The 54349-nt window shown below is 73.6% G+C and carries 45 protein-coding genes; 24 read left to right on the forward strand and 21 right to left on the reverse strand.

Annotation, left to right across the window (positions count from 1 at the left end):
• Together VF202_09735 and VF202_09740 are read left to right on the forward strand one after the other, a co-directional pair.
• Positions 1-423, forward strand: a 423-nt coding sequence (locus VF202_09735; GenBank protein HEX7040382.1) for a urocanate hydratase, incomplete at its 5' end; no start/stop codon positions are given.
• A gap of 181 nt (positions 424-604) precedes the next feature.
• Positions 605-1129, forward strand: coding sequence for a hypothetical protein (locus VF202_09740; GenBank protein HEX7040383.1), 525 nt, complete (start codon positions 605-607; stop codon positions 1127-1129).
• A 119-nt stretch (positions 1130-1248) separates the two neighbouring features.
• Here the strand turns inward: VF202_09740 and VF202_09745 are convergent, their stop codons facing one another.
• From VF202_09745 to VF202_09765, 5 genes are all read right to left on the reverse strand, one after another.
• Positions 1249-2238, reverse strand: coding sequence for an NAD-dependent epimerase/dehydratase family protein (locus VF202_09745; protein HEX7040384.1), 990 nt, complete (start codon positions 2236-2238; stop codon positions 1249-1251).
• A 180-nt stretch (positions 2239-2418) separates the two neighbouring features.
• Positions 2419-2832 carry a hypothetical protein gene (locus VF202_09750; GenBank protein HEX7040385.1) on the reverse strand — a complete coding sequence of 138 codons (414 nt, stop codon included), beginning with the start codon at positions 2830-2832 and terminating at the stop codon, positions 2419-2421.
• A 73-nt stretch (positions 2833-2905) separates the two neighbouring features.
• On the reverse strand, positions 2906-3604 hold the full coding sequence (locus VF202_09755) for a DUF3105 domain-containing protein (protein HEX7040386.1): 699 nt from the start codon (positions 3602-3604) through the stop codon (positions 2906-2908).
• A 154-nt stretch (positions 3605-3758) separates the two neighbouring features.
• Positions 3759-5492 (reverse strand): glucose-6-phosphate isomerase, encoded by a 1734-nt coding sequence (gene pgi, locus VF202_09760; protein ID HEX7040387.1) that lies wholly within the window; start codon positions 5490-5492, stop codon positions 3759-3761.
• A gap of 71 nt (positions 5493-5563) precedes the next feature.
• Positions 5564-6076: an Rrf2 family transcriptional regulator gene (locus tag VF202_09765; GenBank protein ID HEX7040388.1), complete on the reverse strand. Its 513-nt coding sequence runs from the start codon at positions 6074-6076 to the stop codon at positions 5564-5566.
• Positions 6077-6328: 252 nt separating this feature from the next.
• Between VF202_09765 and nirK the strand changes: the two genes are divergently transcribed.
• The 3 genes from nirK to VF202_09780 are packed head-to-tail and all read left to right on the forward strand — an operon-like array spanning position 6329 to position 9114.
• The gene (gene nirK, locus VF202_09770) at positions 6329-7540 is read left to right on the forward strand and encodes a copper-containing nitrite reductase (protein ID HEX7040389.1); all 1212 of its coding nucleotides are present in this window, start codon (positions 6329-6331) and stop codon (positions 7538-7540) included.
• A gap of 27 nt (positions 7541-7567) precedes the next feature.
• A complete protein-coding gene (locus VF202_09775; protein HEX7040390.1) occupies positions 7568-8347 on the forward strand; it encodes an SUMF1/EgtB/PvdO family nonheme iron enzyme in 780 nt (259 codons plus the stop codon).
• A gap of 11 nt (positions 8348-8358) precedes the next feature.
• Positions 8359-9114: an SCO family protein gene (locus VF202_09780; protein ID HEX7040391.1), complete on the forward strand. Its 756-nt coding sequence runs from the start codon at positions 8359-8361 to the stop codon at positions 9112-9114.
• A gap of 105 nt (positions 9115-9219) precedes the next feature.
• Here the strand turns inward: VF202_09780 and VF202_09785 are convergent, their stop codons facing one another.
• The 3 genes from VF202_09785 to VF202_09795 are packed head-to-tail and all read right to left on the reverse strand — an operon-like array spanning position 9220 to position 11970.
• On the reverse strand, positions 9220-10098 hold the full coding sequence (locus VF202_09785) for an N-acetylmuramic acid 6-phosphate etherase (GenBank protein HEX7040392.1): 879 nt from the start codon (positions 10096-10098) through the stop codon (positions 9220-9222).
• Positions 10095-11132, reverse strand: coding sequence for a GNAT family N-acetyltransferase (locus tag VF202_09790; protein HEX7040393.1), 1038 nt, complete (start codon positions 11130-11132; stop codon positions 10095-10097). The genes VF202_09785 and VF202_09790 overlap by 4 nt, the downstream gene beginning before the upstream one ends.
• Positions 11133-11145: 13 nt before the next feature.
• Complete coding sequence (locus VF202_09795) at positions 11146-11970, reverse strand: GntR family transcriptional regulator (protein HEX7040394.1); 825 nt, start codon at positions 11968-11970, stop codon at positions 11146-11148.
• 233 nt (positions 11971-12203) lie between these two features.
• Here VF202_09795 and VF202_09800 point away from each other — a divergent pair, with 233 nt between their 5' ends.
• The 5 genes from VF202_09800 (at position 12204) to VF202_09820 (ending at position 19320) form a co-directional block, all read left to right on the forward strand.
• Positions 12204-13976 carry an ABC transporter substrate-binding protein gene (locus VF202_09800; protein ID HEX7040395.1) on the forward strand — a complete coding sequence of 591 codons (1773 nt, stop codon included), beginning with the start codon at positions 12204-12206 and terminating at the stop codon, positions 13974-13976.
• A gap of 185 nt (positions 13977-14161) precedes the next feature.
• A complete protein-coding gene (locus VF202_09805; GenBank protein ID HEX7040396.1) occupies positions 14162-15133 on the forward strand; it encodes an ABC transporter permease in 972 nt (323 codons plus the stop codon).
• Positions 15134-15205: 72 nt separating this feature from the next.
• Entirely contained in the window at positions 15206-16318 is a 1113-nt protein-coding gene (locus VF202_09810; protein ID HEX7040397.1) for an ABC transporter permease, read from the forward strand.
• Positions 16315-17820, forward strand: coding sequence for a serine hydrolase domain-containing protein (locus tag VF202_09815; protein HEX7040398.1), 1506 nt, complete (start codon positions 16315-16317; stop codon positions 17818-17820). The genes VF202_09810 and VF202_09815 overlap by 4 nt, the downstream gene beginning before the upstream one ends.
• Before the next feature lie 105 nt (positions 17821-17925).
• A complete protein-coding gene (locus tag VF202_09820) occupies positions 17926-19320 on the forward strand; it encodes a hypothetical protein (GenBank protein ID HEX7040399.1) in 1395 nt (464 codons plus the stop codon).
• Between the two features lie 38 nt (positions 19321-19358).
• Here VF202_09820 and VF202_09825 read toward each other — a convergent pair whose 3' ends face one another.
• A complete protein-coding gene (locus VF202_09825; GenBank protein ID HEX7040400.1) occupies positions 19359-22622 on the reverse strand; it encodes a tetratricopeptide repeat protein in 3264 nt (1087 codons plus the stop codon).
• Positions 22623-22983: 361 nt separating this feature from the next.
• Here VF202_09825 and VF202_09830 point away from each other — a divergent pair, with 361 nt between their 5' ends.
• Positions 22984-24525 (forward strand): hypothetical protein, encoded by a 1542-nt coding sequence (locus VF202_09830; protein HEX7040401.1) that lies wholly within the window; start codon positions 22984-22986, stop codon positions 24523-24525.
• A gap of 191 nt (positions 24526-24716) precedes the next feature.
• A complete protein-coding gene (locus tag VF202_09835) occupies positions 24717-26825 on the forward strand; it encodes a hypothetical protein (GenBank protein ID HEX7040402.1) in 2109 nt (702 codons plus the stop codon).
• Between the two features lie 87 nt (positions 26826-26912).
• Here the strand turns inward: VF202_09835 and VF202_09840 are convergent, their stop codons facing one another.
• Positions 26913-27641, reverse strand: a complete 729-nt coding sequence (locus VF202_09840) for a hypothetical protein (GenBank protein ID HEX7040403.1) — start codon at positions 27639-27641, stop codon at positions 26913-26915.
• Positions 27638-28555, reverse strand: coding sequence for a VOC family protein (locus VF202_09845; GenBank protein ID HEX7040404.1), 918 nt, complete (start codon positions 28553-28555; stop codon positions 27638-27640). The genes VF202_09840 and VF202_09845 overlap by 4 nt, the downstream gene beginning before the upstream one ends.
• A 43-nt stretch (positions 28556-28598) precedes the next feature.
• On the opposite strand from VF202_09845, the gene nagZ reads away from it, so the two are divergent.
• Positions 28599-30092, forward strand: coding sequence for a beta-N-acetylhexosaminidase (gene nagZ / locus VF202_09850; protein ID HEX7040405.1), 1494 nt, complete (start codon positions 28599-28601; stop codon positions 30090-30092).
• Between the two features lie 106 nt (positions 30093-30198).
• On the opposite strand, the gene VF202_09855 is transcribed toward nagZ, so the two are convergent.
• Complete coding sequence (locus VF202_09855) at positions 30199-31473, reverse strand: MFS transporter (protein ID HEX7040406.1); 1275 nt, start codon at positions 31471-31473, stop codon at positions 30199-30201.
• Between the two features lie 248 nt (positions 31474-31721).
• On the opposite strand from VF202_09855, the gene VF202_09860 reads away from it, so the two are divergent.
• The gene (locus VF202_09860; protein HEX7040407.1) at positions 31722-32603 is read left to right on the forward strand and encodes an SDR family oxidoreductase; all 882 of its coding nucleotides are present in this window, start codon (positions 31722-31724) and stop codon (positions 32601-32603) included.
• 59 nt (positions 32604-32662) lie between these two features.
• Here the strand turns inward: VF202_09860 and mnhG are convergent, their stop codons facing one another.
• The 6 genes from mnhG to VF202_09890 all read right to left on the reverse strand — a co-directional run bounded on the left by mnhG (position 32663) and on the right by VF202_09890 (position 38938).
• A complete protein-coding gene (gene mnhG, locus VF202_09865; GenBank protein ID HEX7040408.1) occupies positions 32663-33124 on the reverse strand; it encodes a monovalent cation/H(+) antiporter subunit G in 462 nt (153 codons plus the stop codon).
• Between the two features lie 103 nt (positions 33125-33227).
• Entirely contained in the window at positions 33228-33509 is a 282-nt protein-coding gene (locus VF202_09870; protein HEX7040409.1) for a K+/H+ antiporter subunit F, read from the reverse strand.
• Complete coding sequence (locus VF202_09875) at positions 33506-34000, reverse strand: Na+/H+ antiporter subunit E (GenBank protein ID HEX7040410.1); 495 nt, start codon at positions 33998-34000, stop codon at positions 33506-33508. The genes VF202_09870 and VF202_09875 overlap by 4 nt, the downstream gene beginning before the upstream one ends.
• Positions 33997-35643: a monovalent cation/H+ antiporter subunit D gene (locus VF202_09880; protein ID HEX7040411.1), complete on the reverse strand. Its 1647-nt coding sequence runs from the start codon at positions 35641-35643 to the stop codon at positions 33997-33999. The genes VF202_09875 and VF202_09880 overlap by 4 nt, the downstream gene beginning before the upstream one ends.
• Complete coding sequence (locus tag VF202_09885; protein HEX7040412.1) at positions 35643-35984, reverse strand: Na+/H+ antiporter subunit C; 342 nt, start codon at positions 35982-35984, stop codon at positions 35643-35645. Before VF202_09885 ends, VF202_09880 begins: the two co-directional genes overlap by 1 nt.
• Complete coding sequence (locus VF202_09890; protein ID HEX7040413.1) at positions 35984-38938, reverse strand: monovalent cation/H+ antiporter subunit A; 2955 nt, start codon at positions 38936-38938, stop codon at positions 35984-35986. Before VF202_09890 ends, VF202_09885 begins: the two co-directional genes overlap by 1 nt.
• A gap of 237 nt (positions 38939-39175) precedes the next feature.
• Between VF202_09890 and VF202_09895 the strand changes: the two genes are divergently transcribed.
• From VF202_09895 to VF202_09925, 7 genes are all read left to right on the forward strand, one after another.
• Complete coding sequence (locus tag VF202_09895) at positions 39176-40240, forward strand: serine hydrolase domain-containing protein (protein ID HEX7040414.1); 1065 nt, start codon at positions 39176-39178, stop codon at positions 40238-40240.
• A gap of 2 nt (positions 40241-40242) precedes the next feature.
• The gene (locus VF202_09900) at positions 40243-41430 is read left to right on the forward strand and encodes an anhydro-N-acetylmuramic acid kinase (protein ID HEX7040415.1); all 1188 of its coding nucleotides are present in this window, start codon (positions 40243-40245) and stop codon (positions 41428-41430) included.
• Between the two features lie 377 nt (positions 41431-41807).
• Positions 41808-42674, forward strand: a complete 867-nt coding sequence (locus tag VF202_09905) for a hypothetical protein (protein HEX7040416.1) — start codon at positions 41808-41810, stop codon at positions 42672-42674.
• Between the two features lie 89 nt (positions 42675-42763).
• Positions 42764-43111 carry an STAS-like domain-containing protein gene (locus VF202_09910; GenBank protein HEX7040417.1) on the forward strand — a complete coding sequence of 116 codons (348 nt, stop codon included), beginning with the start codon at positions 42764-42766 and terminating at the stop codon, positions 43109-43111.
• A gap of 2 nt (positions 43112-43113) precedes the next feature.
• A complete protein-coding gene (locus VF202_09915; GenBank protein HEX7040418.1) occupies positions 43114-43680 on the forward strand; it encodes a PIN domain-containing protein in 567 nt (188 codons plus the stop codon).
• Between the two features lie 290 nt (positions 43681-43970).
• Positions 43971-45245, forward strand: a complete 1275-nt coding sequence (locus tag VF202_09920) for a DNA repair exonuclease (GenBank protein HEX7040419.1) — start codon at positions 43971-43973, stop codon at positions 45243-45245.
• Positions 45242-48208: a hypothetical protein gene (locus VF202_09925; GenBank protein HEX7040420.1), complete on the forward strand. Its 2967-nt coding sequence runs from the start codon at positions 45242-45244 to the stop codon at positions 48206-48208. Before VF202_09920 ends, VF202_09925 begins: the two co-directional genes overlap by 4 nt.
• A gap of 16 nt (positions 48209-48224) precedes the next feature.
• Here the strand turns inward: VF202_09925 and VF202_09930 are convergent, their stop codons facing one another.
• Together VF202_09930 and VF202_09935 are read right to left on the reverse strand one after the other, a co-directional pair.
• A complete protein-coding gene (locus VF202_09930; GenBank protein ID HEX7040421.1) occupies positions 48225-49238 on the reverse strand; it encodes a BadF/BadG/BcrA/BcrD ATPase family protein in 1014 nt (337 codons plus the stop codon).
• A complete protein-coding gene (locus VF202_09935; GenBank protein HEX7040422.1) occupies positions 49235-50149 on the reverse strand; it encodes a LysR family transcriptional regulator in 915 nt (304 codons plus the stop codon). The genes VF202_09930 and VF202_09935 overlap by 4 nt, the downstream gene beginning before the upstream one ends.
• Before the next feature lie 226 nt (positions 50150-50375).
• On the opposite strand from VF202_09935, the gene VF202_09940 reads away from it, so the two are divergent.
• The 3 genes from VF202_09940 to VF202_09950 are packed head-to-tail and all read left to right on the forward strand — an operon-like array spanning position 50376 to position 53276.
• Positions 50376-51746 carry an MBL fold metallo-hydrolase gene (locus VF202_09940; protein HEX7040423.1) on the forward strand — a complete coding sequence of 457 codons (1371 nt, stop codon included), beginning with the start codon at positions 50376-50378 and terminating at the stop codon, positions 51744-51746.
• A 44-nt stretch (positions 51747-51790) separates the two neighbouring features.
• Entirely contained in the window at positions 51791-52111 is a 321-nt protein-coding gene (locus VF202_09945) for a rhodanese-like domain-containing protein (GenBank protein HEX7040424.1), read from the forward strand.
• A 4-nt stretch (positions 52112-52115) separates the two neighbouring features.
• Entirely contained in the window at positions 52116-53276 is a 1161-nt protein-coding gene (locus VF202_09950; protein HEX7040425.1) for a metallophosphoesterase, read from the forward strand.
• Between the two features lie 27 nt (positions 53277-53303).
• Here VF202_09950 and VF202_09955 read toward each other — a convergent pair whose 3' ends face one another.
• Complete coding sequence (locus VF202_09955; protein ID HEX7040426.1) at positions 53304-54197, reverse strand: ABC transporter permease; 894 nt, start codon at positions 54195-54197, stop codon at positions 53304-53306.
• Between the last annotated feature and the right edge of the window lie 152 nt (positions 54198-54349).

The following is a 54349-nucleotide window of genomic DNA, read 5'->3' on the forward strand; positions in this document are numbered from 1 at the left end:
GGGGAGCGCGACAAGGCCGGCCTGCTCTTCAACGAGCTGGTGCGGAAGGGCGAGGTCAAGGCGCCCATAGTCATCGGCCGCGACCACCTCGACGCCGGCTCGGTCGCCAGCCCCTTCCGCGAGACCGAGGCCATGCGCGACGGCTCCGACGCCGTGGCCGACTGGCCGCTCCTTAACTTCGCGCTCAACGCCGTGTCCGGCGCGGCCTGGGTGAGCTTCCACCACGGCGGCGGGGTGGGGATGGGCTACTCGCTCCACGCCGGCCAGGTCACGGTGGCCGACGGCTCCGACGACGCCGCCGAGCGCCTCGCGCGGGTGCTGCTCAACGACCCCGGCACGGGCGTGATGCGCCACGCCGACGCCGGCTACGAGCGCGCCAAGCGGGTGGCGCGGGAGAGGGGCCTCGACCTGCCGAGCGCGTGAGCTCGGCGCGCGGCTCGCAGCACGGGGCTCGGAACCGGGACCGCGCGGGACAGGCCTCCCGAGCGGGAGCCGGACGGTCGCGCCCGCACGGGCGGCGCCGCTCCCGCGGCCGACGCGAACGTCCGCGCTCTGTCACCCGGCGTCACATAGGGGGCTGGGTGAGCCTGTCTACATTCTCGCCATGACCACGCCGGGTACCCCCACCGCCCGGCGCCGCTTCTCGCTCCCGCTGGCCCTCGGCGCCGTCGCTGCGGCCGCGCTCGTCCCGTTCGGGGCGGCGCAGTTCGGCTCGACAGGAGACCTGAGGCTCGTCGTCACCGGCGGCGAGCACGAGGGAGAGTACGTCCTTAGCGACGTCACCTTCTTCTTGTGCGCCTTCGGCCTCCCCGAGCCCGGCTGGTTCGACGTCCAGTACTTCGCCGACGACCAGACGGCCTGGCCGAGCAGCGTGCAGGCGGGTCACCGCGGACCGGACGCGCCCGAGGTGGACACGCCCGACGTGGTGATCGGCTTCGGCGACATGGCCGCCGACGGCGCGGGCTACGTCGTCTGGGAGGCGCAGGGCGAGGGCACGGTCGAGAGCCGGGTCGTCGAGGAGGGCGAGACTGCCACGCTCACCCTCGAGGCCACCACATCGACCGGCGTCGCCTTCAGCCTCGAGGTCGTGTGCGACGACGTCTACCGCTTCGAGGGCGGCCAGGGCTGAGGGGCGGCCGACCGGACGCGCCTCACCGGGGAGCCTGGCCCGCCGCCGGGCACGGCTGGTGTCGGCGCCCTCCCGCCTAGTCCGGGCGCTCGGGCCGCCTGTCAGGGCGCCCGTCCCGCCTAGTCGGGGCGTCCGGCCCGCCACCTGGCGAGCAGCTCGCCCTCCCTCTCGGCCACGAGGCCCGTCTTGAGCTCGGGCGAGCCAGCGCCGCGCCACCACTCCAGCGTGTCGGCGGCGGTGTCCGCCAGCGGCAGGTCCGCGAGCCCGGCGGCGTGCGCACGCGAGGCGTCGAGGAGGAAGAAGTTCGAGTACTCGCCGGGCAGCCACAGCGGCAGGTCGGAGAACGGCCGCACGCCCTGCTCGAGCAGCCAGCCCTCGTCCACGGGGACTGCCCGCGTCCCGGCCGGGGCGAGGGCGAGGCACGCGTCGAAGAGGGCGCCGAGCGTGAAGCGGCCCGCCTCCGAGGTCGCGTTGTAGGTGCCGGTGAGCCCGTCCTCGACGGCGCGCACGGTCCAGCTCCCCAGGGCCCTAGCGTCGACGCACTGCAGCGGGGTCTCGAGGCGTGACGGCACCAGCACGTCGCCGCCGCGCGCGAAGCGCACGGGCCAGTAGGTGAAGCGGTCCGTGGGGTCGTGGGGTCCGGCGACGAGCCCCGGCCTCACCACGAGCGTGGGCCCCTCGAAGCCCTCGGCGAGCGCGCGCTCGCACAGCGCCTTCAGCGCGCCGTAGGTCTCGTTCGTGACCTCCTCGACGCTCTCGTCCTCGAGCGCGGTGAGAGCGGCGTCCTCGTCGAGGTGGGGCCGCGTCTGGTCGGCGTAGACGCTGACCGTCGAGACGAGCGCGTAGCTGCCGACCCTGCCGCCCAGCGCGTCGACGAGGTACCTGACCTGCCTGGGCACGTAGGCGCTGGTGTCGACGACGGCGTCCCAGGTGCCCTCGTCGAGGGCGGAGAGGTCGGAGTCGCGGTCGCCGCGCAGCTCGCGCGCCACGCCGGTGGGCGCCGGGCGGTTCCCGCGGTTGAACAGCGTGACCTCGTGGCCGCGCGCGACGGCAGCCTCCACGATGTGCCTGCCCACGAACACGGTGCCGCCGACGACGAGGATCCTCACGAACGCCCTCCGCGCCGCGCGCGGCGGCACGTGCGGGCCCGCCGTCGCGCATCGTGTGATGGCGACACGCTACCGCCTCCCTACTCGCCCCATGGGCGTCTGTGAGGGCGTGTGGCAGCCGGCCGTGCCGCTCGTCCCCGCCGGCCGGCCCTTCCCGCGCCGGGGGCGTGTCCCGCGCGGCTAGCCCGACCGCCCGGTCCAGCCGTCCGCCAGTGCCCGCTTCGCCAGGCTCTTGGGCGCCTGCGCTCGCCAGGCCTCGAAGACAAGCGCCCTCAGCGACTCCATGGGCACCTCGGGGAGGTCCCTCACGCGCAGCAGCACCCCCGGCCAGCCGTCGAAGTGCGGCGTGGCGAAGAGCGGCAGCGACTCGTCGGAGAGCCACTCCTCCTTGCCTGCCAGCCCCAGCGTGCGGAAGACGAGCACGTCGTCCATAAGCTCGCCCGTGTCGGGGTCGACGGCGTCCTTCCGCGGTGGGCGCAGGAACAGGAACGTCTTGCCGCGGACCGTGTACGCGGGCCTGTCGGAGGAGGAGAGGAACGCCTCGGCCTCGGGCAACGAGCGCGCCAGGGCGTCCAGCTCGGCGAAGGTGGCCACGGGGGCACGATATGACGGGCAGGCCCCGGAGCCGAAGCCTGCCTGGGGCCGGCCGCCGGCGGCACCGGCACCCTCAGCGCGGATGGTGGTCGATGCCCTCGTAGGCCTCGATGAAGCGGCGCATGGCGGCCTCGTCGATCTCGTCGAAGCGCTGCAGCCGCTGCCACGCCGTGAGGGCGTACTTGCTGCCGAGGTCCTCGCGCGGGACGATGATCACGCGCCTGTAACCGCGCGCCACCTGCTCCAGCGCCGCGACGTTCTCGGCGTTCTCCTCGGGCGTGCCCATCTCGTACCAGATGACGACGCCGGCGTCCTCCATGTTGTGGACGAGGTACTCGTCGGCGATCGGCTCCGTGTACGAGCCCCAGGCCGCGATCGTCGGCATGTGCGGGCCGGACGTGGGCGGGTCGCTGTTGTAGGGAACGTGCTGCGTGTTGATAGACGCCAGGTGGAGGTTCCCGAGGCTGGGGAAGCGCTGCCCGGGGCGCGACACCTCCCTGACCACCTGGACGGCGATGGCCGTGACGATCACCGTGGCCAGGCCGGCGCCCACGGCGATGTTCACCCGCTGCTGCCTCCGCTTGCGGCTGCTGCGCACCTGCGCCGTGACGCTCGTCCGCCTGCCGCCGGCGGGCTTGGCCCCACCGCTGCCCGCCGCGTTCGCTGCGGCGGCCCGCTTCTCGGCGGTCGCCGCGGCGGCCGGCTCGTCGCCGCCCGCCGCTCCGACTCGCTTGTCGGCCTTCGCCCCCTTCTTGGCCTTCTTCTTCGCCATGCGCCTGAATCTACCCGTCGCGGCCGGCTCGCGGCGTGTCGGGTCGGTACCGTCGCCGGCCTCCCGAGGAGGCGGTGCCGCCCCTCGACCTCCTTCGGGTGGCTGGCCGCTGCGGCCACGGGATCACCGGCCAGGCCGCCGTGCGCGCGGACCCTCAACCTCCGCCGGCGCGCTCCGCGAGGTAGGCGAGTAGCCCGGCCGTCGACGCGTCGAGGTCGCCCTCCGCCTCCGCCTCGCCGCCGAGGCCGCCGGGGCCGCCGCCCCTCTCCGCCTCGCCCCCCTCGCCGCCGAGCCGCAGGCGCGGCAGCAGGTCCTTGGCCAGCTCCTTGCCCAGCTCCACGCCCATCTGGTCGAACGAGTTGACGTCCCACACGACGCCCTGCACGAACACCTGGTGCTCGTACAGCGCTACCAGCGCGCCCAGCGCCTCCGGCGTGAGCCTGGGCATGACGATCGAGGTCGAGGGCCTGTCGCCGGGGAACGTCTTGGCCGCCGCGAGGAGCTCGTCGCCGCCCACCTGGGCGCGCGCCTCCTCGAGGGTGCGTCCGCGCATCAGGGCCTGGGTCTGGGCGACGAAGTTCGCCAGCAGCGCGCGGTGGTGCTCGACGAGGTCGTGGTGCGGCGCGGCGAACGCGATGAAGTCGGCCGGCACCAGGACGGTGCCCTGGTGGAGGAGCTGGAAGAAGGCGTGCTGGCCGTTCGTGCCCGGCTGACCCCACACCACGGGCCCGGTGGCGTAGGTGACGGGCGCGCCGTGGCGCCTGACGCGCTTGCCGTTCGACTCCATGTCGAGCTGCTGCAGGTAGGCGGGCAGGTGCTCGAGCGACTCGTCGTAGGGGAGGACGGCGCGGCTCTGGGCGCCGAGGAAGTCGACGTACCAGACCGCGAGCAGGCCCAGCAGGACGGGCACGTTCTCCTCGAGCGGCGCGGTCCTGAAGTGCTCGTCGAGGGCGTGGGCCCCGGCCAGGAGGCGCGCGAAGCCCTCGTAGCCGACGGCGAGAGCGATCGACAGGCCGATCGCCGACCAGAGCGAGTAGCGCCCGCCGACCCAGTCCCAGAACTCGAAGACGCCCTCGGCCGGTATGCCGAACCGCGCCGCCTCGTCGACGTTCGAGGAGAGCGCGACGAAGTGCCGCGCCACCGCGGCCTCGTCCCCGGCGGCGCGCACCAGCCACGCGCGCGCCGTGCGGGCGTTCATCATCGTCTCCTGCGTCGTGAACGTCTTCGACGCGACGAGGAACAGGGTCCTGGCGGGGTCGAGGGCCGCGAGCTCGCGCGCGATCGCGGCGCCGTCGACGTTCGACACGAAGCGCACGCGCACGCCCGGCACGGCGTAGGGCTCGAGGGCGCGCACCGCCATCTGCGGGCCGAGGTGCGAGCCGCCGATGCCGATGTTCACGACGTCGGTGATGCGCTCGCCGGAGAAGCCGCGCCACGCGCCGGAGTGGACGCGCGCGACGAACGCGCGCATGCGCTCCTGGACGTCGCGCACGGCCGGCATCACGTCCACGCCGTCCACGACGACCGGTCGGCCCGAGAGGTCGCGCAGCGCGACGTGCAGCACCGCGCGGTCCTCCGTGACGTTGATGCGCTCGCCCGCGAACATCGCCTCCCTGGCCCGCTCGAGGCCGGAGGCGCGGGCGAGGTCGAGGAGCAGCGCCAGGGTCTCGTCGGTGGCCAGGTGCTTGCTGTAGTCGACCAGCATCTCCGTGGCACCGAGCTCGAGCCGTCGCGAGAGGCGAGCGAACCTGCCCGGGTCCTCGGCGAAGGCGCGCCTCAGGCTGAAGCCGGCCAGCGCCTCGCGGTGCCGCTCCAGGGCGCGCCAGGCGGTCGCCCAGGCGGCCTCGTCGCGCCAGCTCGCCGCCCGGCCGGGCGACCCTTCAGGCACGGGTGCCTGCCCACCGGCCGGCGCGCGACCGCTCGGGCGGGGACGCCCTCCGGCTCGCGGCGCGCGACCGCTCAGGCACGCGCGCCCTCCGCCCCGCTCGCGCTCGCGCCGGGGAGCTGGGCCCGCAGCCGCTCGAGGGCCGGCGGGTCGATGAGGTCGGCCATCTTCACGCTGGCGAAGGCCTCGTGCACGAGCAGCGTGGTGCGCACCCACATGCCGTTGACGCTGCAGAAGCCCTTGCGCTGCTGGGTCGCGCAGCGCTGCCTCGTCTGGCAGGTGTCCATCAGCACCGGACCGGAGACCGTCTGGATGACGTCGAGCAGTGAGAGGTCGGCCGGGTCGACGACGAGCCTCACGCCCCCCGCGCGCCCCGGCCGGCTCTCCACGTAGCCTGCCTTCGACAGTCGCGCCAGCACCTTCGCGAGGAACGCCGGGGGGAACTCCAGGTCCTCGGCGATGCGCGAGCTGCTGGCGCCGGGGTTCTCGGCGACGTAGACGATCACGTGTACCGCGTAGCTCTCCTCGCGGCGCAGCAGCGTCCTCACGCCGGCGCCGGCGAGGGAGTCCCGTGAGGGCTGTCCCACGGCCGGATGCTAGCACCAGCCCTTCCCGCCGCCGGGTCGCCGCCGAGGGCGCCGGGAGCGCACGGTCGCCCGTGCCGGCGCGGCCGCTGCGCGCGGGACCGACGCGCAGGACATATGTCCTGGACGACAATTGTCCCTTACCGAGACGCGGCCGCACACCTAACTTGGACATAGATGTCCGGGTTTAGGCGCGACCCGCCCCCGGACCCGAACGGGAGAAGAAGCCGGAACACCGGCCGTAGGAGGAAGGCGATGAGAGACAAGAGCGGGAACCTGCATGCGGGAGCGATCGTCGGGGGCGCCGCCCTCGTCGTCGCGCTCGCCGTCGTGCTCGCCCTGTTCGGCGGGCGCGACGCGAACGCCGTCGAACCGCCCGCTGACGACCCTCGCGTCCAGCTCACGCTGGCCGAGACGCCCGCGCACGCGGCGCACGACCTGACGATCAACGCCGTCTGGGCCGAGCGCGCGCTGCGCGCCGACGAGGAGGACCAGGTCCCCGTCGCCGACCTGCCCGTGATCAAGGGAGCGCTCGGCTACGCTCCCCACGCCGCCCCGCCCGTGGACCGCGACTACCGCGCCCACGTCCAGGTGGAGCTCGAGGTCGTCGAGAAGGTCATGGAGATCGCCGACGGCGTCGAGTACCGGTTCTGGACCTTCGGCGGCAGCGTGCCGGGGCCCATGATCCGCGTGCGCGAGGGCGACTACGTGACCTTCACGCTCCAGAACCACCCGTCGAGCCTGATGCCGCACAACATCGACCTGCACGCCGTGAGCGGCCAGGGCGGCGGCGCCGAGGCCACGCTCATCGCCCCCGGACAGCAGGCGACGTTCTCGTTCACGGCGCTCAACCCGGGCGTGTACGTCTACCACTGCGCCACGGCGCCGGTGGGCATGCACATCGCCAACGGCATGTACGGCCTGATCGTCGTCGAGCCCAAGGAGGGCTTCCCCGCCGTCGACCGCGAGTACTACGTGATGCAGGGCGACTTCTACACCAAGGGCGACTTCGGCGAGCCCGGCCTCCAGGAGTTCGACATGCTGCGCGCCATCGACGAGGACGCCGCCTACGTGGTGTTCAACGGGCGCGTCGGCTCGCTCACGGGCGACAACGCCATGCAGGCCAAGGTGGGCGAGACCGTGAGGCTCTTCGTCGGCAACGGCGGCCCGAACCTCACCAGCAGCTTCCACGTGATCGGCGACGTGTTCGACCGCGTCTGGCTCGAGGGCGGCGCGATCGTGAACCGCGACATCCAGACCACGCTGATCCCTGCCGGCGGCGCGGCCGTGGTGGAGTTCGACACCAACGTCCCCGCCTCCCTCACGCTGGTCGACCACTCGATCTTCCGCGCCTTCAACAAGGGCGCCATCGGCAGCCTGGTCGTGACGGGCGAGGCGGACCCCGTGGTCTACAGCGGCCGCATCGACGTCAGGCCCTACCACCCCGAAGCCACCGCCGGGTACTGACCGGCAGGAGACCGGAAGGGACCCTCGATGAGCCGCCTCGCCGCCGCCCTGCTCGCGCTCGCCGCGCTGGCCGTCGCCTTCGACGCTCGCGCCGAGACCGCGCACGTCGCAGCCGCCGCGATGGTGCAGGTGACTGGCGGCGAGGTGGCCCTGCTCTTCCCCGTCGAGGGCGAGGAGCTGGCGACCGTGGCGCCGTTCGCGATCGACGCGACCCCGGTGACCAACGCCCGGTTCCTCGCCTTCGTGCGGGAGCACCCGGAGTGGGCCAAGGGCGCCGTGCCCCGCATCTTCGCGACCGAGGGCTACCTCGCCCACTGGGGCGAGGACGGCGGCCTCGGTGCGGCCGACCCCGACGCGCCGGTGACGAACGTCTCCTGGTTCGCCGCTGCCGCCTACTGCGAGGCGCGCGGCGCCCGCCTGCCCACCGAGGCCGAGTGGGAGCTCGTCGCCCGCGCCGGCGAGCGGCTGGCGGACGGCTACCTCGAGCCGGGCTACCGCGAGCGGGTGCTCGCCCTCGTGAACGGCCGCGCTCCAGTGCCCGGACCCGTGGGCCGCGGCGAGCTCAACGCCTACGGCGTGTACGACATGCACGGCCTCGTCTGGGAGTGGGTGTTCGACGTGGGCGCCGCGCTCAACACCGCGGACAGCCGCTCCGCCGGCGACCGGCGACTCCAGCTCCTGTGCGGCGGCGGCTCGGCCGGGGCAGCGGACACCAGCGACTACGCCGCCTTCCTGCGCTACGCGTTCCGCAGCGGCCTGAGCGGCGACTACGCCGGCGGCGGCCTCGGCTTCCGCTGCGCCTCCTGAGGAGAGGGGACATGAACCGCACCCTGCGCGCCCTGCTCACGGCCACCGCGGCCGCCCTCGCCCCGCTCCTGGCCGCCTGCGGCGAGGACGGCGCCGCCGGGCTGGCACCCACCGAGAACGGCCTCCACGCCTCCCATGACGACCACGTTGCCACCGGCCACGCTGCCACCATGACCGCTTCCGGCATGCGGGCCGAGCACGTCTCGGCACGCGCCCACATCGCACCGCCGGCGGGCCACCACGAGGCCCACCAGTCGGCGCTGCCCGCGGGCGAGCTGCCCGGCACGTCGCTCTTCCACCTGTCCAGCGCCTGGACAGACCAGGACGGCGCGGCCTTCGCGCTGCCCGACCTGCGCGGCCGGCCCTCCGTGTTCGTGATGTTCTACGGCGACTGCACCACGGCCTGTCCGCTGCTCGTCAAGGCCGCCGAGGACATCGAGGGCGCCCTGCCCGCCGAGCTGAGGGGCGAGGTCCAGTTCGTGATGGTCTCGTTCGCGACCGAGGTGGACACGCCCGCCAAGCTCAAGGCCTACGCGGCGAGCAAGGGCCTCGAGCGCGACGGGTGGCACTGGCTGGTCGGCTCGCCGCTGCAGACGCGGCAGCTCGCGGCGCTGCTCGGCGTGCAGTACCGCGACCTCGGCGACGGCACGTTCGCGCACTCGAACGTCGTGACGGTCCTCGACCGCGAGGGCGTGCCGGTCGCGCGCCTCGAGGGCCTCGGCGCCGACCTCGAGCCGGCCGTGGGAGCGCTGCTCGGCGCCATCTAGCTGGCGCGTTCGGCGCGCACTGCCCTGCTGTGGGCGTACAGCAGCCGACCAACGCGAGCATCACCCGCCGCCGCGCGGCCGACCCGGCACGGGCGCTCTCTCGCCTCAGCCCAGCGCGTTCACGGCGGCCCTGACGCGGCCGCCGCTCGCCTCCAGTGCCGCACGAGCCGCCGCGGCGTCGACACCCGTGAGGCCCATGACGATCGCCACGCGGATGTCCCGGTCCGCGCGCCGTAGCAGCTCCCGCGCCTCCTCGACGTTCCGCCCGGTGGCGCGGGCGACGATCCCGGCCGCCCGCTCGACGAGCTTGGCGTTCAGCGGGCGCATCCCGACCATGAGGTTGTCGTACGAGCCGCCCAGGCGGACCATCACGGCCGTCGAGAGAGCGTTCAGGGCGGCCTTCTGCGCCGTCCCCGCCGCCAGGCGGGTGCTGCCGGCCAGCACCTCTGGCCCCGTGTCGAGCAGCACGCCCACCTGGGCGGCCTCGAGCAGGGGGGTGCCGGGGTTGTTCGCGATGCCGACGGTGAAGGCCCCCAGCGCCCCGGCGCGCCGCACGGCGGCGACCGTGTAGGGCGTGCGCCCGCTCGCCGCCAGCCCCACGACGGCGTCGTCGCGGCCCACGCCGGCGCGCTCCAGGTCGTCGACGGCCGCCTCGACGTCGTCCTCGGCGCCCTCCTTCGCCCGCGACTGCGCCTCGCCGCCGCCCGCCATCAGGACGACGGCGTCGTCGTAACCGAACGTCGGCGCCAGCTCGGCCGCGTCGAGGACGCCCAGGCGGCCGGACGTGCCCGCCCCCACGTAGACCAGCCGCCCGCCCGCGGCCAGACGCGCCTCGACGCCCTCGGCGGCCCGCGTCAGGGCCGGCAGCGCGCGCTCCACGGCGGCGATCGCTCGCGCGTTGGCAGCCGTCACGGCCGCGAGGATCCTGCCGGTGTCCCAGGTGTCGAGGCCCGCGTACCGCGGGTCGATCGCTTCGGTGCTCACGTCCCTCCTCCGCTCCGCCCGGCCGGCAGAGGCGCCTGCGCCCGCTGGTAGGTGCGCCAGGCCCGCGCGCCCAGGCGGCCGTAGAAGGCGCCCAGGGTCGTCCAGTTGATGATGACGTCGGTGACCCCGCGCTGGCGCAGCGCCGCCGCCGCGCCGCGCACCATGGCGAGCCCGACGCCGCCGCCGCGAGCCTCGGGCGCCACGCCGAGCGGCCCGATCGCGCCCAGCCGTCCGCCGGGGAGCTCGCGCTCCAGCGCGGCGGACCAGTGCAGGCCCGGCGAGGTGACGCTCTCGCGGCCCAGGAACGCGACGCAGAACCCCTCGGCTCCTGCCGAGGCGCCACCCGGATGAGCGCTCGTGCGCTCTACCGTGAACGCGGTGGCGCCGCCCGCCAGGTAAGAGGCCACCTCCTCGGCCCAGCGGCCCGGGAAGGCGCGGGTCACGAACCCCAGCGCGCCCTGGGGGTCGTCGTCCCGCAGACGCCAGCCGGTGGGCATGGGCGCCTCCGGCAGCGGTGGGCGCAGGTCGAGGTGCAGGTCGTGCTCGAGAGCGGCGAAGCGCGCGCCCCGTCGCCTCAGCAGCCGCCACGCCGCCGGCGGCGCCTCCAGCGGCACGCCGGGGAGGAGGTGGTCGGCGTCCGAGCCGAACCGCGCCTCGCGGGCGCCCGCGGCGGCGAGGCGGTCCAGGAGCGCGTCGAGGAGGGCCGAGCCGATGCCGCGGCCCTGGTGCTCGACCGGCACGGCGAGCGAGGAGACCCAGGCCGCGCCCCGTGGCTGCCAGGGCGAGGCCGGCAGCTTCCCGTGCGCGTAGCCGGCGAGCTCGCCGCCCGCGAACGCGCCGAGGAGGAAGGAGGGATCGTGATGACGTGACGCCAGGCGCTCGCGCCACAGCGCCGCGGAGAGCGGGTAGGGGTTGGCCGGCAGCCGCGCCCAGGCGGCGTTCCACAGCTCCGGCACGCGCTCGGCCTCGGCGGGGGAGAGCGGCCTGATCACGAGGGGGCCGGGCCGGTCCACGGCGCGGCCGTGCCGGTCCACCGCGCTGCTCACCTCAGTACGACCGGAGGTCGAGGGCCATGCGGTAGATGTCGCCCCGGTAGGCGCTGCGGACGAACTCGAAGGGGCGGCCGTCGTCGCCGTGCGTGGTGCGCTCGAGGGCCAGCACCGGCACGGAGCGCGCGATGCCGAGGACGCGGCACTCGTGCTCGGTCGGCAGGCGAGCGGCGATCGTCTGCCGGGCCCTCGACGGCTTGATGCCGAACTGGCCCTCCAGGGTCCTGTAGAGGCTGCCGGTCTCGGCCAGGCGCTCGAGGGAGAGGCCCGCCAGGTCGCTGCGCAGATAGGCGTCCTGCAGGGCGAGGGGCTCGCCCGTGGCGGTGCGCAGCCTGGTCAGCCTCAGCACCGGCGTGCCGACGTCGTGGCCGAGAGCGTGGGCCGTGTGGTCGTCGGCGGGCACGACCTCGGCGGCGAGGAGCCGGGCGCCCGGCTGGAAGCCGAGGTTGCGCGCCTCGTCGGTGAAGCCGAGGACGCGGTCGATGACCTGCTCCACCGGGCGCGGCCTGACGAACGTGCCGGAGCCCTGGCGCTGCTCGACGACACCGGCGGCGACGAGCTCCTCGAAGGCGCGCCTCACCGTCATGCGCGAGAGTCCCAGGCCGAGGGCCAGGCCGCGCTCCGACGGCAGGGCCGCGCCGGCGGGCAGGTCGCCGTCGGCGATGGCCCTGGCGAGCTGGTCGCGGAGCTGCAGGTAGGCGGGCGTGGGCAGAGACTTGTCGACGGTGAGCTCGAGACCGGCCGCGCGCGTCGCCGCCGCGCGGCCAGACCGGCCCGAAGGCGCCCCCGACGCCGCCCGCTCGCTCACAGTGCTGCCCGCCATCGACCAGCCTCCTCGCCACGGGCGCCTCGCTCGTCGGACGCCGTCGCCGTCGAGTGGTTGCGTACCACTTCTATACCATCCTGACGGGGCTCGTTACGTCCTGCCGCCGGTCAGGGGAGAGCACGGCCGGCCCCCGCCGGTCTCTTAATGCTCCCCGTCACCCCTTGTGAGTGGTACAGGGCTGGTCTATCCTGGCGCAGCCGTTCGCGAAGGCGAAACCTTGGAGGTACCGGATGCACCGCAGAAACCGCTTGACCGTGCTGGTGGCCGCGCTGCTCGCCCTGGCCGGCGCGGCCCTGGCGCAGCCGAAGGTCGTGGACTACTCGAGCCTGGGCATGGAGCCCGGCACCGTAGGCGGCAGCATCACCCTGCCGCTCGGGGCGGCGCCGCCCACGTTCCTCTACTACGCGCAGATCGACAACGCCACCCAGACCCTCACCGGCCAGGTGTTCGACTCCCTCGTCGAGTTCAACCTCGAGACCTACGAGCTCGAGCCGGGCCTGGCGGCGAGCTGGGACGTCTCCGAGGACGGCACCGTCTACACCTTCCACCTGCGCGAGGGCGTCACGTGGCACGACGGCGAGCCTTTCACGGCCGAGGACGTCGTGTTCACCTACGAGAACATCATCGCGAACCCCGAGGCGCGCGCCGGCGACGCCGCCCAGTTCACGTTCACCGTCGAGGGCGAGCAGCGTCAGGTGACCTTCGAGGCGCCCGACGACAACACCGTCGTCATGACGCTCCCGGCCCCGTCCGCCGCGTTCCTGCTGCAGCAGCGCTTCCCGATCATGCCGAAGCACAAGCTGCTGGAGTTCAGCGTCGAGGGCGGCGCCCAGCCCGGCGACATCAACAACGCCTGGCCGACCGACGTCGACCTCTCGGAGGTCGTGGGCACCGGTCCGTTCATGTACGAGAGCTACACGCCCGGCCAGCTCGTGGTCCTGCGGCGCAACCCGAACTACTGGAAGCAGGACACCGCCGGCACGCAGCTCCCGTACCTCGAGGAGCTCCGCTACCTCGTGGTGCAGGGCACCGAGGCCCAGACGGCGCAGTTCCTGGCCGGCAACCTCGACCAGCTCAACATCTCGGGCGCGCAGTTCCCGAACTTCAAGGACCTGGAGCAGCAGGGCTCCGGCTTCCACGTCGTCGTCAGCGACGCGCTGTTCGGCTCGCCGCCCCACGTCGCCTTCAACTTCGACGACCCGACCTTCGGCGAGCTGTTCTCGAACCACGAGTTCCGCAAGGCCATGGAGTTCGCCGTCAACCGCCAGCGCGTGATCGACGACGTCTACAACGGCCTCGCCACGCTCCCCGGCACGCCTACCGCACCCGCCGACGGCACGTTCTACGAGGACACCACCGGCCTCATGAACATGTACGACCTCGAGGCCGCCGCCGCGGCCCTCGACGCGCTGGGCGTGGTCGACAGCGACGGCGACGGCATCCGCAACATGCCGGGCGGCGGACCGAACCTGCAGTTCGGCCTCACCTACGCCTCCGACTCGCAGACCTTCACCGACATCGCCACGATCGTCCAGAACGACTTCGCGCAGATCGGCATCCAGGCCGACCTCGTCGCCGTGCAGAACGCGGCGCTGCTCTCGACGGGCCTCGCCGGCGACTACCAGGCGATCATCGTGGCGCTGGGCAACCAGCCCGACCCCGAGCTCCGCAAGCCCATCTGGCAGCCGGGCGGCGCGCTCTACTACTGGCACCGCTCCACCCAGCCGGCCGAGCCGGGCGGCGAGCCGAACTTCGACGCCATGGCCGACTGGGAGCGCCGGGTCTACGAGATCTTCGACCAGGGCACGGTCATGGTCGACCAGGCGGCGCGCGTCGCGCTCTACAAGGAGTGGCAGCGCCTCAACGCCGAGTACGCGCCCGTGATCATGATCGCCAAGCCCACCAACGTCGCCGCCGTGTGGGACCACGTCGGCAACTTCGTCTACAGCCTGGGCGTCATCCCCGGGTACAACCCCGTCCCGCTCTACACCGTCGAGCAGTGACGACGGGGCGGTAGAGTCGCAGTCGGTCCAACGCCGGGTCGGGCGAGGGAGCTCCTCGCCCGCCCGGTCGTCTACGGCGGCGGCAGAGCCCACCCGGCCGCGCAAGGCGGCAGCACGGACCGCGCGGCCGTACCAGGCGGCGGCACAGGCCGCGCAGCGGAGCCGGGCGAGGGCGCGGAGGGCCCGTGCTTGTCTACGTGATCAGGCGCATCGCCGTGATGGTCCCGACGCTGTTCCTGGTGTCGGTCGTCTGCTTCTTCGTCATCCAGATCGCGCCCGGGTCGTTCACCGACCGCTACCTCGAGGACCCGCGCATGAGCCCCGCCCAGGTGGCGCGCATCCAGCAGCAGCTCGGCCTCGACCGGCCCGCTCACGAGCAGTTCCTGCGCTGGGTGGGCGGCATCGTCGCGCGCGGCGACTTCGGCTTCAGCTTCTTCGCCAACAGGCCGGTGTGGAGCGTGATCGGCGAGCGCCTGTGGTGGACGGTGCTCGTGGCCGGCATCACGATGGTCTTCGCCTGGGTCGTGGCCGTGCCGCTCGGCATCTACACGGCCCTGCGGCGCAACGGCGTCACCGACTTCTTCGCCAGCTTCGTGGGCTACGTCGGCCTCGCCACCCCCGACTTCCTCGTGGCGCTGCTGCTCGTGTCGCTGGTGCTGCAGTCCGGCGGGACGAACGTGGGCGGGCTGTTCAGCCCGCAGTACATCGCCGCGCCGTGGAGCTGGGCTAGGTTCCTCGACTTCCTCAACCACATGTGGATACCGGTGCTGGCGATCGGCACGGGCAGCATCGCCGCGGTCATGAGGCAGATGCGCGCGAACCTTCTCGACGTGCTGAACGCCGACTACGTGCGCACGGCCCGCTCGAAGGGCCTGCCGGAGCGCCGGGTCATCAACAGGCACGCCGTGCGCACCGCGCTCAACCCGCTGGTCTCGCTCGCCGGCCTCAGCCTGCCCGAGCTGATCAACGGGACGATCATCGCCAGCATCGTCCTGAACCTCCCGACGATCGGGCCGCTGCTCTACGACTCGCTGATCAACAAGGACCAGTACGTCGCGATGTCGCTCCTGTTGCTCTCCAGCGTCCTGCTGATGGCGGGCAACCTCCTGGCCGACATCGCCCTCGCCTGGATCGACCCGCGGATCCGCTATGACTGAGGGCCGCGCGAGAACCGCCGTCGTCGGGCGCCGCGCCGGAGCGACCCCGCCGCCGCGGGCGGGGGCCCGCCCGTGAGCGAGCCCGAACGCCTCCTTCGTCGCCGCACGCGACACCGCGGCGAGGGGCGCACGCCGCTCCAGCTGGCGTGGCGCCGGTTCCGGCGCTCGCGGTCGGGCATGGTCGGCGGCGTCGTGCTCGTCGTCCTGTACCTCATCGCACTGTTCTCGCAGTTCCTCGCGCCGTACTCGATAACGCGGCAGTACCCAGCGGTCTACCAGCCGCCGCAGCGGCTGCACTTCCTCCACGAGGGCCGGCTGGTGTGGCCGTACGTGCGCCCGATGGTGCAGGAGCGCGACCCCGTGACGTTCCGCCGCCGCTTCGTCGAGGACACCAGCGAGCGGCTGCCGCTGCGCCTGTTCGTGAGGGGCGATCCCTACCGGTTCCTCGGGCTCATACCCAGCGACAGGCACCTCTTCGGCGTCGAGGGCGGCACGTTCTTCGCGCTCGGCACCGACCGCTTCGGCCGCGACCTCCTCTCGCGCGTCCTCGTCGGCTCGCAGGTGTCACTGACCGTGGGGATCATCGGCATCGCCATCTCCTTCGCCATCGGCATCTTCATCGGCGGCCTGTCCGGCTACTACGGAGGCTGGGTCGACCAGGTCCTGCAGCGGTTCATCGAGGTGCTGCTCTCGTTCCCGCGGCTGCCCATACTGCTCGCCCTCGCCACCGTGATCCCGCCGTCGTGGCCGTCCACGTGGGTGTACGCGGGGATCGTGGCGGTCCTGGCCGTGATCGGCTGGGCCAGCCTCGCCCGCGTCGTCAGGGGCCAGGTGCTGGCCGTGCGCGAGGTCGACTTCGTGTCCGCCGCCAGGGCGCTGGGCGCACGCGACGTGTCTATCGTCGTCAAGCACGTCGTCCCGAACCTGACCTCGTACCTGATCGTCGCGGCCACGCTGGCGCTGCCCGGCTACATCCTGGGCGAGAGCACGCTGTCGTTCCTCGGCCTCGGCATCAAGGAGCCCATGACGTCCTGGGGCCTGCTGCTGAAGGACGCGCAGAGCTTCGAGGCCCTGCGGCTCTACCCCTGGCTGCTCGCGCCCGGCGCGCTCATCGTCGTCTCCGTCCTGGCCTTCAACTTCGTCGGCGACGCCCTGCGCGACGCCGCCGACGTGCGCACGCAGTGAGCCGCGGCGAGCCGCGACGGGGGAGCTCGAGCGGCCTCCGCCGACCGAGCCGCGCGGACCTGGGACGCCTCGACGAGGCGCTGCGGTCGCTGGCCGAGCGCACGGGCGCTCCCGGCCTGGCCGTCACGCTCTTCACCCGCGACGAGGTGCTCTACGAGGCGGGCATCGGCCACCGCGACCGCGAGGCCCGCGCGCCCATCGACGCCGACACGATCTGCGGCATCGCCTCGGTCACGAAGTCGTTCACGGCCCTCGCCGTCCAGGCGCTGGCGGCGGACGGCCTGCTGCGCCTCGACGACCCCGTGACCGAGCACCTCCCGTTCACCCTCTGGGAGCACCGACGGCCGGCCACGCTCCGCCACCTCCTCAGCCACACGAGCGGCCTGCCGCCGACGCCGACGATGACGTGGCTGCGCGCCGCGAGCCAGGCCGGGGACGCGGCAGCGTCGGCGCCCACGCTGCGCGAGGCGCTGACCACGGTGACCGGCGGCCCGGAGGAGCTGGGGCGACGCGCCGCCGAGGTCGCGACCTTCGACGGCCTGGTCGCGTACCTGAACGCGAACGTGGAGCTCCTCGGCGAGCCGGGCGAGCTCTTCAGCTACAGCAACGACGCCTACTGCCTCCTCGGCGGGGTCGTCGAGCGCGCCTCGGGCCGGCCGCTCGAGGCGTTCCTCGCGGAGCGCGTGCTGGCGCCCCTCGGCATGACGAGGACCACGTTCGACCTGGACCGGGTCATGGCCGACGCCAACGCCGCCACGCTCTACGAGCGCGACGAGGGGGGCGAGGTGCGACGCTCGCCCGCGTGGCAGACGACGGGCAGGATGCTGGGCGGCGGGATGCTCAAGTCCACGCTGCGCGACCTGCGGACCTGGGTCCGCTTCCTCATGGCGCCCGAGTCCCCCGGCGGAGACGGCCGCCCGCTCTGCGAGGCCGTCGGCGTGCCCGCCGCGTCCGTGAGGGAGATGGCCAGGGGCGAGGCGTGGTGCGGGCCCGGAGCGCGCTACGGACGCGGCCTGCGCGAGGCCCACCTCCGCGGCCTGCGCTTCGTCGGGCACAGCGGCGGGCTCAAGGGCGTCTCCAGCTACGTCGGGTGGGTGCCGGACCTCGGCGTCGGCGCCGTCGTGCTGACGAACCTGGGCGGCCTGCCCAGCGAGAAGGCCTTCACGACCGCCATCGGGGCGTACGCGGGACTGCCGCCCGACGCCGCCGCCTACGAGCCCGCGCCGTACGAGGCCGCGCCGCACGAGGTCGAGGAGGTCCTCGGCAGCTACGCCTCGGGCGAGCCCTACGGCCGGCTGCGCCTCTTCGAGGACGCGGCCGGCGCGCTGCGCGCCGCGGTGGGCTTCCCCGCGGTCGAGGTGCCGGCCTTCATGGCCGGCCCGAGCGAGGTCGCGCTGCGCTACCCCGAGTACGACGCTCCCGTCACCCTGCTCCGGAGGGACGGCCGCGTGTGGGCGGCTCATCACGGGTCGAGGGTGCTCGAGAGAGTACGCTCCGCCTAACGCACAGCCTCATCGAATCGGGATGAAAGCGGGAGTATCCGGAACCTTTCGTCGAGGACCGGGGGTATCGTCAGTCTAGATCGACCTCTACCTGGGGGGCTGAGCATGGAACTTCCTGCAGGCGTCGTGTCGGGCGAGGCGGCCCGGCTGATTCCCGTGGTCGCCGACAGCAGTCGTGAGGTCAGGGCCACGTCCGTCCTGTTGGCCGCGCTTCAGTCGGTACCGACATTCGCCAAGGCACTACTGGCGACGATCGGCCAGTCGGTATCCAGCCGGTCCGTGCTGCTCGGGTACACGGAGACGAAGTTCCAGACGAAGGATTCAGAGCCCGACTGCAGGCCCGACGGCTATCTGCTGCTCATGCGTGGCGGCAAGGTCAAGTGGTCGGCCCTCGTCGAAGCGAAGATCGGTAGGGCCGAGCTCGACGAAGAGCAGCTCAGGCGCTACGTCGCGCTGGCCAAAGCCCAGCAGATTCCCGCTGTCATCACGATCTCCAACCAGTTCGTGGCGCTGCCGACGCACCACCCAGTGCGGTTGCCCAAGAGCATGGTGCGACACGTGCAGCTCCTCCACTGGTCCTGGATGCACATCCTCACGGAGGCTCTGCTGCTCGTCGACTCCGACGACCTGGAGAACCCCGCCGAGAGGTTCATCCTGTCCGAGACCATCCGCTACTTCTCGCACCCGTCGGTAGGGGCTTCGACACACGACCAGATGAATCCCGAGTGGCGCGAGCTCGTGGCCCGGGTGCAGGCGGGGGCGCCGTTGTCGAGGCCGAGCGACATGGTCGTGAAGACCGTGGAGGGCTGGCATCAGGAATCGAGGGATCTGGCGTTGCTCCTCACCCGCCAGTTGGGGCAGGCCGTGGCGTTGAAGCTAAGTCGCAAGGAGCAGCGTGACCCAGCTTTCCGCCTCAAGGAGGACGCCGAGCGCCTCGTCTCGGCGTACAAGCTCGAGACCGCCTTCGCGGTTCCCAATGCCGCTGCGCCCATATCGATGAGATGCGACCTGCGGCGCCGAACCATAGAGGTCGCCATGAACCTGGATGCTCCTTCAGACAGGCAGCGGGCGAGCAGCAGGATCAACTGGCTCCTGAGACAGCTGAGCAAGACGGACCCCGATGGCTTCCACGTACGTACACACTGGCCGGGGCGCATCCCTCCCACCCAAGCGCCGCTGGCCGCCGTGAGGGCTGACGCCACGCTGCTGCTGCCGGAGGGGGTCACCGCCTTGCCAAGCTCGTTCGACGTGGTCCTGATCAGGGACCTCGCCGGCAAGTTCAGCGGGCGCCGGACGTTCCTAGAGGAGCTGGAGCAGGCACTGCCGTACTTCTATCAGCAGGTGGGTCAGCACCTGCGCGCTTACGCTCCCAAGCCGCCGCGAGCACCCGAAGCGCCCGGATCTCAAGACGATGCGGAGGACAGTACGGAGGGGCCCGCGGGCGCGGACGAAACCTCAGCACCAGAGCGATCCCGGTACTCGGCTCCGGGACACGGGTAAGACCCCCGTCACTTGCCTGCCGTTCCGCCAGGACGCGTTCAGGAAGCTGTTTCCCCGAAGGACGGCGCCCGACCCACCGCCGCCACCACGCGGTGGTAGTCGGCGGCGAGCTCGCGGCCGGCGGCGCTCCTGTCGGGACCCACGCGGGCGCGCGCCGCGGCGGCCTCGTCGAGGAGCCGCGACGCCGCGGCGGCGTCGCCCAGCTCGAACCGCGCCACGACCCGGCCCTCTAGCGCCGTGGCGACGAGGAGCGGCAGCGGCAGGGCGCGCGCGACCTCCAGGGCCGCGACGAAGCTCGCGTCCGCCGCGGACGCCCGGCCCCGCGCCAGGTGGAAGCGGCCCAGCGCCAGCTGGGTCTCGGCCAGGCCCCTGGGGTCGCCGAGCTCCCGCGACAGGGACGCGCTGCGCTCGAAGGCGACCAGGGCGGCCTCGTCGCCGAGGGCCGCCTTCACGGACCCGAGCTGCCGCAGGCAGTCGACCTCGCGCCAACGCATCCTCAGCTGGACGGCCAGCGAGAGGCACTCCTCGGCGAGGGGCAGCGCCGCCTCCGGCCTGCCTGCCTCCAGCTCGGCCTCGGCCAGGTAGCCGAGCGCGTGGCACAGCAGCGCCACGTCGCCCTGCTCGCGGTAGATGGCCGCGCTCTCCTCGTGGTGGCGCCGCGCCCCGGTCGGGTCGCCGGAGCGCCGGGCCACGATGCCGAGGCAGTCGTGCGCCATGGCCTCGCCCCGGCGGGAGCCCGCCTCGCGGTAAGCGGCCAGGGCGCGCGAGTAGGTGCCGCGCGCGAGGTCGAGGTCGCCACGGTCGAGGTAGCGGTTGCCGAGGTTCTTGAGAGCGTCGGCGACCCCGACGTCGGCCCGCACCGCGCGGTAGAGGTCGCGGGCGCGCTCGAGCGCGGCGATCGACTCGTCGAGCTCGCCGGCCTCGTTGAGCACCGACGACAGCACGAACATGGCCCGGGCCTCCTCGGCGGGAGAGACGTGCCGGCGGGCGAGCTCGGCGGACCTCTCGGCTAGGCGCCGCGCCTGCCGCAGGTCGCCGAGCGACAGGCGGAGCTCCGCCAGCGACGTCCCGGCCCACGCCCTCAGCTGCGGGTCGGCGTGCCGGCCGAGGCGCGCGTACGCGTCCGTGAGGTGGCGCTCGGCCTCGTCCGTGAGCCCCATGCGCCGCGCCAGCGTGCCCAGCAATAGCTCGACCTCGGCGCGCGCCGAGGCGCGTCCGCCGGCCATGGACAGGACCTCGCCGAGGGCTCGGTGACCGGCCTCGTACGGCCCCTCCTCCAGGTGGTGACGGCCCAAGGCGGCGGCGAGGCGCAGGGCGCTCTCCACGTCGCCCGCCTCGCGCAGGGTCGCCAGCGCCGCCAGCATGTCGTCGCGGTCGGCCGCCAGTCCGCGGTCGGTGTCCGGCGCCGCCTGCGCCAGCCGGCAGAAGTACCTGGCGTGGGCGAGCGCGGCGTCCCGCGGCGGCCCGCCACGACCTCCCCGCTCCGCGGCGAAGCGCCTGACCACGGGGTGGAGGCGGAAGCGTCCGTCCCTCTCGGGGGTCACCAGCGACCTCTCGACGAGCCCGGCGAGGACCGCCGGGAACGCCCCGGCGACCGCCTCGGCGGCGGCCGCCGTGAAGGCGCCGCTGAAGAGGCTCAGCGACGCCAGGGCCGCGCGCTCGGCGTCCGAGCACTGCTCCCAGGCCTGGTCGAGCGTCGCCCGCAGACGAGAGCCGGCGGGACCGCGTTCCAGCAGCTCGTCGTCGCGCTCGAGCCGCTCGGCGATCACCGCCAGCGGCAGGCTCCGCGCCCAGGCCGCGGCGACCTCGATGGCCAGCGGCGAGCCGCCCACCGCCCGGCAGACGCGAGCGACGGTCTCCAGGTCGTCCTCGCCCAGCTCCAGGCGCGGGGCGATGCGCCTGGCGCGGCGCAGGAACAGGAGCACGGCGTCGTCGGGCTCGCCTCCCGGCGCGTCCAGGCCCAGCCCTCCCAGCGGGTAGACGCGCTCCCAGTCCGCGCCCAGCGGGACCCGCGAGGTGACGAGGACCCGGCACTCCGGGGAGGTCGCCAGCAGGGAGGTGAGGAAGGGGACGACGTCCAGGCGCTCCGCGCCGTCCAGGACCACCAGCGTGGGCCGGCGGTCGAGCCTGACGCGGACCGCCGCCAGCGCCTCGGCCCGTGAACGAGCCTCCAGGCCCAGCGCCGCCGCCAGGGCGGAGGGCACGGCGTCGGCGTCCGCCACGGGCTCCAACGCCACCCAGGCGGTGCCGCCCGGCAGCCGGTCCGCCGCGGCCTCCGCGACCAGGCGCGCCACCGTCGTCTTGCCGTTGCCGCCGAGGCCCGTGATCGTGAGCTGGCGGCCCTCGTCCCCCAGCAGGAGCGCCAGGACCTCGGCCACCTCCTCCTCGCGTCCGACCACCTCGTCCGGGGCGAGGTCCCGGCCGTAGACCGCGCCGACCTCGAGCGCTCGACCCCCGCCGACCTCGAGCTCTCGCCCCACCGCCTCGCCCCGCCGTCCAGCGGACGCGGGCGCCGGCTCGCCCACGGTGCCGACATGGGGCGACGCGCCGCGTCCGCCGCCGGCCAGCGCCTCCATGAGCCGCTCGACACGGGCGCTCGGCAGCATGCCCAGCTCGCGGCGCAGGGTCTCCTCGAACCCCCTCAGTACGCCGAGCGCCGCCGCGTGGCGCCCGGCCGCGGCCAGGCTCTCGGCCCGCATCAGCGCGGCCGGCTCGTCGAGCGGGTCGTCGGCGACGAGGTCGCCGAGCACGAGCTCGGCCCCGTGGGCGTCGCCCTCCTGGGTCAGCTCGGCGGCGCGGGCCAGGACGGCGCGACGCCACTCGCTGCGCAGCCGCTCGCGCTCGTGGCGCAGCCACTCGCCGAGCTCGGGGGACGAGTCGGCGTCGAGGCCGGCGAGCAGGTGCCCCTGGTAGAGGGCCAGCGCGGCGCGCCAGTCCCTGGCCCTGACCGCCGCCTCGAACCTGGCCACGTCGGTGTCCGCGCGCCAGCGCAGGCGGACGGGGGTGCTCTCCAGGTCGTCGGTCCAGCCGAGGGCGCGCGTCCGCTTGAGGAGCTGCCTGAGCGCGTGCCGCGCCTCGGCGTCGGTCCTGTCGGGCCAGAAGCCGAAGGCGACCTCCTCGCGGGGCAGCCAGTCGCCCGCCAGGGCGAGCCGCGCGAGCAGCAGGAAGCGCTTGTCGGGTGCGAAGGGCAGGGCCTCCCGGCCCGCCGGGTAGGCCACGGGCCGGCCGAGGAGCTGCACGCGTGTCGTTCCCGCGGTCCCCGGGTTCGCGTGGCCCCGAGGCGCGGTCGTCGCGGGGGGCACGTCCCGATGCTAGCGCCCGCCCGCGACACGGCCGCGACACGGCGAACGCCCCAGCATCCGTCAGGCAGCGGGGGGGTCGGAGGGAGGAGGAAGGATGGACGCGCAGGCTCGAGGCGTTGGGGGCGGAGGACGGGCCGGGTCCCGGGAGCGTCCGCTGCGACCTCGGGCGCCCGGAGCCGGCCCGCGTCCGCCCGGACCGCTGGACCGGCCGGAAGGACCCCGGGCCCGCTCGCCGGGACCCGGGGCGCGGCTGCCCGGCACGGCGCGCTGGGCGGCGGCGCTCTGCCTACTGGCCGCCGCCTTGGTCTCATGCGGGCAGCCCGCCCCGCCGCCCGACGGGGGCGGGGGAGGCGCCCTCGCCGTGGAGATCCTCGGGCTGCCGGCCGGGGCCGCGGCGGACGTGCGCGTCACCGGCCCTGGCGGCTACGAGCACGAGCTGACCTCGCCGGCGACGCTGAGCGCGCTGGCGGCCGGCGAGTACACGCTCGACGCCGCGGCGGTGGCCACCGCGCAGGGCGTGGCCATCCCGTCGCCCGCCTCGCAGACGGTGGAGGTCGCGGAGGGCTCCACGGCGCTGGCGCGCGTGACCTACGCGCTGCAGGACGCCAGCTACGGCGCCATCGCGGTCGACGTCAACGGCCTGCCAGCAGGCGCGGTCGCCACGTTCGACGTCGCGGGGCCGGAGGGCTTCACCGACTTCGTCAGGTCCGGCGAGGTCCTGGGCGGACTGCCGCCCGGCGAGTACCGGCTCAGCGGCAGGAGGGTCGTCGCCACCTACGGCTACGAGCCCGCCGACGAGACGGTGACCGTGACGGTCGCGACCGGGGCGGTGGCCGAGGTGCAGGTGGCGTACGCGGCGGTGACGGGCGCCATCGCCGTGTCGATCGACGGGCTGCCTGCGGGCGTCGCGGCGGGCGTCGTCCTCTCCGGGCCCGAAGGCGATGTCGCGGTCGACGCGGCGCGGACCGTCGCCGACCTGCCCCCGGGGACGTACGACTACGCGGCGCCCGACGTGGCCACCGCCCCGGACGAGACGACCGGCCTCACGGGCTTCACCTACCAGGCGGTGCGGGCGAGCGTCGGCCCCATCGAGGTCGCGGCCGGCGAGACCGCCGAGCTCGACCTCGGCTACGAGCCCGTGACCGGCAGCCTGCTGCTGCTCGTGCGCGGGCTGCCGGCCGGCACGCCCGCGGACATCACCGTCGCCTTCCCCGGTTCGCCGGTCGTGGTCAAGGTGACCGGCACCGGGGCGCTCAACAACCTCACCTTCGAGGGAGCCGACATCGACGTCGGCAGCGTGACCGGCGACCACCTGTACGAGGCCGATCCCGTGGGCGACGTGCCCATCTCAAGCGGCGAGGTGACCGTCGTCGACGTGGAGTACCACCCGCTGACGGGCACCGTCGTCCTGCGGGCCACGGGCCTGCCCAGCGGCGTCTCCCCCGACGTGAGCCTCCTCGTGGGCGGCGTGGAGCTGGGCGGGACCATGCCGTACGAGGTGGAGCTGCGGGCCGGCACCTTCCCGGTCACGCCAGAGGACCCGGTGCAGGTGTCCGGCCAGTCGTACCAGGTCGTCCGTGGGCCCCTGTTCGTCGACGTCGTGGCCGGCGAGGTAGCCGACGTCGTCTTCGACTACGCGATCGTCGGCGACCTGACGGTCGAGATCACGGGCCTGTCCGACAGGTTCGACGGTGACGTCAGGGTCACCGGCCCGCGCGGCTTCGATAGCGGGCGCATAAGGAGCACCACGGTGTTGACAGACATACCGATAGGCGAGTACGAGGTCGTGGCCAACGACATCTCGGTCATCTACTACGCCGACCCGCACTACCAGACCGTAGTGCTCGATGCTGACGGCGCCACCGTCACCGTGCGCTACAGGGAGCCGGTGATCGACCCGTGAGGCGGCGACGTCTCGCGGACCCGGCGCGGCGTCTCCGTCGTCGCGCCCTGAAGCGGCGGCCCTCGCGAGCCCCGGCGCGGCGGCCCCGCGCGGGCCGCGCCCACCGGAGGCTCCTCGCGGCGTGGGGCCTCGCGCTGCTCGCGGCCTGCGGCGCGCCGACGCCGCCGCAGGAGCCGCCGAGCGAGCCGATCGTGCCCGAGACCACGGTGGTCCTCGGCGACCAGGAGCGGTCGGCCCTGCTCGAGGTGCGGGACGACGGCACGCTGCTCTTCGCCGCGGACGCGGCGCCGGCGCTCGACGACGAGTCGGTGGTCGTCAGCGAGCCGACCGCGGCGGCCCCCAACGGCCTGCTGCGGAAGGTGACAGGCGTGAGCGAGCAGGGCGGGCAGGTCGTCGTCGAGACCCGCCAGGCGAAGCTCGAGGAGGCCGTGTACCAGGGCGAGGCGCACGCGGAGTTCACGCTCTCCCCCGCCGACGTGGCGTCCGCGACGCCGCTCGCCGCGGGCGTGACCCTGGGCCAGGCGGAGGCGCGGCGGCCGGCCGGTGACGAGGCCGAGAGGGTCCGTGGCGCCGCCGGCGCGGCGGGCGACGCCGCCGAAGCGGCCGAGGCCCCTCCGCCCCACGACGGCGCGGTCGAGGCCCCAGCCGGCGCGGCCGAGGCCCCGGCGCCGGCCGCCGACGCCAGGTTCGAGGTGGGCTTCGACGACGTCGTCGTCTTCGACCTCGACGGGGACGAGGCGACGAAGGACGACCAGGTGCGCGTGAGCGGCGAGGTCGGCTTCGAGGCCTCGTTCGACCTCGACATCGACCTCGACTACGACTTCCCCTTCGACGTCGACCTCGAGTTCAGCGTCAGGGCCGGCCTCGAGCAGAGCGCCGAGCTGGAGGTCGAGGGCGACCTGGAGGGCGAGCTCGCGGGCGAGGTGGAGGTCGCGCGCTACGACTTCGACCCCATCGTCATCTACCTGGGGCCGGTGCCCCTCGTGTTCACGCCGCGCCTCACCCTGCTCCTCTCGGCCAGCGGCGAGCTGAGCGCGCACGTGACCTACCAGGCGACGGAGGAGGCGGTCGCCGCCGTGGGCGTGGCGTACGACGAGGACGAGGGCTTCGAGGACCTCAGCGACCTGTCGCTCGACTTCGGCGGCGAGGGCGCCGACTTCGAGGCCCGGGCGCTCGTGAAGGGCAAGGCCAGCATCAAGTTCGACCTGTTCCTCTACGGCCTCGTGGGCCCCTACGGCCGCCTCGACGCCTACCTGGAGCTCGACGGCAAGGTCCCGCGCTCGCCCACCTGGCTGCTCTACGGCGGCGTGGACGGCTGGATCGGCATCGACAGCGTGGACGTGCTGGACATCAGCTACGACAAGAAGGTCCTCGAGTACCGCGAGGAGATCGCGCGGGCCGGCAACGGTCCCCCGACCGTGGAGATCACCGCCGGCGGCGGCGAGAAGCAGCTCGACGTGCCGGTCACGTTCAGCGCCCGCCTCGTCGACCGCGAGGACGGCAACGACTGCTGCGCGGCCACCTGGACCTCTGACGTCGACGGACAGCTCGGCACCACCTCCGGCTCGTTCCCGCGCCTCGATCACACGTTCACCACGCCGGGCACGAGGACGGTCACCGTCAGGGCCGTGGACGCGGACGGCGCGATCGCCAAGGACACCGTGGCCGTGACGGTGGTCAACACGCCGCCGACCCTCGGCATCGACAAGCCGACCGCGGGCGAGGAGGTGTACGCGGGCCTGCCTTACGTGGTGCGCGGGACGTCGCACGACCCGAACGAGCCGGACCAGAGCCTGGCCTGCGAGGCCCTCCACTGGTCGAGCAGCCTCATCACCGACGACGTGCCCGCCGCCGGCTGCGAGATCACGGCCACCTTCGACCCTCCCGGAACGCGCACGCTGACGCTCTCCGCCACCGACTCTCACGGCGCCGCCTCCACCACCTCGGTCTCGTTCGTCGTCGTCGAGCCGCCCGCGGTCACGCCGCCGGCGGTGAGGATCGTCAGCCCGCGGAACCGCGCGGTCATCGACCCGGCCGAAGAGGTCCTGCTCGAGGCGGAGGCGACAGACCCCGAGGGCGAGGCCCTCACGTACGAGTGGTCGCTGACCTACCAGACGACCTCCGGCCCCGAGACCGTGCCGGTCGGCACGGGCAACGGCATCACCTGGGTGCCCGAGGAGACCCTCGACCTGGGGTTCTGCGAGGTGAGCCTCTACGCCCAGCTCGACGCGGCGGTCACCAACGAGTCGGGGGCGACGGGCAGGGACTACGTGCAGGTCTGGATCCTGCGGATCTGCTGAGGCTCCGGTGCGCTGGGCCTCTCGGAGCCGGCCGGCCCGTCATCGGGCCGGCCGGCCCGCTTCCGGCCCGGCCTCCGCGCCGTCGCGCTACCGGAACAGCGACTCGTCGATGGGCTCGTTGATCGTGACGCTCTCGTAGCGGACGGAGCCGAACGGCGTGGCCGCCCCGCCGCTGACCTCGTAGATGTCGGCGTCGTAGAACAGCCCGCCCTCCACCTTCGGCTCGCCGGTGAACACGTAGACGAGGTCCGTGCCCTCGGCCGGTACGACCTGGCCGATGAGGCGGCCGGAGTCGTCGAACACCCAGCGGATCGTGCTGGCGTCGATGCCGGCGCCGGGGACGCCGAAGTCGCCCGTGTACGTGACCTGGTGGCCGGCGAGGACGTCGGCGTAGCTGACCACGCCGTCGTAGGTGGCCACGGCGTCGGGGTCGTCGAGGAGGTTGGCGAGACCGTCGTGGTCGAACGCGCCGTCGAACAACGAGTCCATGCCGGGCGGGACGGGCAGCGACATGCCGTCGATCTTCATGACGGTGGCGCCGTCCTGGTGGACCATCGTCGTGGCCATGCCCTCGATCTCCGAGACCGCCGCGGCGCGCTTGCCCGGGAAGTCGATGACCATGCGCATGGTCGTGACGAGCTCGTCGCCGTCGTTGTAGAGGGTCATCGTCATGGTCTGGTCGAGCGTCGTGACCTCGCCGGCGCCCCGCCCGGGGTTCATGCCCTCGAGGAGCTCCCTGGCCCTGTCGTCGACCTGCGCCTGGGCGAGGCCCGCCGCGAGCAGCAGGGCGACGACCGCGAAGGTTCGCTTGTTCATGGCCTCAAGCTAGCCGATGGGCCGAGGACCAGGAAGTGCACCTGCGTGCCCCAGGGGTCCGCGGCGGTGACCGTGTCCCCGTCGTCCCCGGGGGCGCCGGTCCCCGCGTCGGCCAGGCGCCGCCTGAGCGCCGCCAGGTCCGCCTCTTCCACCAGCACCTCGAACGACTCGAGGCCGAGGGCGGGTACCCGCGGGCCCGCGCCGCGGCTCTCCCAGACGTTCATGCCCACGTGATGGTGGTAGCCGCCGGCCGCGGCGAACAGGGCGCCGCTCCAGCCCGCGGCCGTGACCTCGAAGCCCACGCGGTCGACGTAGAAGGCCCTGGCGGACGCCAGGTCGCCCACCTTCAGGTGCACGTGGCCCACCCGCGCCGCCGCGCCCACCGGAGCCCGCGGCTCGCCGGCCCCCTGGTGGTGCTCGCGGATGAAGGCGTTCGGGTCGAGCGCGAGGGAGTCCATGGCGACCTGCCCGTCGTCCCAGCGCCACCTGTCGCGGGGGCGGTCCCAGTACAGCTCCAGGCCGTTGCCCTCCGGGTCCTGGAGGTAGAAGGCCAGGCTCACCAGGTGGTCGGCGCTGCCCGCGTAGCGCCCGTCGGCGCGCGTGGCCGAGGCGTAGAGCGCGGCGGCCAGGTCGGCCCGGTCGGCGAAGAGGACTGCGACGTGGTACAGGCCGGCCGACCGCGGCGGCGAGGGAGCCAGCTCGGGCCGGTGCACGAGCGCGAGGACCGGCTCGCCGCGGCTGCCCAGCACGCGCTCGCCGTCCCGCTCGGCGACCACCTCGAGCCCCACGCCCTGCTCGTAGAAGGGGCTGACGCGCTCGAGGTCGCGCACCCGCAGACGCACCGCGCCCAAACGCGTGGCCGGCCCCAGCTTCCCGTCGGCCGGTCCGCCCGGCGCCGCTCCGCTCTCCGCCATGGCCCGCATCATGGACCGGCGGAGGACGGGCCATCATGGGCGCGTGGACGAGCCACCCCTTGCCGTCGGCGGCGAACGCCTGCCGCTGATGATCGACCTCTCCGGACCGGAGGTGACGCCCGACGAGCGCGCCCTGCTGGCCGAGCGACGCGTCGCCGGCGTCTGCCTCTTCGGCCGGAACGTGCGCGACCGCTTCCAGGTCGCCGACTACGTAGCCGCGCTGCGCGACCTGGCGGGCGAGGACCTCGTCGTGGCCATCGACCAGGAGGGCGGCGGGGTCGTGCGCCTCTGCGACGTCCCCGTGCCGCCGGCGGCCATGGCCCTCGGCGCGGCCGACGACCCCGGCCTCACCCGCGCCGTCGCGTCGGCGGCCGCGCGCGGACTGCGCTCCGTGGGCGTGAACCTCGACTTCGCCCCCGTCGCCGACGTGAACTCCAACCCCGCGAACCCGGTCATCGCCGACAGGTCGTTCGGCTCCGACCCCGCGCTGGTGGCGCGGCACGTGGCGGCGTTCGTCGAGGGGCTGCAGGCGGAGGGCGTGGGCGCGACGCTGAAGCACTTCCCCGGCCACGGCGACACCGGAGTGGACTCGCACCTCGACCTGCCCACTGTCGCGAGGCCGCTCGAGGAGCTGCGGCGCGTGGAGCTGCCGCCGTTCGCGGCGGGCGTGCGGGCCGGAGCGTCCGCCGTGATGAGCGCCCACATCGTGGTGCCGGCGCTCGACCCCGACCTGCCCAGCACCCTCTCGCCGGCGGCGCTGCGCGGCCTGCTGCGCGAGGAGCTCGGCTTCGACGGCGTGATCGTGACCGACGCCCTGGACATGCGCGCCATCAGCGACAGGTGGCCGGCGCCGGCAGCGTCCGTGATGGCGCTGGCGGCCGGGGCGGACCTCCCGCTGACGCTGGGGACCGTACGGCAGCACGACGCCACGCTCCGCGCCGTCGACGCGGCGCTGGCGGAGGGTCGCCTCGACGCCGCGGAGGTCGCGGCCTCGCTGGGACGCGTGGCCCGCCTGTCCGCGCGCTTCTCCGGCCGCCGCGGCGACCCCGCGGACGCCTGGCGGGACGGCGACGAGGCGCTCCTGGCCGAGGCCGCGCGCCGGGGCCTCGTCGTGACGGGCGAGCCGCCCCGCCTGTGGCCGGGCGCGACGGTGCTGCTGGTAGCCAGGCCGCAGGTGAGGGCCTCGGCGGCCGCGCAGGTGACGGTGCGTCCGGCCGACCCGCTCGAACGGGCGTTGCGGGAGCGCGGCGTGGCGGTGAGACGCCTCGATCCCACCGAGCCGCGCGGCGACCTCCGCGCCCTCCTCGCCGGCGCCGACGCGCTTCTCTACGCCTCCACCACGCGCACGCTGCCGCCGCGGGAGGAGCTGGACGCCGCCTCCGGCCTCGCGTCGGCGGCCGGCGGCGCGGGCGTGCCGTTCGTGCACATCGCGCTGTGGAACCCGTACGCGGCCGAGCGCGTGCCCGGACCGGCGATCGTCGCGTTCGGCTTCCGCGACCTGCAGGCCCGCGCGGTGGCAGAGAGGCTCGTCGGCTGAGGAGCGGAGCGTCGCACGGACGCGAGGCCCCCCTGAGGCAGCAGGCCCGCGCCTCAGTCAGACGGGGCGCGTGCGGCGGTCAGCCCTCACGCGGCGCGCCGGCGCCTCAGGCGGTGCTCGCGGTCGTCTCCGCCGCACGCCCCTCGACGCGACGGCGCTTGGCGGCGGTGACGAGCGCCGCGCCCACGACCATCGAGACGGCCAGCGAGTAGAACAGCGCCCTGTTGCCGAAGACGTCCATCATCGCGCCCACCAGCGGGGGGCCGGCGATCGAGGCCGCCGAGCCGAACAGGTAGTACATGCCGGTGTAGAAGCCAGTCTGCGCCTCGCCGCCCTGGTTCACGACCAGCGGGTAGGCCGGCACCTGCACCAGCGCCCAGGCGGCGCCGCCGAGGGCGAGCACGACGCGCGCCGAGGAGACGTCGGCGACGAGGGTGGCGAGGACCGCGGCCACGGCCATCGTCAGGGCGCCGATGCGCATGGTGCTGGCCGACCCGATCCTCCGCGCCAGCAGGCCGGCGGGCACCGCCGCGGCGACGTAGGCGATCATCGTGGCCGCGATGGTCGGCCCCGCCATGCCGGCCGAGATGCCCAGCGTCTGCGTGGCGAAGGTGCTGAACTGCGCCTCGAGCGCCGAGTAGCCGAAGAAGACGGCGAACACGGCGAGCAGCAGCACGCCGGCGCCGCCCCTCTCCTCCACGACGAGCTGCCTGACGTCGCGGAACAGGCCCTGCAGGGCCGGCGCCTCCTCGGCCGCGGCGCCGCCCGTGGCGAAGGGCGGGTGGCGGTCGGCGGCGAGCAGCACGAGGACCAGGGCGATGACGATGAGCACGCCGCCGCCGGCGAAGGGCAGCCAGTGCGCGGCGTCGAACAGCGGCGACAGCAGCAGCAGGCCGATGGCCCCGCCCGCTGCGGCCATGAGCGTGATGACCCCGTTCGCCGAGCTCCGCTCCCGGGGCGGGACGTGGTCGGGCATCAGGGCCACGAGCGGCGCCCGGAACAGCGTGATCGTGAGCAGGAAGACGACGTCGACGGAGAGGAGCGTCCACAGGGTGGCGTCGGCCAGCGGCAGCGCCGTGAACAGCAGCGCCGAGAGGGGCATCGCCGCCAACAGGAACGGGATGCGCTTGCCGAGGCGTCCGCCCAGGCGGTCGGACCAGGCGCCGACGACGGGCAGCATCAGCACGGCGATGACGTTGTCGAGCGCCATGATCGTGCCGCGCACCCCGGCGCTCGCCACGAACTGCGCCAGCAAGAGCGGCATGAAGGTGTTGTAGAGGGCCCACACCGCCGCCAGGCCCAGGGAGCCGGAGCCCAGGCCCATGAGCCTGAGCGTCGAGATGCTCCTGGCGCGCTCGGCGTGGGAGACGGCCCGCGGCATGCCCGGCGATGTTACGACGGTCGGTCCGGGCCTCTCGACCGAGGCGGCTTCACCAGGCCTTCGTCCTCGGGCCCCGGCCACCGTATGGGACGGGTCGCCGGCGCCGGGCTGGAGACCTGCCGGTGGGGTGGTCGGGGACCCCCAGGGGGGCGGGCGGCAGGCCCGTCCGGGGACCTGCACGACTCCCACCCGCGCGTCATCGTTCCCACGGGCGCGGTCCCTACGTTGGGCGGCGAACGGAGGGGGCCATGAGCGAGGGCGAGACAGCCAAGCTGCGCGAGCGCGGCGGCATGCCGGCGCAGGAGCAGGACAGGCAGCCGGGACGAGAGCACGAGATGGTGCCCGCGCCCCAGTACGAGGGCGCGGAGTACAAGGCGGCCGGCAAGCTCGAGGGCAAGGTCGCCGTCATCACCGGCGGCGACAGCGGCATCGGCAGGTCGGTGGCGGTGCACTTCGCGAAGGAGGGCGCCGACGTGGCGATCCTCTACCTCGAGGAGGACCGGGACGCCGCGCAGGTGAAGGAGGACGTCGAGGCGCTGGGCCGCCGGGCGCTGCTCATCAGGGGCGACGTGGGCGACCCGGGGTTCTGCCGGGAGGCCGTGGAGAAGATCGTCGCGGAGCTCGGCCGCGTGGACGTCCTCGTGAACAACGCCGCCGAGCAGCACGACGCGCACGCTCTCGAGGAGATCAGCGACGAGCAGCTCGCGAAGACGTTCAGGACGAACGTCTTCGCGCAGTTCTACCTGACGCGGGCCGCGCTGCCGCACCTGCAGGAGGGCGCGAGCATCATCAACTCCACCTCGATCACGGCCTACCGGGGCAGCCCGCACCTGATGGACTACGCCGCGACGAAGGGCGCGATCCTCGCGTTCACCCGCTCGCTGGCGACGAACCTGGCCGGCCGGGGGATCAGGGTCAACGCCGTGGCGCCGGGCCCCATCTGGACGCCACTGATCCCGGCGAGCTTCCCGGCGGAGGAGGTCGCCCAGTTCGGCGTCGACCAGCCGCTGGGTCGACCCGGCCAGCCCGAGGAGGTGGCGCCGGCCTACGTCTACCTGGCGTCCCGCGACTCGTCCTACGTGACGGGCCAGACGATCCACGTCAACGGCGGGGAGATCGTGGGGGGCTGAGGACGGGTCCGGGCTGGCGACTTCGCGTGAGCCGCGGTCGCCGGCGGTCCCACGGCCCGTCAGTCCCGACCGTAGTCGGCGTCGCCGTCGCCGGCGTCGACCTCCCCTCTCGCCAGCGCGGCGGCCTCCTCCTGCGCTGCGGCCAGCGCCGCCGCCTCCTCCTCCGCGGCCGCGCGGTCCTCGGCGGCCATCGACTTGTCGTAGGCCTCGGCCCGGTCGCGGAACAGGGCGGCGCGCGCCAGGAGCATCATCGAGACGGGCAGGGTCAGGGCGACGAAGAACAGGAGCAGCACCTCGTGCACCACGGGCCGGGTGCGCAGGACGCTGAAGGTGACGATCGAGGCGAGCGCCACGCAGGCGAGGCCGAGGCTCGCCGAGAGCGTGGGCGGGTGGACGCGGTCGTAGAAGGTGCGCATCCGCACCAGGCCGGTCGCGCCGATGAGCGCCACGGCCGCGCCGCCCAGGGCCAGCACGCCCACGACCAGGGCGACGAAGGGCGGGAGGTCGGGCGCCAGGTTCACGCTTCGGCCTCCGCTCTCGGGCGCGCGGGCCGCGTCGCCGGGTCACCCCGCCGCGCGGGCCGCGTCGCCGGGTCACCCGGCCGCGACCGGCGTTCGGCGCGCGTCACTCGATCACCTCGCCGCGCATGAGGAACTTCGCGACCGCCGAGGTGCTGACGAAGCCCGTGAGGGCGATGATCAGAGCGGCCTCGAAGTAGAGCTCGGTGCCGGTCCTGACCCCGAGCATGACGATCGACAGCAGGCCGTTGACGTAGAGCGCGTCGAGGGCCATGACGCGGTCCTGCGCGCGCGGGCCCCTGATCAGGCGGTAGGCGCAGAGCACCAGGGCGACGGCCAAGAGCGCCTGCGCCGCGCCGAGGACGACGGCGAGGACCTCCCGGCTCATCCGAAGATCTCCAGCAGGCGCCGCTCGTAGCGGTTCTTGATCGTCTTGACCCAGTAGGAGGGCTCGTGCAGGTCGAGGACGTGGATCGTCAGCACGCCGCTGCGCCTGTCGTAGGCGGCCCAGAACGTGCCGGGGGTCGAGGTGACGATCGTCGCCAGCGCCGCGAGGGCGTAGCGGTTCCTCAGCTGCAGCGGGATGTTGACGAACCCCGAGCGCGGAGCGCGCCTGGGGCTGAGGATCACCGAGAACATGCGCAGGTTCGAGGCGAGGATGTCGTAGAGGACGACGCCGGTGAGCGCGAGCACCTGGCGCGGCTTGCGGATCGCGGGCGGGTCGGGGTCGAGGCGCAGCATCACGCGCGACAGCGCGGCGCCCAGCGCGACGCCGAAGACGACGTCGAAGGGAGCCACCGACCCTTGCAGCGCCAGCCACATCACGGCCAGGGCCGCGGCCAGCAGCGGGTAGGGGAAGACGCGCTCCAGGAACCTCACGGCATGGTCTCCAGGACGCTGCGGGCGTACTCGACGGGGTCGGCGAGGTAGGCGCTGGTGGCGTCTAGGTAGGTCACGACCGGGCCAGCGAAGACGGTGAGCGCCACGCAGAGGGAGAGGAGGATGCCCACTGGCAGCGCCTCGAGCGAGCGCACCTCGGCGACGTTGTCCTCGCCCGGACGCCAGAAGGCCTCGATGCCCTTGCGCATCAGCGCGATCAGCGTCGCCAGACCGGAGAAGATCACGACGCCGGCCAGCACCCACGCCTCGGGCGACAGCTGAGACTCGCGGGACACCACGCCCTGGACTATCGCGAACTTGGCGAGGAAGCCGGAGAGGGGCGGCAGGCCGGCGAGCACGAGGGCCGCGACGACGAACGCGCCGCCCATCATGGCCGTGCCGGCGGGGATGGCGATCCCGACCTCGTAGCCCTCGAAGTCGGTCTGCAGGCTCGTCTCGTAGTCGTCGCCGAACACGGGTTCCACGACCCCGTCGGTGGAGGGCTCGGCCGGCCGCAGGCGCGCGACGAGCTCGGCGAGCAGGAACGCCGCGCCGGTGGCCAGCGTCGAGCCGATCATGTAGTAGAGCGCCCCGCTGATCACGCGCTGGTCGGCCGTGCCGACGGCGGCGACGAGCGTGCCGGCCGTGACCAGCGTGGCGTAGGAGGCGATGCGCGGGATCTGCGTCGAGGCCAGCAGGCCCATCGACCCGAACAGCACCGTCGCGATGCCGCCGTAGAGGAGCCAGGGGCTGAGGAACTCTACGAGGCCCGTGTCCGGAACGCCGGAGGCCAGCGCGACGAAGCGCAGGAGCACGTAGGCGCCCACCTTCGTCAGGATCACGAACATCGCCGACACCGGCGGCGTGGCCACGGGGTACGAGACCGGCAGCCAGAACGACAGCGGCCACACGCCGGCCTTGGTGAGGAACGCGACGCTGAGGACCGCCAGGCCGGCGCGGAACAGCGTGGCGTCGCCGGGCGAGAGCTCGGCGGCCATACGCATCACGTCGACCATGTTCAGCGTGCCCGTCACGGCGTAGATGACGCCGGCACCCATCAGGAACAGGATCGAGGAGCCGAGGTTCACGGCGATGTACTGCAGCCCGGCCCTCACCCTGGCGCGGCCGGAGCCGTGCAGCAGCAGGCCGTAGGAGCCGGCCAGCAGCACCTCGAAGAAGACGTAGAGGTTGAAGAGGTCGCCCGTCAGGAAGGCGCCGTTGATGCCCATGACGAGGAGCAGGAACAGGCTGTGGAAGCGCGGGCTGACGATCGCCCAGCCGGAGACGGCGAAGACGAACGAGGCGAGCGCGAGCAGGCTCGTGACCATGAGCATCAGCGCCGCCAGCCTGTCGACGACGAGTACGATCCCGAACGGCGCCGGCCAGTCGCCGAGGCGGTAGACGATCACGCCGTCGGCGTCGCCGGCGACCGCGTTGAGGAGGACGAACGAGACCAGCACGAGCGTCGCCATCGTCGCCGCGCCCAGGCCGGCCTTGAAGATGCGTCGGCGCTCGTCGAGCAGCAGCATCAGGGCCGCCACCGCCAGCGGCAGGACGATGGGCAGGACCGGCACGTGCGGCGTGAGGTCGACGAGCTGCCCGGTGATCGGACCGCCGATGCCGCGTTGCGAGAGGTCGACCATCAGGCGCCCTCCTCCCCGTCCACGTGGTCCGTGCCGGTGAGGCCGCGTGACGTGAGGAGGACCACGAGGTAGAGGGCCGTCATCGAGAAGCTGATGACGATCGAGGTGAGCACGAGCGACTGCGGCACGGGGTCGGCGTGCTCGGCGGCGGAGGGCGCGACCACCGACTCGAGGACCGGCGGCGCCCCCACCTTCAGGCCGCCCATGGCGAGCAGGAAGGCGTTGACGGCGTAGGTGAGGAGCGAGAGCCCGAGGATCACCTGGAACGTGCGCGGCCTCAGCACGAGCCACACGCCCGCCGCGGCGATCACGCCGATGCCGATGGCGGTGACGAGCTCCATCACTCCGCCTCGACCTCCTCGCGCGGCGGCTCGGCGCCCTCGCGCGACGCCGGGCGCGGCGCGCGGATCGACTGGTGGGCGAGGGCGACGAGCATCAGCACCGTCGCGCCCACCACGAGGAGCAGGACGCCGAGGTCGAAGAGCATCGCCGATGCCACCGGCACGCTGCCCAGCAGCGGGAAGTCGACGCGCTCGTAGTACGACTTCAGGAGCGGCCGCCCGAACAGCCAGGCGCCGGCGCCGGTGGACACGGCCACCAACAGGCCCGCGCCGATCCAGCGGACCGGCAGCACGCGCAGGCGCTCCTCGACCCAGCGTGCGCCGCGCGCCATGTACTGGAGGATGAACGCGATCGCCATCGCCACCCCGGCGGCGAAGCCGCCGCCCGGGTCGTCGTGGCCGCGCACGAACAGGTAGACCGCCAGGACGCCGAGCACGGGGAACATCAGGTGCATGGCCGTGCGGGCGACGTAGAGGAACTCGGTAGCGGTGTCGCCGACCTCGCGGTCCCCGGCGGCCGCGTCGAAGGCGGCCTGGCGCTGCTGCTGCTTGGTGCCGCCGAGTAGCTCGCGCGGCGGGCGGAAGCGGCGCAGCAGGGCGAACACGGTCAGGGCGACGACGCCCAGCACCGTGATCTCGCCCATCGTGTCGAAGGCCCTGAAGTCGACGAGCAGCACGTTCACGACGTTGTGCCCGCCCGCGCCCTCGTAGGCGTTCTCGACGAAGAAGTTCCGCAGCGAGCCGTCGCGCAGACGGTTGGCGGGGTCCAGCGTCATGCCGGCGTAGGCGAGCACGGCCACGCCGGCGCCGGCGGCGACGGCGACGACGAAGTCGCGCACCCGGCGCGCCCGCGCCCTGATGACCTCGCGGCGCGTCCGCTCCTCGGCCGGCACCTGGCGCGGCAGCCACCTCAGGCCGAGGAGCAGCAGCACGGTCGTCACGACCTCGACGAGGAGCTGCGTCAGCGCCAGGTCGGGCGCCGAGAGCCAGACGAACGACAGGACCATGGCGAGCCCGGTGCCGGCCAGCGTGATCATGGCCGCGAAGCGGTGGAACTTCGCCAGGTAGCCCGTGAGGGACGCGCAGACGGCGCCTATCGCCCACACGGCCACGTAGGCCGGCTCCAGGAGGTCGCTGCGCACGGGCCCGAAGGGAAGGTGCCAGCCGGCGCCCCGCACCGCCTGCAGCGCGAACGGCCACAGGCCGGCGCCGAGCGCGACGAGCGTGAGGAGCAGCATCTGCGGCTGCAGGCGCGCCGTGCTCAGCCAGCGCAGGCCGGCGGTGGCCCCGCGCACGAGGGCCAGGAACGTCAGGTCGAACACGCGCCTCGCCCTCACGCGCCCCGCCCACGGCGGGCCCTCGTCGGGGCTGTCGGCGAGGTACCGCCTGAACGCGGTGTAGGCCGTGGCGCCCGCGGCCAGGGCGATGAGGCTGAGCTGGAGGGCGGGGGTGAAGCCGTGCCACAGCGCCAGCGAGTAGTCGGGCGTGGCGGCGCCGAGCACGCTGCGCACGGCGTTCTCCAGCAGCGGCCCGACGACGCGCGCCGGGAGGATGCCCACGGCCAGCACGACGAGCACGAGCAGCTCGATGGGGAGGCGCATCCAGGCGACCGGCTCGTGCGGCTCCTTCGGCAGGTCCTTGGCGGGCGGGCCGAAGAAGACCTGGTGGATGAACCTCACGGAGTAGACGACGCCGAACGCGCTGCCGATGGTCGCCAGCACGGGCAGGAGGCGGTCGAGGAACGTGCCGCTGTGCACGGCCAGCGTCTCGGAGAGGAACATCTCCTTCGACAGGAAGCCGTTCACCAGCGGCACGCCGGCCATGGCGGCCGTCGCGATGATCGCCAGCGCGCCGGTGAACGGCAGCGCGCGGATCAGCCCGGAGAGCTTGCGGACGTCGCGCGTGCCGGTCTCGTGGTCGATGATGCCCGCCGCCATGAACAGGCCGGCCTTGAACGTCGCGTGGTTGAGGACGTGGAACACCGCGGCGACCAGCGCGGCGGGCGTGGCCAGGCCGAGGAGCAGCGTGATGAGGCCCAGGTGGCTGATCGTCGAGTAGGCGAGGATGCCCTTGAGGTCGTTCTGGAAGATCGCGACGAACGCGCCGAGCAGGAACGTGATGAGCCCGGCCGTGCCGACCCCGAAGTACCAGACGTCCGAGGGCGAGAAGACGGGCCACAGCAGTGTCATGAGGAAGATCCCGGCCTTGACCATCGTGGCCGAGTGCAGGTAGGCCGACACCGGGGTGGGCGCGGCCATCGCGTGCGGCAGCCAGAAGTGGAAGGGGAACTGGGCGCTCTTCGAGAACGTGCCCACGAGGATGAGCACGAGGGTGGGCACGAAGTAGGGGTGGGCGCGGATCTCCTGCGCGGCGGCGAGCACGGCGTCGACGTCGTAGCTGCCCGCGATGCTGCCCAGGACGATCACGCCGAGCAGGAGGCAGAAGCCGCCCAGCGACGTCACGAGCAGGGCCATGCGCGCCCCGTCGCGCGCGTTGGCGTTGTGGTACCAGTAGCCGATCAGCAGGAACGAGAAGAGGCTGGTCAGCTCCCAGCCGAACACGAGCTGGATGAGGTTGCCCGAGAGCACGAGCAGCAGCATCGAGCCCATGAAGGCCTGCAGCAGGCCGAAGAACCGCGGCACCGGGTCCTCGGCCGACATGTAGTAGCGCGCGTAGAGCACGACGAGAGCGCCGATGCCGGCGATCAGCAGGGCGAAGAGCCAGGAGACCCCGTCGAGGCGCAGCGAGAGGTTGAGGCCGAGGCTGGGCAGCCACGTGACCTCGTGCTTGAAGACCGCGCCGCCGGACACGCGCGGGTAGAGCGCGATGACCAGACCGAGCGTCGACAGGGACACGAGCCCGGCCAGCGCCGCCGCGGCCTTGCGGGCGCGCGTGTGCAGGCTGGAGGAGAGCGCGCTGCCCAGGAAGGGCAACACCGTGAGGGCGGTGAGCATGGCGGCGTCTACGGTCATCGCTCGGGAAGCGCGCGCGAGGCGCGCGACCGCATTGTACGGGGTAGGCCGTGAACCCCGATGGGGCGGGTCCGGGCGGACGCCGGGCCGCGCCGGGCCGTTCGAGCGGTGGGCCCCGGTCGCGCTCAGCGTCGGCCGGGCGTCACCGAGGTGCCAGCCGGGCCCGGCTGCGCTCCCCCGGTCCTGGGACCCGTCCCGCACCGTGATAGCGTTCGGCCCATGACCCTCGACGCGGCAGCCGCCGCGCGCTCGCTCCTGGAGGACGCCGTCGCCGAGCGGGTCACCCCCGGCGCCGTGCTGCACGCCGCCGCCCGCGACGGACGCGAGCTCGTCCTCACCGCCGGTTGCCTCACCTACGACGAGGCCGCCGAGCACGTCACGCCGGACACCGTCTACGACCTGGCCTCGCTCACGAAGGTCGTCTCCTGCCTGCCGCTGCTCCTCCACCTGCTGTCGGCGGGCGAGGTCCGCCTCGGCGACAAGGTCTCCCGGTTCTTCGCCAACGCCGGCTGGTTCCAGGAGCCCTCGCTCGGCGACGTGACGCTCGAGGAGCTGGCGCTGCACAGCTCGGGCCTGCCGGCGTGGCGACCGGTGTTCGCCAACGTGAGCGTGCGCCGCACCGCGCTGGCCCACGTGCTCCAGACGCCCCTGATCGGGGAGAGGGGCCGCTTCGTCTACAGCGACCTCGGCGTCATCGTCCTCGGCGCCGTGATCGAGCGCGTGACCGGCGAGAGGCTCGACGCCGCCTTCCGCCGCGTCGTCGCCGAGCCCCTCGGCATGACGACGGTGCGCTACGCGCCGCTGCCGGAGGGCGTGAAGGTGGCCCCCACCGAGGACGACGGCCTGCGCGGCGGCGTACTGCGCGGCGAGGTCCACGACGAGAACGCCTGGGCCATGGACGGCGTCTCCGGCCACGCCGGCCTGTTCGGCACCGCCGCCGACCTGAGCCGCTACGCCGCGGCGTGGCTGCGCCTCGAGGCGCCCTTCGCCTCCCCCGAGTGGCTGGCCGAGGCCGTGACCGACCGCTCGCGCGGCTCCGGTCCGGCCCGGGGCCTGCTGTGGCGGCTGCGGGACGACGACGACTGGCCGATCGGCGACGGCGTATCCCGCCGCGCCTTCGGGCACACGGGCTTCACCGGCACGAGCATCGTCGTCGACCCGGAGGCCGGCTGGACCTGCGTGCTCCTGACGAACCGCGTGCACCCCAGGCGCGGCGACGCTGGACCCGTGTCCCGCCTGCGGCGCGCCGCCCACGAGCTGGTGGCGCGCGCCTTCGGGGGCTGAGCGTGCCTGCGGCGCGCGACCTGCCGCCGGCGGTCGTAGTCGGCGTCATGTCCGGCACCTCCGCCGACGGCATCGACACCGTGACGGTCCGCCTGGCCCGCCAGGACGGCCGGCTCGCCTGGGAGGTGCTCCGCCGCGCCGCCCACGCGTACCCGGACGACGTCGCCGCCGACATCAGGCGGGCGATGGACCCGGAGCGCTCCGACGTCCTGTTGATCACGCAGCTGCACCAGCGCATCGGCCAGGCCTACGCCGACGCCGTGGCCGCCGCTCAGACGGAGCACGAGGTCGACATCGTCGGGCTCTCGGGCCAGACCGTCTACCACGTGCCGCGCGTGGACGCTTCGCGCGGCTGGCACGTGAAGAGCACCCTGCAGCTCGGCGAGGCCGCCGTGGTGGCGGAGCGCTGCCGCGTGGTGACGGTGTCCGACTTCCGTCAGTCCGACCTGGCCGCCGGCGGGCAAGGGGCGCCGCTGGTGCCTTTCTCCGATCACCTCCTCTACTCGCGCCCGGGCGTCGCCCGGGCGGTGCTGAACGTCGGCGGCATCGCCAACGTGACCTACCTGCCCGCCTCGCAGGACCCGGGCGGCGTCGTGGCCTTCGACACCGGGCCGGGCAACTGCCTCATGGACGAGGCGGCGCAGGCCTACCTCGGCGCCCCGCGCGACGAGGACGGCCGGGCGGCAGCGTCCGGGACGGTGGACGCGGAGGCGCTCGCCCGGCTGCTGAGCGACCCCTACTTCGCCCTCGAGCCGCCCAAGACGACCGGCCGCGAGCACTTCCACCTGGGCCACGCCCTGGCCCTGGGCTGGCCCGGCGGCGCGCCCGAGCGCCCCGAGGTCCTGCTGGCGACCCTCGCCCAGCTCACGGCCGTGACCGTGGCCGACGCCATGGAACGGTTCCTGCCCTCCGACGAGGCCCTCGAGGTGCTCGTGGCCGGCGGCGGCGCGCGCAACCCCGACCTCGTCCGCCGGCTGCGGCGGGAGACCGGCAGGCCGGTGACGACGTTCGCCGAGGCGGGCTACGACGACAAGGACCGCGAGACCCTGGCGATGGCCGTCATGGCCTACATGGCCGTGCACGGCGAGCCTAACGTGCTGCCCTCCGCGACCGGGGCGACACACCCGGTCGTGGCCGGCAAGGTCTGCGCTCCTGCCGGGGCGCGCTGCCCCTGGGCCAAAGGGGATTGAAGTGGAGAAGGCACCTCTGAAGAACGAGTAGAACCCGGACCCTACCTGGCTCTCGGACGCGTCCCACCTGTATCTCTAGGAGAGGCGCGCTCATTCTTAGACCGATCCACCAGTACTCGGACGAAGGCCACGAAATCCTTTGGCATCGGGGCAGGACGGCCGACCATTGCTGGCTTATGCAGGTAACGTGACCACGGCATGGGCTTGTGGGCCGGAACGTGAATTGCCCCGCATAGTCTCATGTGCGGGCCGGGACACATGGCGCGCCGTCGCTTCATGACGCCTTGTTGTCCGCAAGGCGTACGCTTGTGGTAGCGGTTTATTACGGCAGGGCTGAGGTGGTGCGCTAAGGGGGGAAACGGGCTCAACCCTGAAGGATGGCCGAAGCTGGGAAGCTGAAGGTAGTAAACACTGACCACGACTTCTCCGGCTTCGATTACCTGGCGAGGCTTCACGCCGAGGCCGCAAGCGTCGAAACCGAGACCATCTCGCTCGAGATGGGCAACGTCAACTGGTTCTCTGCCATCATGGCCGCTCCCCTAAAGGTCATCGCGGACCACTGGGTGGCAACCGGCAAGCGGGTCACCGTCGGTTCAGACCCGCTGCCGAGAACGTACGAGACCCTATGCAGGAACCACTTCCTCTGCTACTACGGGAGGGATCCCGTCCAGGACGGGTACAGCACATCGATACCAGTCACTCTGCTCCCGGACCGACAGGACCTTAAGGGCGCAGATTTTCTGATGGAGAAGGTCGCCAGGTCACCTTACTTTCCAAGCCGGATGTCGCCGCGGTTCAAGAGACACTTGTTGACGAGCTTCGGCGAGGCGTTCAGCAATGTCAGACAGCATGCCGAGACTAGCAATGTTGTTGCCTGCGGGCAGTACTACGTGGCCAAGCAGCGCCTGGCGGTAATAGTGGCCGACGGCGGCGTCACGATTCCTCACAAGGTCTTGGGTCACGTGCCTTCGCGACTGTCGCCGGTCGATGCGGTCCGTTGGGCCATGGACAGGGGGAACACGACTCGGAGTGATGGTCTGGGCGGCGACGGGCTGTGGCGGTTGCGGGAGTTCGTCTCTGACAACCAAGGCTCTTTGACAGTAGTGTCCGGAAGAGTCTACTGGCGGCAGGAGGGTTCGAACGAGATCGGAAGGTTCTTGAGCAGCCCATTTCCGGGAACCTGTGTCCACTGGGAGATCGCGGTTCGTGACGACCGCGTCTACGACACGGATGCTGTGAGCTAGGTACGCATAATGGCCTTCGTCACTGACGGGGCGGCCAGCCTGGGCAGAATGGCCCTATACTAAACTGTCGGTCCTTGGAGGCGCGACGCATGAGCCAGACCGCCACTATCAGGGTCGCAGACCTTATCGGATCGTCGTTCGCGGTGGCTACGGACGACGCCATGAGGGTTCACGAGGTCATAAAGGAGAAGCTTCAGAAGGGTGAGGTGGTGACCCTGTCATTCGAGGGCATCGACATGCTCACCACCTCCTTCGTGAACCCCTGCATAGCCTACCTATACAGGACCTTCCCAGCTGAAGTGATTGAGAAGCGGTTGAGGTTCGAAGGCGTCTTCCCTGAGGACAAGGAGAAGATCGACCGGGCCAAGGAGCGTGGCCGGGAGTTCTACTCCGACCCGGCTCTATTCGAGTCGCTATTGGTGGCCTCCGATCACTAGCAGTGTCGGTTCGGACGGTCCGTAGCTATCGCTTCTCGAGAAGCGATGAGGTCGTTCTGGATACCAATGTCCTTGTTTTCGTATTTGCGGCGAGCTACAACATCGAACCCGATCACACTCGCCGGGGCTCCCCTTACACGAAGGCGTACAACGAGCTGCTTGTCCGCAGGGCGCAAATCATCCTTCTCGACGTCGTCTTGGCGGAGTTCTTCGGGGTAATGGAGGCTATGGCGTCTCGCCACTGGTACAAAGTTGGCGGTGGGAGGAACCTGATTCCCGTCGAGGAGTGGCAGGAGCGCAAGCAGTTTCGCCGCAAAGGCCCGTACCCGACTCTCCTCAAAGAGTTCCGCCAGGCGACGGCCGACATCTTGAAGCACGCGCGGTTCGAGAAGGTCGCTTTAGACGAGACCTCGATCGGTCAGGTCCTGGCTGATGTGGAAGCGAAGCGAATCGGCATCAACGACGTCCTTATCGCCCGTCATTGCGAGACGTCGGGTAGGGTCCTCTTGACTAGCGACGCCGATATGCTTCAGTTCCAAGACCGCATAGACATCGTTCACGGCGCCTAGGGCTCCCACGTCCCCATGGCCCTGAATGTGTGACCCGACATGAGCGTGGGCTTCTCATCGCAGGACTCCCTCACATATCTGGCTATACGACCCTGGGACCGCACTTGGGTCACAGCCCGGGCCTGTGCGGGCGGAGGCCTCACGTAGACCCATACCGTCTAGTCGAGAGCCTATAGGAACGCCGCGGCTGGGGGCGAGCCGATATGCGGTGGGCTCTTGCGCGGACCACCGCCGCCGATGCCGAACATCTCCCGGTGCCGCCTCGCCGGCGGCGCTAGGTTGGGTCCACCATGAAACTGCTCTGCGCGGCTGACCTCCACCTCGGTCGGCAACCGAGCCGGCTCCCCCGGCACCCAAGCGACCTGGCAGACCGCCTCAGGCCCGCCGCGGCGTGGCGGCGCCTGGTGGACACGGCGGTCGCTGAGGGCGTGACGGCGGTGCTGCTGGCCGGCGACGTCGTGGAGGACGAGCACGACTACTTCGAGGCGTTCGCCGACCTCAGGCGCGGCGCGCAGGACCTGGCCGACGCGGGCATCCGCCTCCTGGCCGTGGCGGGCAACCACGACGTCGGGGTGCTGCCGCGGCTCGCTCGGGCCGTCCCGGCCGTGACGGTCCTCGGCGAGGGGGGCCGCTGGGAGGCGGTGACGCTGGAGGCGGGCCGCGCGAAGGCCAACGTCGTCGGCTGGTCGTGGCCCGACAGGCAGGTGACGGAGTCGCCGCTCGGCGGCCTCGCGGACGGCCTCGCCGCGCTACCCCCCGCGCCCACGCTCGCGCTGCTCCACTGCGACCTGGACCAGTCGCGCAGCCCCTACGCCCCCGTCAGCCGCGCCGACCTCGCGGGCGCGCCAGTCGACGCCTGGCTCCTCGGGCACGTGCACAAGCCCTCGTTCTCCGCCGACGCCAGCGGCCGCTGGTGCGGCTACCTCGGCAGCACCTTCGGGGCCGACCCGGGCGAGGAGGGGCCGCGCGGCGCCTGGCTCGTCACGGTCGGCGCGGGCGTCGAGGCGCGTCTCGTGCCGCTGTCGCCGCTGCTGTTCGACACCGTAGAGGTGGACGTCACCGGCGCGGAGGCGCCTGCCGGCGTCAGCGAGCTCGTCACCGACGCCCTCGAGGCGCACGGCGAGGAGCTCGCGGGCTGGGGCGAGAACCGGCCGCTCGCCGTCGGGGTCAGGCTGCGCGTCGTCGGGCGCCACCGCCTGCGGGCCGAGATCGCGGACCACCTCGCCGAGGAGGACCCGCGCGAGCTCGACGCGACGTTCGCGGGCGCCCGGTACTTCGTCCACGACGTCTCGTTCGAGGTCTACCCGCCTATCGACGTCGCGGCCGTCGCCGGCTCGGAGGGGCCTCGCGCCCTCATGGCGCGGCGCCTGCTGCTCCTCGACGGGCCGCCGTGCGAGGAGAGGACGGCGCTCATCGCGGGTGCCCGCGAGGCCATGCTCGAGGCCGCCGGGCAGAGGGACTACAAGGGCCTGGAGCCGCCGGAGCTCGACGACGAGGCCGTCGCCGCCACACTGCGCCGCGCCGCGTCGCGCCTGCTGGCGGAGATGATGGAGATGCGGGCGTGAGGCTCGAGTCAGTCCACGTGAGCACGCTCGACGGCCTCAACGGCCCGCTCGAGGCCCGCGGCTTCGTCCCCGGCGTGAACGTCGTCGTGGGGCCCAACGCCTCGGGCAAGTCGAGCCTCATAAGGGCCCTGCGCGCGGTCCTCTACCCAGGCGGCGAGGACGGCCTCGTCGAGGTCAGGCTCGGCCTCGTCGCCGACGACGGCTCGCCGCTCCTGGCCCACCGGCTGGGAGAGGGCGTCACGTGGCTGCGCGCGGGCCGCGAGGCGAGCGCGCCCCGCCTGCCGTCGCCGGACGTGCTCGGCGCCTACGTGCTGGAGCTCGAGGACCTCGTCGCGGGACGCGACGGACGACACAAGGGGGGCAGGGGCTCGGTGGACGAGCACATCGCCGAGCGCCTCCAGCTCGAGCTCACGGGCGGGGTCGACTTCCAGGCGCTGCGCAAGGGGCTGGGCACGCCCGGCAAGGGCGTCCGCACCTACGCCGCCGACCTCAGGAAGGCCGAGAAGGAGCTCTCTGACCTCAGGCGCGAGCTCTCGCGCCTCCACGAGCAGGAGGAGGCGCTGGGCGCGCAGGAGGAGCTGCTCGAGGCCCAGCGGAGGCTCGCCGCGCGCGGGGCCGCCGTGCGCGCGGCGCGCGACCTCGCGGCGGCCGTGGCGGAGGCCGCCGCCGCGGCGGCGACGCTGCGCGACCTGCCGCCCGCGCTGGCCGAGCTCGTGCCCAGCGACGTCGAAGCCGTCGAGGAGTTCGCCCGCGACCTGCGCGCCGCTCTCGAGGAGGCCGAGGAGAGGAGGCGTCGCCTGCGGGAGGCCGAGGACGTGGCGCGCGGCGGCAGGCTTCCGGCCGTGCTCACGCTGGCGTCCGCGCGGGAGCACGTCGCGCTGGCGGAGGAGCTGTGCGAGCTGCACGAGCAGGCGGCGGCCACGGCCGCGGACCTCGCCGACCAGCGCGACGCCGTCGCGGAGTCGTGGCGCCACATGGGCGGCGTCGCCGGCCACGCAGGCGCCGAGCGCATCGACCGCGCCGCGGTCGACGGCGCCGCGTCGGCGGCGCTGGACGTCCACGCCGCCGGGCTGGAGGAGGAGAGGCTCTCGCGCCGGCTGCGCGAGGTCGAGGAGCGCCTCTCGGCGCTCGACGAGCCCTTCGCGGCGGAGCGCGTCCCGGCGCAGCGCCGCGCCGCGCATGAGCTCGCGCGTTGGCTCGAGCTGCCGCCGCCGGCGCCGAGGCTGCCCGGCTGGGCGTGGGGCGTGACCCTGGCGCTGGCGGCAGCGGCGCTCGCCGCCGCCCAGCTCCTGCCCGCCCCGTGGCCCGCCGTCGGCGCCGGCGCTCTGCTGGTCTGGCTGCTCGTGGCGTTCGCCGTGTGGCGCCGTCCGCGCGCGCCCGGTCGCGACGTCGCCGACGCCGCGCTGAGCCGGGCGCTGGCCGCCGCCGGCGTATCACCGCCGGCCGAGCTGACGCACGAGGCCGTCGCGCGCCTCCTCGCCGACGTCGTCGAGGCCGCCTCCGCGGCCGAGCGGAGGCGCGAGGAGCGCGAGAGGCTGGAGGAGCTGTCGGCTCGCCTGCGGGACGAGCTGGCCGAGGCGCAGCGCCGCCGCCAGGACGCCGCCGCGCACCTGGCGAGCCTCCGCGACGAGCACGGCTTCACGGCGCGTGGCGACGCCGGCTTCGTCCAGTGGCTGGCGCTGGCCAGGGAGCACGCGCTGGGCCTCGTCAGGCTGCGCGGCCTGGAGGCCCGCCTGGGCGAGCTCGAGGCGCGCCGCGCGGCGGCCTGCTCCCGCGTGATCGACCACCTCGTCGCGGCTGGCGAGCCCGCGCGAGCCGACGAGGCGGCCACCGTGCTCCGCGAGCGCTGCCGACGCGTCTGCGACGCCGTCGCCGCCCGCGACGCCGCCGCGGCCAAGGTCGCGGAGCTGACGCAGGGCATCGAGGCGTCGCTGGCGAAGGCTGCCGCGGCCGCGCGGCGTCTGGCGGCCCTCTCCGAGAGGCTGGGCTACCGGCCGGAGGACCTAGAGGACGGCATCCCCGCGTCGGCCGAGGCGTGGACGCCGGAGCGGGTCGACGGCCTGCGCCGGCACGTCGCGCGTCTAGTGAGCCTGCGCTCCGAGTACGAGCGCGCCCGCAAGCGCCTGGCCGACGCCGAGGCGCAGGCGGAGCTGTGCCGCGGCTCCCTGTCCCCGGAGCCCGAGCTCGTCGCGGCCGCGGAGGCCGGGGATCTCGCCGCCATCGACGCCGTCCAGGCCGAGGCCGAGCGGGCGGAGGCCGAGGTCAAGCGCCTCAGCGAGGCCATCGGCGCCCTCAAGGGCCGCCTCGAGACGGCGGGCAAGGAGCGCGCGCTGGAGCGGGCGGCGGCCGCCGCCCGCCGCGCGCGTGACGACCTCGAGGCGCACCGCGAGGCGCGCATGGAGCACGCCGCGGCGAGCTACCTCCTCGACGACGTGGAGGGCGAGCACGAGGCCGTGGCGAAGCCGGCGGCGCTGGAGCGGGCCAGGGAGTGGTTCGGCCGCGTCACCCGGGGCGACTTCGAGCTCACGTTCGAGAGGTCGTCGGCCGGGTGGCGCTTCGGCGCCGTCGACAGGCGCGACGGCGCGGCCGATCGGCACCTGAGTCTCGAGGAGCTCTCGACCGGCACGCGGGCACAGCTTCTGATCTCGGCGCGGCTGGCCTTCGCCCTCACCGCCGAGGAGGCGGCGACCGACGAGACCGTGGAGACCCTGCCGTTCGTGCTGGACGAGGCCCTCACGACGTCCGACCCCGTCAGGTTCGCCCAGGTCGCCGCGGCCGTCCTCGACGTCGTCGAGGCGTCGGGCAGGCAGTTCGTCTACCTGAGCGCGCGGCCGGAGGACGCCGAGCTGTGGCGGAAGGCGGCGGCGACGCGTCCCGGCGTGCCGCTCGCGGTCATCGACCTGGCGGGCAGCGCCGCCGCCGTCGAGCGGGCGACCGCGCCAAGCCGCCCGGGGCTGAACTGAGAGAGGCACTGCGCCCTCACTCGCCCGACCACGCCGCCGGCAGGCTGCGCTCGCCGGTGGCCAGGCGGCGCGCCAGCTCGGCCGCGGCGGCGACGGGCGGGGCCGTCGACACGGTGAGCCGGGTGCCGGAGGGCAGCGCGCGCTCCAGGGGATCCACCAGGGCGGGGCCGGCACCGGCCACGCCGCCGGCGAGGGCGACGGGCATCAGCTGCCCGAGGCGGCCGCACACGACCGTGGCCAGGCGGGCGAGCTCGCGGCCGGCCTCGGCCAGCACCTCGCGCGCCACGGCGTCGCCGCGGGCCGCCGCGAGCGCCACGGCGGGCGTGAGGGAGGCGACCCGCGCGCGCCCGCCGCCGTACACGGCGTCGCGCACGGTGGGCCAGTCCGAGCCGCCCAGCGCGCCGAAGACCGCCGTCGCCAGACGCCCCGTGGGCGGCGCTCCCGCCTCGTCGGCGGCGCGCAGCAGGCGCTTGAGCGCCTCGCGGCCGATCCAGTAGCCGCCCCCGGCGTCGTCGATCAGGTAGCCGTGGCCGCCGGCGCGCACGATGGCGCCGTCGCTCGCCACGTGCACGGCCACGCTGCCCGTCCCGGCGTACACGAGCACCCCGGCGCCGGGCTCGAAGGCCGACAGGTACGCGGTCACGACGTCGCCCAGCACCGTCACCGCGCCATCGCCCAGGCCCAGTCGCTCGCGCAGGAACGCCTCGAGCCGGCGCGCCTGCGGCGAGCCCGTGTCGAGGCCGGTGACGCCCGCCACCACGCGCTGCGGCCGGGTGACGGTCAGCACCTCCTCGGCCAGGGCGCCGAGGTTGGCGAGCGCCGGGCTGGCCTCGCGGCCGAGCTCGATCGCCGACACGGGGCCCACGCGCCCCTGCGCCACCGGCGAGCCGTCGACGCCGAGGAGCAGCCACCGCGCGCTCGAGCCGCCGGCGTCGATGCCGAGGACCGGGGCGCCCGCGCCGGTGCCCTCGCCGCGCGTCTCCCCCTCGGCCACGGCACCGCCCTGGGCCCCGAGCACCGGAGCCGTCACGGCGCCGCCGGTCCCGAAGCCACCGGCACCAGCCTGGCGAGGCCCAGGGCGGCCCGCACCTCGTCGGCGACGGCGGGCGGCAGGCGGTCTGAGACGACGAGCCGTGGGCGCAACGCCCCGGGCGGTCCGAGGCGGACCGCCGTCAGCCAGCCGGCGGCGACCTCGGCCTCGAACGCAGACGCCAGGCCCACGCCGAGGCCGGCGCCGGCGCTCACGGCGTAGCGCACGGCCGCGGCGCTGCCGAGGGTAGCCACGCGCGCCGGCTCGAGCCCCAGCGCCCGCAGCTCGGCGCGGGCGCGCCCCGCCACCTCGCTGCCCTCCGGCGGCAGTAGCAGCGTGGCCTCGCGCACGGCGACGGGGTCGACCTCGCCGTCCAGGAGGAGCCGCGCGCCCGCCGGGGCGACGAGCACGAGGTCATCGGCTGGGAGGTCCTCGGTCCGCAGGCCGGGCTCGGCGCCGGCGGGCGCCCACAGCACCGCGGCGGCGTCACGGTCGCCGCGCCTGACGGCCTCGACGAGGTCCCGGGACCACGCCTCCTCCACGTCGAGCGAGGTGTCGGGCCCGGCCAGGGTCGCGAGCCGGCCGGCCAGTCGCGGCGCGAGGTCCGGGTCGAGCCCGAGGCGGAGCGGCGCGCCGGAGAGCGACCCGGCGGCGAGCCAGCGCGCGGCGCCCTGGAGGGCGGCGCGCGCCTCGCGGGCGAACGGCAGCAGGCGCTCCCCGACGGGCGTGAGCTTAGTGCCCGTGGCGGTGCGCATGGTCAGGGGCTCAGGCGTCAGCCGCTGCAGCGCGGCGATGCGCCGGCTCACCGACGACTGCCCGATGCCGAGGAGCTCGGCCGCGGCGCTCTCGCTGCCGGTCTCGTGCAGCGTGAGCAGGGTGATGAGCGGTTCGGCGTCCGGCAGCTCGGCCACGCGGCCATTATGCATGAAGCGCATACTGTGGCGCGCGGCGTTCGTCCAGCCACCTATCGCGCGGCGCCGCCTGGTTAGAGTGTCTCGCCCGCCGCCGGCGGTCGGGCTGGTCCATCGGACCAAGGGGCCGGCCGGAGGGCGCCCCCAGGTCCGACGGACCGGTCGAGGAGCGCACGGCCGGGCTCGCCGCCTCGGTGCGCGGTCTGTCGGGAGGGTGATGGGGAGCATGATCCTGCAACGCTTCTACGACGAGGACCTGGCGCAGGCCAGCTACCTCATCGGCTCCGAGAGGACGGGCGAGGCGATCGTGGTGGACCCGCGGCGCGACGCCCACGTCTACCTCGCTGCCGCCGCGGCGAAGAAGCTCAGGATCGTGGCGGTCACCGAGACCCACGTGCACGCCGACTACCTCTCCGGCTCACGCGAGCTCGCGTCGGCCGCCGGCGCCGACCTCTACCTCTCGGCCGAGGGCGGACCCGACTGGCGCTACCGCTTCGACCACCTGCCCCTGCACGACGGCGACGTCATCGAGGTGGGCGAGGTGACCCTGAAGGTCATGCACACGCCGGGCCACACGCCCGAGCACGTCTCGTTCCTCGTCACCGACGGACCGCACGGCCAGCCCGGCTACCTCCTCAGCGGCGACTTCGTGTTCGCCGGCGACGTCGGTCGCCCCGACCTCCTAGACGAGGCCGCCGGCTACCGCGACACCAAGTACGAGGGCGCCAGGCAGCTCCGGCGCAGCCTGCGGCGGCTGCTCGCCGAGGTGGGCGATCACGTAGCGGTCTGGCCCGGCCACGGCGCGGGCAGCGCCTGCGGCAAGTCGCTGGCGGGCGTGCCCAGCACCACCGTCGGCTACGAGCGGCTCACGGCCTGGTGGGCCGGCCTCCTCGACGACGAGGACGCGTTCACGCGCGAGCTGCTCGCCGGACAGCCGGACGCGCCCAGCTACTTCGGCCGCATGAAGCGCCTCAACCGCGACGGGCCGCCCCTCCTCGGCCAGAGACCCCCGCTGCAGCGCCTCGAGGCCGCCGGACTCGCCGGGCGGGTGAACCGCGACGTCGTGCTCATCGACACCAGGCCGCTCGTCCAGCAGCGACGCGGCGTCGTGCCCGGCTCGCTGTCGGTGCCGGGCGGCGGCTCCTTCGCGACCTACGCCGCCTACGCCATCGACCCCGACACCGAGCGCCGCCCCCTGGTGCTCCTCGCCCGCGATCAGGAGCACGCCGAGAGGCTGCGCGAGCGCCTCAGCTACGTGGGCATCGACGACGTGATGGGCTACGTGACCGACCTGAACGGCCTCCCCACGCGCCCGGTGCCCATGCTGAAGCCGGAGGAGGCGCGCGCCAGGTCCTCGGAGCTGGCCTTCCTCGACGTGCGCACCGCCCAGGAGCACGCCACCGGCGCCGCGCCGGGCGCCGTGAACATCCACGCCGGGCGGGTGCTGACGCGCATCGCCGACGTGCCCAAGGGCCGCACGCTCGTCGTCTACTGCCACGCCGGCGGCCGCGCGGCCGTCGTCGCCAGCCTGCTGCGGAGCCGAGGCTTCGGCGACGTGGTGGAGCTCTCCGACTCGGAGGGCGCCTGGACGGCATGATGTACGTCGGGAACGCGGGTTAGCTGAGCCGCTCGGAGGGGTTGATGTTCGACGAGATCGGGCCTGAGGACGTGGCCGCATGGCTAGCGGGCGGCGCCGTGCTGGTCGACGTGCGCGAGGCCTGGGAGTTCGAGAGGGGGCACGTGCCGGGCGCCGTGAACGTGCCGATGAGCGAGATCACCAAGCGGCTGGGCGACGTGCCGGACAACGTCGTGGTCGTCTGCAACTCGGGCTCGCGCTCGGCCCACGTGGCCGGCTACCTCGCCCTCAACGGCTACAAGAGGGTGGCCAACCTCGCCGGGGGCACGGCCGGCTGGGTCGAGGCCGGCTTCGGGATCGAGCTGGGGTCTGAGACCGCCGACTGACGGCGTGACCGCGGCGGGCGGCGGCTCGGCGAGCACCGCAGCCTCGTCCTCGCAGCGAAGCGGAGCGGCCTCGTCGCACGGGGTCCGCCTCGCCTGTGCCGGGCGACCGCGCCTCACGGGCGCGCTGCTCCTCCTGCTGGCCGCCCTGTCCCACGCCGCGGCCCAGCCGTTCGACCCGCCGCGCGGCGACACGCGCCTCGTGGTCCTCGGCGACTTCAACGGACCCTACGGCTCCACCGACTACCCGCCCCCGCTCGCCCGCGTGATCGACGCGATCACTGGCACTTGGCTCCCCGACGCCGTCGTCTTCCCCGGCGACGTGATCGCCGGCCAGAGCCGCGACCTCACGCGCGAGGACCTCGACGCGATGTGGCGGTCGTTCGACGAGCACGTGGCCGCGCCGCTGCGCGCGGCCGGCATCGCCTACGCCCTGGCCGTGGGGAACCACGACGCCTCGAGCCTGCGGAGCGGCGGCGCCTACGCCTTCCCGCGCGACAGGGAGGCGGCCGCCGCCTACTGGTCCGACCCCGTGCACCGGGCGGGCCTCGAGGTGCACGACGACGCCGACGTGCCGTTCCACTACTCGTTCAGCGTGGGCGGCGTGTTCGTGGCGGTCATCGACGCCTCGAGCCCCTTGGTGCCGGAAGAGCGCCGCGCCTGGCTGGCGGAGCAGCTCGCCAGCGAGCCGGCGCGGCGGGCGTCCGTGCGGCTCGTGGTGGGTCACCTGCCGCTGGTCGCGTTCTCGGTGGGCCGCGAGGCGCCGGGAGAACGCCTCGCCGACGCCGAGGACCTCGCCGACCTGATGCGGGAAGGGTGCGCCGCCGCCTACGTCTCCGGCCACCACGCCGCGTACTACCCCGGCGTGTGGCGCGGCCTCGAGCTCTTGGCCGCCGGCGGCATCGGCGCCAGGCGGCTCCTCGGCTGGGACGGCGCGCCGCGCTCCACCGTGACCGTCGTGGACGTCTGGGAAGCGACGGGCGAGCTCACCTACACGACGTTCGACGCCGTGACGCTCGCGCCGCTCACGCCCGACGACCTGCCCGCCGCCCTGCCCAGCGGGGTGACGCTGTCGGCGCGGGCGGGAGGGGCGGTGGCGGCGACGGCGGGAGGCGGTGGCACGGCCGCGACCTGCGCCGGCGAAGGCCGGCTCGCCGCGGACCGGTGAGGGGCGCCGGAGTAGCGGCCGCGAGGCTCACTGCCCCCGCATCCGGGGGTCCAAGGCGTCGCGCAGCACGTCGCCCATGAAGTTGAACGCGATGACGACGACCGCGATGGCCAGGCCGGGGAAGACGCTGATCCACCAGGCCGTGGTGAGGTACGACTGGCCGTCGGCGATCATCTGGCCCCACGACGGCGTGGGGGGCTGGACGCCCAGGCCGAGGAACGACAGCGTGGCCTCGCCGATGATCGCGCCACCCACGCCTATCGAGTAGATGACGATGAGGCTGGGCAGCACGCCGGGGAAGACGTGCCTGAAGAGCAGCCGGGCGCTGCGCGAGCCCAGGGCCCGCGCGCCCTCGACGTAGTCGGCGTGCTTGAGCTTCAGGGTCTCGCCCCGCACCAGCCGCGCCACGCCCGACCAGCCCACGATGCCGAGGGCGATGTAGGCCGTCACCAGGCCGGGCCCGATCGTCACCGACAGGACGATGAGCAGCAGCAGGCTGGGGAACGCCTGGAGGATCTCGATGAGCCGGGAGATGAGCACGTCCACCCAGCCGCCGAAGTAGCCGGCCATGAGCCCGAACACGATGCCGAGGGCCAGCGACAGGAGCTGGGAGCCGAAGCCCACGGCCAGCGACACGCGCGCCCCGAAGATCAGGCGCGAGAGGACGTCGCGCCCCGCCCTGTCGGTGCCGAACCAGTGCTCGGCCGAGGGCGGCGCGGCCCTGAAGCTCACGGCGCGGTCGGGTCGGGCCGGGTCCCACGGCGCGATCTGCGGCGCGAAGACCGCGACGAGCACCAGCACGAGGATCACCGCGGCGGCCAGGATGGCCCCCGGGTCGCGGCGGACGCGCCGCCAGGCGATGCCCCAGGCCGAGATGCCACGCTCATCGGGCCCGGCTCCTTCCACGGCGACCAGCGCCATCAGTCGTACCTGATCCGCGGGTCGATGACGCCGTAGAGGACGTCGACCACGAGGTTCGCGAGGATGTAGAGGGTCGCGGTGTAGATCACGAGCGGGATCATCACGGGCAGGTCGCGGTCGAGGAGCGACTCGAGGCCGTAGCGCCCCATGCC

It is taken from the genome of Trueperaceae bacterium (assembly GCA_036381035.1).
Taxonomy (GTDB): domain Bacteria; phylum Deinococcota; class Deinococci; order Deinococcales; family Trueperaceae; genus DASRWD01.

Coding starts and splice junctions, on each gene's coding strand:
- VF202_09800 (HEX7040395.1), top strand. CDS start 12,204: ATGCACCGCAGAAACCGCTTGACCGTGCTGGTGGCCGCGCTGCTCGCC.
- VF202_09920 (HEX7040419.1), top strand. CDS start 43,971: ATGAAACTGCTCTGCGCGGCTGACCTCCACCTCGGTCGGCAACCGAGC.
- VF202_09910 (HEX7040417.1), top strand. CDS start 42,764: ATGAGCCAGACCGCCACTATCAGGGTCGCAGACCTTATCGGATCGTCG.
- VF202_09945 (HEX7040424.1), top strand. CDS start 51,791: ATGTTCGACGAGATCGGGCCTGAGGACGTGGCCGCATGGCTAGCGGGC.
- VF202_09755 (HEX7040386.1), bottom strand. CDS start 3,604: ATGGCGAAGAAGAAGGCCAAGAAGGGGGCGAAGGCCGACAAGCGAGTC.
- VF202_09845 (HEX7040404.1), bottom strand. CDS start 28,555: ATGGCGGAGAGCGGAGCGGCGCCGGGCGGACCGGCCGACGGGAAGCTG.
- VF202_09775 (HEX7040390.1), top strand. CDS start 7,568: ATGAGCCGCCTCGCCGCCGCCCTGCTCGCGCTCGCCGCGCTGGCCGTC.
- VF202_09855 (HEX7040406.1), bottom strand. CDS start 31,473: ATGCCGCGGGCCGTCTCCCACGCCGAGCGCGCCAGGAGCATCTCGACG.
- VF202_09795 (HEX7040394.1), bottom strand. CDS start 11,970: ATGGCGGGCAGCACTGTGAGCGAGCGGGCGGCGTCGGGGGCGCCTTCG.
- VF202_09870 (HEX7040409.1), bottom strand. CDS start 33,509: ATGAGCCGGGAGGTCCTCGCCGTCGTCCTCGGCGCGGCGCAGGCGCTC.
- VF202_09840 (HEX7040403.1), bottom strand. CDS start 27,641: ATGAACAAGCGAACCTTCGCGGTCGTCGCCCTGCTGCTCGCGGCGGGC.
- VF202_09940 (HEX7040423.1), top strand. CDS start 50,376: ATGATCCTGCAACGCTTCTACGACGAGGACCTGGCGCAGGCCAGCTAC.
- nirK (HEX7040389.1), top strand. CDS start 6,329: ATGAGAGACAAGAGCGGGAACCTGCATGCGGGAGCGATCGTCGGGGGC.
- VF202_09890 (HEX7040413.1), bottom strand. CDS start 38,938: ATGCTCACCGCCCTCACGGTGTTGCCCTTCCTGGGCAGCGCGCTCTCC.
- VF202_09860 (HEX7040407.1), top strand. CDS start 31,722: ATGAGCGAGGGCGAGACAGCCAAGCTGCGCGAGCGCGGCGGCATGCCG.
- VF202_09955 (HEX7040426.1), bottom strand. CDS start 54,197: ATGGCGCTGGTCGCCGTGGAAGGAGCCGGGCCCGATGAGCGTGGCATC.
- VF202_09740 (HEX7040383.1), top strand. CDS start 605: ATGACCACGCCGGGTACCCCCACCGCCCGGCGCCGCTTCTCGCTCCCG.
- VF202_09780 (HEX7040391.1), top strand. CDS start 8,359: ATGAACCGCACCCTGCGCGCCCTGCTCACGGCCACCGCGGCCGCCCTC.
- VF202_09820 (HEX7040399.1), top strand. CDS start 17,926: ATGGAACTTCCTGCAGGCGTCGTGTCGGGCGAGGCGGCCCGGCTGATT.
- VF202_09885 (HEX7040412.1), bottom strand. CDS start 35,984: ATGGAGCTCGTCACCGCCATCGGCATCGGCGTGATCGCCGCGGCGGGC.
- VF202_09880 (HEX7040411.1), bottom strand. CDS start 35,643: ATGGTCGACCTCTCGCAACGCGGCATCGGCGGTCCGATCACCGGGCAG.
- VF202_09895 (HEX7040414.1), top strand. CDS start 39,176: ATGACCCTCGACGCGGCAGCCGCCGCGCGCTCGCTCCTGGAGGACGCC.
- VF202_09905 (HEX7040416.1), top strand. CDS start 41,808: ATGGCCGAAGCTGGGAAGCTGAAGGTAGTAAACACTGACCACGACTTC.